The organism is Pseudomonas sp. LB3P58, assembly GCF_054897895.1.
On sequence record NZ_JBUBVE010000001.1, the window covers coordinates 3575752 to 3631832 of the forward strand.

55 protein-coding genes and 1 pseudogene (2 of these 56 only partly in view) are annotated in these 56081 nt (G+C 57.7%); 34 read left to right on the forward strand and 22 right to left on the reverse strand.

Annotation, left to right across the window (positions count from 1 at the left end):
* The 3 genes from ACYZTZ_RS16550 to ACYZTZ_RS16560 all read right to left on the reverse strand — a co-directional run.
* Positions 1–76: the start of a pentapeptide MXKDX repeat protein gene (locus ACYZTZ_RS16550; RefSeq protein WP_056741902.1), read on the reverse strand. Its footprint begins 221 nt before the window's first position; 76 of the gene's 297 nt are visible here — the first part of the coding sequence; its start codon is at positions 74–76; its stop codon lies beyond the left edge, outside the window.
* Positions 77–147: 71 nt separating this feature from the next.
* The gene (locus ACYZTZ_RS16555; RefSeq protein WP_461999012.1) at positions 148–933 is read right to left on the reverse strand and encodes a molybdopterin-dependent oxidoreductase; all 786 of its coding nucleotides are present in this window, start codon (positions 931–933) and stop codon (positions 148–150) included.
* Complete coding sequence (locus ACYZTZ_RS16560; RefSeq protein WP_046046651.1) at positions 930–1550, reverse strand: cytochrome b/b6 domain-containing protein; 621 nt, start codon at positions 1548–1550, stop codon at positions 930–932. The genes ACYZTZ_RS16555 and ACYZTZ_RS16560 overlap by 4 nt, the downstream gene beginning before the upstream one ends.
* Before the next feature lie 168 nt (positions 1551–1718).
* Here ACYZTZ_RS16560 and ACYZTZ_RS16565 point away from each other — a divergent pair, with 168 nt between their 5' ends.
* Positions 1719–2654, forward strand: coding sequence for a class I SAM-dependent methyltransferase (locus tag ACYZTZ_RS16565; protein ID WP_056741905.1), 936 nt, complete (start codon positions 1719–1721; stop codon positions 2652–2654).
* 146 nt (positions 2655–2800) lie between these two features.
* On the opposite strand, the gene ACYZTZ_RS16570 is transcribed toward ACYZTZ_RS16565, so the two are convergent.
* Entirely contained in the window at positions 2801–3574 is a 774-nt protein-coding gene (locus tag ACYZTZ_RS16570) for a helix-turn-helix transcriptional regulator (RefSeq protein ID WP_461999013.1), read from the reverse strand.
* Positions 3575–3685: 111 nt separating this feature from the next.
* On the opposite strand from ACYZTZ_RS16570, the gene ACYZTZ_RS16575 reads away from it, so the two are divergent.
* Positions 3686–4789, forward strand: a complete 1104-nt coding sequence (locus ACYZTZ_RS16575; RefSeq protein ID WP_461999014.1) for an extracellular solute-binding protein — start codon at positions 3686–3688, stop codon at positions 4787–4789.
* 212 nt (positions 4790–5001) lie between these two features.
* Entirely contained in the window at positions 5002–6123 is a 1122-nt protein-coding gene (locus tag ACYZTZ_RS16580; RefSeq protein ID WP_461999015.1) for a DmpA family aminopeptidase, read from the forward strand.
* Here ACYZTZ_RS16580 and ACYZTZ_RS16585 read toward each other — a convergent pair.
* Positions 6080–6730 carry an NAD(P)H-dependent oxidoreductase gene (locus tag ACYZTZ_RS16585; RefSeq protein WP_461999016.1) on the reverse strand — a complete coding sequence of 217 codons (651 nt, stop codon included), beginning with the start codon at positions 6728–6730 and terminating at the stop codon, positions 6080–6082. The genes ACYZTZ_RS16580 and ACYZTZ_RS16585 overlap by 44 nt on opposite strands.
* 86 nt (positions 6731–6816) lie before the next feature.
* Between ACYZTZ_RS16585 and ACYZTZ_RS16590 the strand changes: the two genes are divergently transcribed.
* Positions 6817–7497 (forward strand): TetR/AcrR family transcriptional regulator, encoded by a 681-nt coding sequence (locus tag ACYZTZ_RS16590; protein ID WP_461999017.1) that lies wholly within the window; start codon positions 6817–6819, stop codon positions 7495–7497.
* Between the two features lie 294 nt (positions 7498–7791).
* Here ACYZTZ_RS16590 and ACYZTZ_RS16595 read toward each other — a convergent pair whose 3' ends face one another.
* Positions 7792–8481: a GNAT family N-acetyltransferase gene (locus ACYZTZ_RS16595; protein WP_461999018.1), complete on the reverse strand. Its 690-nt coding sequence runs from the start codon at positions 8479–8481 to the stop codon at positions 7792–7794.
* Between the two features lie 281 nt (positions 8482–8762).
* Between ACYZTZ_RS16595 and ACYZTZ_RS16600 the strand changes: the two are divergent.
* Positions 8763–11567, forward strand: a pseudogene (locus ACYZTZ_RS16600) (multicopper oxidase domain-containing protein); the annotation flags it as partial.
* Positions 11568–11657: 90 nt separating this feature from the next.
* On the opposite strand, the gene ACYZTZ_RS16605 reads toward ACYZTZ_RS16600, so the two are convergent.
* A complete protein-coding gene (locus ACYZTZ_RS16605; protein ID WP_461999019.1) occupies positions 11658–12227 on the reverse strand; it encodes a YceI family protein in 570 nt (189 codons plus the stop codon).
* 206 nt (positions 12228–12433) lie between these two features.
* On the opposite strand from ACYZTZ_RS16605, the gene ACYZTZ_RS16610 reads away from it, so the two are divergent.
* Together ACYZTZ_RS16610 and ACYZTZ_RS16615 are read left to right on the forward strand one after the other, a co-directional pair.
* Positions 12434–13189 carry an SDR family oxidoreductase gene (locus ACYZTZ_RS16610; protein ID WP_461999020.1) on the forward strand — a complete coding sequence of 252 codons (756 nt, stop codon included), beginning with the start codon at positions 12434–12436 and terminating at the stop codon, positions 13187–13189.
* Between the two features lie 181 nt (positions 13190–13370).
* Positions 13371–13910, forward strand: a complete 540-nt coding sequence (locus ACYZTZ_RS16615) for a cupin domain-containing protein (RefSeq protein ID WP_461999021.1) — start codon at positions 13371–13373, stop codon at positions 13908–13910.
* Positions 13911–14038: 128 nt separating this feature from the next.
* Here ACYZTZ_RS16615 and ACYZTZ_RS16620 read toward each other — a convergent pair whose 3' ends face one another.
* The 4 genes from ACYZTZ_RS16620 to ACYZTZ_RS16635 form a co-directional block, all read right to left on the reverse strand.
* Positions 14039–14734: a phosphoribosyltransferase gene (locus tag ACYZTZ_RS16620; protein ID WP_461999022.1), complete on the reverse strand. Its 696-nt coding sequence runs from the start codon at positions 14732–14734 to the stop codon at positions 14039–14041.
* A gap of 209 nt (positions 14735–14943) precedes the next feature.
* Positions 14944–15591, reverse strand: coding sequence for a hypothetical protein (locus tag ACYZTZ_RS16625; protein WP_082555821.1), 648 nt, complete (start codon positions 15589–15591; stop codon positions 14944–14946).
* A gap of 597 nt (positions 15592–16188) precedes the next feature.
* Positions 16189–17532: a sensor histidine kinase gene (locus ACYZTZ_RS16630; protein ID WP_461999023.1), complete on the reverse strand. Its 1344-nt coding sequence runs from the start codon at positions 17530–17532 to the stop codon at positions 16189–16191.
* Positions 17529–18188 (reverse strand): response regulator transcription factor, encoded by a 660-nt coding sequence (locus tag ACYZTZ_RS16635; protein ID WP_461999024.1) that lies wholly within the window; start codon positions 18186–18188, stop codon positions 17529–17531. The genes ACYZTZ_RS16630 and ACYZTZ_RS16635 overlap by 4 nt, the downstream gene beginning before the upstream one ends.
* Positions 18189–18320: 132 nt before the next feature.
* Here ACYZTZ_RS16635 and ACYZTZ_RS16640 point away from each other — a divergent pair, with 132 nt between their 5' ends.
* From ACYZTZ_RS16640 to ACYZTZ_RS16660, 5 genes are all read left to right on the forward strand, one after another.
* Entirely contained in the window at positions 18321–18644 is a 324-nt protein-coding gene (locus ACYZTZ_RS16640; protein ID WP_149631324.1) for a PepSY domain-containing protein, read from the forward strand.
* 91 nt (positions 18645–18735) lie between these two features.
* A complete protein-coding gene (locus ACYZTZ_RS16645) occupies positions 18736–19206 on the forward strand; it encodes a DUF2271 domain-containing protein (RefSeq protein ID WP_461999025.1) in 471 nt (156 codons plus the stop codon).
* 25 nt (positions 19207–19231) lie between these two features.
* The gene (locus ACYZTZ_RS16650; protein ID WP_461999026.1) at positions 19232–21412 is read left to right on the forward strand and encodes a PepSY domain-containing protein; all 2181 of its coding nucleotides are present in this window, start codon (positions 19232–19234) and stop codon (positions 21410–21412) included.
* Positions 21396–22373, forward strand: a complete 978-nt coding sequence (locus ACYZTZ_RS16655; RefSeq protein ID WP_461999027.1) for an FAD:protein FMN transferase — start codon at positions 21396–21398, stop codon at positions 22371–22373. Before ACYZTZ_RS16650 ends, ACYZTZ_RS16655 begins: the two co-directional genes overlap by 17 nt.
* Before the next feature lie 31 nt (positions 22374–22404).
* Positions 22405–23106: a VIT1/CCC1 transporter family protein gene (locus tag ACYZTZ_RS16660; protein WP_461999028.1), complete on the forward strand. Its 702-nt coding sequence runs from the start codon at positions 22405–22407 to the stop codon at positions 23104–23106.
* Between the two features lie 37 nt (positions 23107–23143).
* Here the strand turns inward: ACYZTZ_RS16660 and ACYZTZ_RS16665 are convergent, their stop codons facing one another.
* From ACYZTZ_RS16665 to dgt, 3 genes are all read right to left on the reverse strand, one after another.
* A complete protein-coding gene (locus ACYZTZ_RS16665) occupies positions 23144–24496 on the reverse strand; it encodes an MATE family efflux transporter (RefSeq protein ID WP_461999029.1) in 1353 nt (450 codons plus the stop codon).
* Positions 24497–24633: 137 nt separating this feature from the next.
* Positions 24634–25329, reverse strand: a complete 696-nt coding sequence (locus tag ACYZTZ_RS16670) for a hypothetical protein (protein ID WP_461999030.1) — start codon at positions 25327–25329, stop codon at positions 24634–24636.
* Positions 25322–26773 (reverse strand): dGTP triphosphohydrolase, encoded by a 1452-nt coding sequence (dgt, locus tag ACYZTZ_RS16675; protein ID WP_461999031.1) that lies wholly within the window; start codon positions 26771–26773, stop codon positions 25322–25324. The genes ACYZTZ_RS16670 and dgt overlap by 8 nt, the downstream gene beginning before the upstream one ends.
* A 426-nt stretch (positions 26774–27199) precedes the next feature.
* Here dgt and ACYZTZ_RS16680 point away from each other — a divergent pair, with 426 nt between their 5' ends.
* Positions 27200–27472 (forward strand): hypothetical protein, encoded by a 273-nt coding sequence (locus ACYZTZ_RS16680; RefSeq protein WP_046056783.1) that lies wholly within the window; start codon positions 27200–27202, stop codon positions 27470–27472.
* Between the two features lie 418 nt (positions 27473–27890).
* Here ACYZTZ_RS16680 and ACYZTZ_RS16685 read toward each other — a convergent pair whose 3' ends face one another.
* Entirely contained in the window at positions 27891–28745 is an 855-nt protein-coding gene (locus tag ACYZTZ_RS16685; RefSeq protein WP_461999032.1) for a LysR substrate-binding domain-containing protein, read from the reverse strand.
* A gap of 105 nt (positions 28746–28850) precedes the next feature.
* Here ACYZTZ_RS16685 and ACYZTZ_RS16690 point away from each other — a divergent pair, with 105 nt between their 5' ends.
* The gene (locus tag ACYZTZ_RS16690) at positions 28851–29507 is read left to right on the forward strand and encodes an FMN-dependent NADH-azoreductase (RefSeq protein ID WP_461999033.1); all 657 of its coding nucleotides are present in this window, start codon (positions 28851–28853) and stop codon (positions 29505–29507) included.
* Between the two features lie 114 nt (positions 29508–29621).
* Here the strand turns inward: ACYZTZ_RS16690 and ACYZTZ_RS16695 are convergent, their stop codons facing one another.
* Positions 29622–29963, reverse strand: coding sequence for a cupin domain-containing protein (locus ACYZTZ_RS16695; RefSeq protein WP_461999034.1), 342 nt, complete (start codon positions 29961–29963; stop codon positions 29622–29624).
* Positions 29964–30186: 223 nt separating this feature from the next.
* Between ACYZTZ_RS16695 and ACYZTZ_RS16700 the strand changes: the two genes are divergently transcribed.
* The 3 genes from ACYZTZ_RS16700 to ACYZTZ_RS16710 all read left to right on the forward strand — a co-directional run bounded on the left by ACYZTZ_RS16700 (position 30187) and on the right by ACYZTZ_RS16710 (position 31700).
* Positions 30187–30549: a DUF6463 family protein gene (locus ACYZTZ_RS16700; RefSeq protein ID WP_258612319.1), complete on the forward strand. Its 363-nt coding sequence runs from the start codon at positions 30187–30189 to the stop codon at positions 30547–30549.
* Positions 30550–30753: 204 nt separating this feature from the next.
* Positions 30754–31074 carry an isochorismate lyase gene (locus ACYZTZ_RS16705; protein ID WP_056741929.1) on the forward strand — a complete coding sequence of 107 codons (321 nt, stop codon included), beginning with the start codon at positions 30754–30756 and terminating at the stop codon, positions 31072–31074.
* Positions 31075–31217: 143 nt separating this feature from the next.
* Positions 31218–31700, forward strand: a complete 483-nt coding sequence (locus ACYZTZ_RS16710; protein WP_461999035.1) for a GNAT family N-acetyltransferase — start codon at positions 31218–31220, stop codon at positions 31698–31700.
* 286 nt (positions 31701–31986) lie between these two features.
* Here the strand turns inward: ACYZTZ_RS16710 and ACYZTZ_RS16715 are convergent, their stop codons facing one another.
* The gene (locus ACYZTZ_RS16715; protein WP_461999036.1) at positions 31987–33120 is read right to left on the reverse strand and encodes an aminotransferase class V-fold PLP-dependent enzyme; all 1134 of its coding nucleotides are present in this window, start codon (positions 33118–33120) and stop codon (positions 31987–31989) included.
* A gap of 312 nt (positions 33121–33432) precedes the next feature.
* Here ACYZTZ_RS16715 and ACYZTZ_RS16720 point away from each other — a divergent pair, with 312 nt between their 5' ends.
* Together ACYZTZ_RS16720 and ACYZTZ_RS16725 are read left to right on the forward strand one after the other, a co-directional pair.
* Complete coding sequence (locus tag ACYZTZ_RS16720; RefSeq protein WP_461999037.1) at positions 33433–33708, forward strand: hypothetical protein; 276 nt, start codon at positions 33433–33435, stop codon at positions 33706–33708.
* A gap of 121 nt (positions 33709–33829) precedes the next feature.
* A complete protein-coding gene (locus ACYZTZ_RS16725) occupies positions 33830–34726 on the forward strand; it encodes a LysR substrate-binding domain-containing protein (protein WP_461999038.1) in 897 nt (298 codons plus the stop codon).
* Here ACYZTZ_RS16725 and ACYZTZ_RS16730 read toward each other — a convergent pair.
* A complete protein-coding gene (locus ACYZTZ_RS16730) occupies positions 34720–35628 on the reverse strand; it encodes an MBL fold metallo-hydrolase (protein ID WP_461999039.1) in 909 nt (302 codons plus the stop codon). The genes ACYZTZ_RS16725 and ACYZTZ_RS16730 overlap by 7 nt on opposite strands.
* A gap of 342 nt (positions 35629–35970) precedes the next feature.
* On the opposite strand from ACYZTZ_RS16730, the gene ACYZTZ_RS16735 reads away from it, so the two are divergent.
* The 3 genes from ACYZTZ_RS16735 (at position 35971) to ACYZTZ_RS16745 (ending at position 37784) form a co-directional block, all read left to right on the forward strand.
* Complete coding sequence (locus ACYZTZ_RS16735; protein WP_461999040.1) at positions 35971–36477, forward strand: DMT family transporter; 507 nt, start codon at positions 35971–35973, stop codon at positions 36475–36477.
* Positions 36478–36548: 71 nt separating this feature from the next.
* Positions 36549–37271 (forward strand): hypothetical protein, encoded by a 723-nt coding sequence (locus tag ACYZTZ_RS16740; RefSeq protein ID WP_461999041.1) that lies wholly within the window; start codon positions 36549–36551, stop codon positions 37269–37271.
* 96 nt (positions 37272–37367) lie between these two features.
* Positions 37368–37784, forward strand: a complete 417-nt coding sequence (locus tag ACYZTZ_RS16745; RefSeq protein WP_461999042.1) for a VOC family protein — start codon at positions 37368–37370, stop codon at positions 37782–37784.
* 148 nt (positions 37785–37932) lie between these two features.
* Here the strand turns inward: ACYZTZ_RS16745 and ACYZTZ_RS16750 are convergent, their stop codons facing one another.
* Positions 37933–38838: a LysR family transcriptional regulator gene (locus tag ACYZTZ_RS16750; protein ID WP_461999043.1), complete on the reverse strand. Its 906-nt coding sequence runs from the start codon at positions 38836–38838 to the stop codon at positions 37933–37935.
* A 100-nt stretch (positions 38839–38938) separates the two neighbouring features.
* Here ACYZTZ_RS16750 and ACYZTZ_RS16755 point away from each other — a divergent pair, with 100 nt between their 5' ends.
* Positions 38939–39481 carry a DMT family transporter gene (locus ACYZTZ_RS16755; RefSeq protein WP_461999044.1) on the forward strand — a complete coding sequence of 181 codons (543 nt, stop codon included), beginning with the start codon at positions 38939–38941 and terminating at the stop codon, positions 39479–39481.
* Between the two features lie 368 nt (positions 39482–39849).
* Here the strand turns inward: ACYZTZ_RS16755 and ACYZTZ_RS16760 are convergent, their stop codons facing one another.
* Positions 39850–40761: a YeeE/YedE thiosulfate transporter family protein gene (locus ACYZTZ_RS16760; protein ID WP_461999045.1), complete on the reverse strand. Its 912-nt coding sequence runs from the start codon at positions 40759–40761 to the stop codon at positions 39850–39852.
* A 293-nt stretch (positions 40762–41054) separates the two neighbouring features.
* On the opposite strand from ACYZTZ_RS16760, the gene pdxR reads away from it, so the two are divergent.
* The 10 genes from pdxR to chrA all read left to right on the forward strand — a co-directional run bounded on the left by pdxR (position 41055) and on the right by chrA (position 53807).
* Entirely contained in the window at positions 41055–42560 is a 1506-nt protein-coding gene (gene pdxR, locus ACYZTZ_RS16765) for a MocR-like pyridoxine biosynthesis transcription factor PdxR (RefSeq protein WP_461999046.1), read from the forward strand.
* A gap of 112 nt (positions 42561–42672) precedes the next feature.
* Positions 42673–43743, forward strand: a complete 1071-nt coding sequence (locus ACYZTZ_RS16770) for a sugar phosphate isomerase/epimerase family protein (protein WP_461999047.1) — start codon at positions 42673–42675, stop codon at positions 43741–43743.
* Positions 43744–43776: 33 nt separating this feature from the next.
* Positions 43777–45042 (forward strand): MFS transporter, encoded by a 1266-nt coding sequence (locus tag ACYZTZ_RS16775; RefSeq protein ID WP_461999048.1) that lies wholly within the window; start codon positions 43777–43779, stop codon positions 45040–45042.
* Between the two features lie 437 nt (positions 45043–45479).
* Positions 45480–46493 (forward strand): acyltransferase family protein, encoded by a 1014-nt coding sequence (locus ACYZTZ_RS16780; protein WP_461999049.1) that lies wholly within the window; start codon positions 45480–45482, stop codon positions 46491–46493.
* 359 nt (positions 46494–46852) lie between these two features.
* A complete protein-coding gene (locus tag ACYZTZ_RS16785; protein ID WP_461999050.1) occupies positions 46853–48544 on the forward strand; it encodes an Hsp70 family protein in 1692 nt (563 codons plus the stop codon).
* Positions 48545–48550: 6 nt separating this feature from the next.
* Positions 48551–49930 (forward strand): J domain-containing protein, encoded by a 1380-nt coding sequence (locus ACYZTZ_RS16790; protein ID WP_461999051.1) that lies wholly within the window; start codon positions 48551–48553, stop codon positions 49928–49930.
* A 77-nt stretch (positions 49931–50007) separates the two neighbouring features.
* Positions 50008–50433: a GNAT family N-acetyltransferase gene (locus tag ACYZTZ_RS16795; RefSeq protein WP_095133258.1), complete on the forward strand. Its 426-nt coding sequence runs from the start codon at positions 50008–50010 to the stop codon at positions 50431–50433.
* 166 nt (positions 50434–50599) lie between these two features.
* Positions 50600–51340: a Mut7-C RNAse domain-containing protein gene (locus ACYZTZ_RS16800; protein WP_056743834.1), complete on the forward strand. Its 741-nt coding sequence runs from the start codon at positions 50600–50602 to the stop codon at positions 51338–51340.
* Between the two features lie 171 nt (positions 51341–51511).
* On the forward strand, positions 51512–52456 hold the full coding sequence (locus tag ACYZTZ_RS16805; RefSeq protein WP_461999052.1) for a chromate resistance protein ChrB domain-containing protein: 945 nt from the start codon (positions 51512–51514) through the stop codon (positions 52454–52456).
* Positions 52449–53807, forward strand: coding sequence for a chromate efflux transporter (gene chrA, locus ACYZTZ_RS16810; protein ID WP_461999053.1), 1359 nt, complete (start codon positions 52449–52451; stop codon positions 53805–53807). The genes ACYZTZ_RS16805 and chrA overlap by 8 nt, the downstream gene beginning before the upstream one ends.
* A 417-nt stretch (positions 53808–54224) precedes the next feature.
* On the opposite strand, the gene ACYZTZ_RS16815 is transcribed toward chrA, so the two are convergent.
* Positions 54225–54737 carry a hypothetical protein gene (locus tag ACYZTZ_RS16815; protein ID WP_461999054.1) on the reverse strand — a complete coding sequence of 171 codons (513 nt, stop codon included), beginning with the start codon at positions 54735–54737 and terminating at the stop codon, positions 54225–54227.
* Positions 54738–54830: 93 nt separating this feature from the next.
* On the reverse strand, positions 54831–55514 hold the full coding sequence (locus ACYZTZ_RS16820) for a winged helix-turn-helix transcriptional regulator (protein ID WP_461999055.1): 684 nt from the start codon (positions 55512–55514) through the stop codon (positions 54831–54833).
* 103 nt (positions 55515–55617) lie between these two features.
* On the opposite strand from ACYZTZ_RS16820, the gene ACYZTZ_RS16825 reads away from it, so the two are divergent.
* A protein-coding gene (locus ACYZTZ_RS16825; RefSeq protein WP_461999056.1) for a carbon-nitrogen hydrolase family protein crosses the window boundary here: on the forward strand, positions 55618–56081 show its start. The gene runs 478 nt beyond the window's last position; the window shows 464 of its 942 coding nt (coding positions 1–464); it begins with the start codon at positions 55618–55620; its stop codon lies beyond the right edge, outside the window.

A 56081-nucleotide genomic window follows, 5' to 3' on the forward strand; every position in this document is an offset into this window, starting at 1 on the left:
TTGCATCGGCGGCAAACACGCTCGCGGCGCCAAACGCCAAGCACATGGACAGTACGGTGGTCGCTAACTTTTTCATGATGAAACTCCTTGAAGCACAGGTTGCGAATGAGCGCAGCGGGCGCTGCGCAGTAAAGTGGCCAGGCGCTATCAGCTACCACCGAACCAGTTGTAGCCCTGGTCTTCCCAGTAGCCACCCGGATAGGTGTTGGTGACGAAAATCGCCTGAATATGTTTGGGATTCTTGTAGCCCAGCTTGGTGGGCATGCGCAGCTTCATCGGGAAGCCGTACTGGCGAGGCAGCACCGCGCCGTCATAGGTCAGCGTCAACAAGGTTTGCGAATGCAGTGCGGTGGCCATGTCGATGCTGGTGTAGTAGTCGTCCGCGCATTTGAAGCCGACATATTTGGCATCCGTGTCGGCACCGACCCGCTTCAGGAAGTCGCTGAACCGTACGCCGCCCCAGCGGCCGATCGCGCTCCAGCCTTCGACGCAGATGTGCCGGGTGATCTGATCGGTCTGGGCCATGGCGCGCAGTTCTTCCAGGCGCCAGCTGCGCTTGTCGGCGACCATGCCGGTCACTTCCAGTCGATAACTCTCTTCCTCCACCGTCGGCGCCTCGTCGATGCCGTAAAAGGCATTGAACGGAAACGGCCGAGTGATCATCGACTCGGGATAAGTCGGTGCCAGGGCGTTGGGATTGAACAGCCAGCCCTGCACCCGATCGTTGAACCGGGACATGGAGAACAACGCGGTTTCGACGCTCTCGTTGTCGGTGATGTTGCAGCCGGACAACATGGCCACGCCGCCGAGGGTCAGGCTGCGCATCAGGAACGAGCGCCGTGAGCGATCTTCGATCTGTGGTGCGAGGATCTTTCTGGCGTCTGTCAGGATGGACGACTCGTCCAGCCCTGAGCCTTGAATGCGCTTTTTCATACGACCTCCTTGCGACCGACAATCATGGCCCACAACGTTTTGGGAACCAGCGCGACCATCACCAGATGAACCGCGACAAAGGCCACCAACAGCGACATCGCGATGAAGTGCACATGCCGCGCGCCTTCGTAGCCGCCCAGCAACTCACGCAACAGCGGAAACTGGACGGACTTCCACAACACCAGCCCGGAAATCACCAGCAGCGTGATGTCGACCATCACGAACAGGTACGCCACCCGTTGCACCTGGTTGTAATGACTCAGGTCGGCATGCCCCAGTCGGCCCCGCAATGCCGCCCACAGGTCATGCAGGACACCTTTAGGCGAAACCGGGAAAAAGCGCCGTTTCAGACGACCACTGACGAGGTTGATGATCAGGTAGACAAGACCGTTGACGGCCAGAAACCACATCGCCGCGAAATGCCATTGCAATGCGCCGCCGAGCCAGCCACCCAACGTGATTGCCTTGGGAAAACTGAAGTCATAAAGCGGAGACGCGTTATAGATTCGCCAACCGCTGGTGACCATGACCAGCACCGCCAGGGCGTTCAGCCAATGGGTCAGCCGTAGCCAGCGAGGATGAGTGCTGACTGTGGGTGAAGCAGGTAACTGCGACATGTTCGGCTCCCGGCGGTTGATCGTTGGAGCCGATTATGCGAGCCGACAGATCGCCAAATCCTCACGTAAAGTTAAATTAATCGTGATAACTGCCCCCAGTAACCTGTGGTCCGCCCTTGGCTAAATTGTGGTTAAAATGCCGCCCCAACAAATTGCTGGCCCTGCCCGATGAACGCTGACGCTCTCTCCACCCTCCACGACCATTTACTGACGGCTCTGGCGGCTGCCCCCGCCGAAACCCGCCGGCTGTTCCACGGCCGTGGCCGGTGCTGGCCGGGACTGGAGCAATTGACCGTCGATTGGTTGCAGGGCGTGGTGCTGGTGTCGCTGTTCAAGGAACCCGAAGCGTCGCAGCTGGAAGCGTTGAAACAGAAGCTGATGGACGTCACGCAAACGCCTGCGTGGACGCAATCCGGCGCGCACACGCTCTTGCTGCAACATCGCTACCTGCTGCAAAGCACCACCGAGTGGCTGTTGGGGGACGCGATCGACGAGATGACGATCACCGAGGGCGGCCTGCATTATCGGGTGGACTTGGGCCGCAAACAGAACACGGGCCTGTTCCTCGACATGCGTTACGGCCGCGACTGGGTGCGGGCCAATGCCCAGGGCAAGCGCGTGCTGAACCTGTTCGCCTACACCTGCGGATTCTCGGTAGCGGCCATCGAAGGGGGTGCGACGCACGTGGTCAATCTGGACATGTCCAGCCCGGCCCTGAGCCGTGGGCGCGACAATCACCGGCTCAACGGCCACGACCTGAGCAAGGTGACGTTCCTCGGTCATGACCTGTTCAAATCCTGGGGCAAGGTAATCGGCAAGGGCCCTTACGACCTGGTGATCATCGACCCACCGTCCTTTCAGAAAGGCAGTTTTCTGCTGACCAAGGATTACCAGCGCGTGCTGCGCCGACTGCCGGAATTGCTCAGCCCTCAGGGCACGGTGCTGGCGTGCATGAACGACCCGGCGTTCGGTGCGGACTTCCTCATCGACGGCGTCACCCGCGAAGCACCGAGCCTGCGTTTCGAGCAACGGCTGGACAATCCACCGGAGTTTCCCGATGCCGATGTTGAATGCGGCTTGAAGGCGCTGGTGTTTCGGCAGTAAGTCCGAGTCGCCCCCTTCGCGAGCAAGCCCGCTCCCACATTTGATCTCGGGCGTTCATAGAACCAGTGTGGGAGCGGCGGTGCGGCGATCCGACTTGCTCGCGAAGGGGCCCTGAAAGCCGATCAATCTATCTCAGATGTACCCAGTCAACGCGGCTGCAACACCAACGCAAACAACTCACCATGCCCATTCACATTGAGCTTGTGATAGAGATTTCGCCGGTGCACCTTCACCGTCTCCGGGGAAATGCCCATCTGCTGGGCGATGGCCTTGCTTGAGAAGCCCTGAAGAATCAGGCGCGCCGTTTCGATTTCCCGCACTGACAGACGCGCGTCGAAACGATCCAGCAGGGTCGCCAGATCCCCGGCCACCGCCTCGGCGGCCGGTCCTTCCGGCGGCATCAATTGCAGGTGACGGCGCATCGCCGCCAACACCCAATCGCGCACGCAAAGCAGGCGCCCCTGTTCCTCAAGCGTGAATCGCGTCGAGCGTCCCAACGACAAACCGAGCACGGCGCCATCGACGTTGATCATGAACTGCAACTCGTCGCCGCCCACCACCGTGCGGAAGTAGCTCAGGTAGTACTCGCTCTGCTGGAACTGGTCGGGGGCCACCGATTCGAGGCTGTGCAAACCGTCGGCGATACCGGCACAGGCGGCCTGATAAAACGGATCGAGCAGGTACATGCCGGCGCTGTAATCCGCCAGTTCTTCTTGCTCGGTAGCACCGCCCTTTGAGTCGAAATCGATCAGCAGACGCGGCACCCGCCCGGCCCGCATCACCGCGACCAACGCGTTGTCCATCGGCACCAGCAGCCGCAACGTGTCCACCAGCGCGCGCCAGAACCCGTCCAGCCCCACGGCACCAAATACCCGCGCCAACCCTTGGTGCACCGGTAATTCTTTCAACAACGCGTCCACGCCCTACCCCTTTCGAGTAACCCATGATGGGAATGGGTGAGTCCACTCCCGGCCGATACGCTGCAAGCACCTGATCATCACCGGCCTGCAGCAGGCCAGGAGTGCCGCATCATGAGTCGTCGCCGCTCGTATATCAATCTTGGACTGGGCGCCTGTCTGTCGGTCTCTTTATCGGCGATTGCCGCCGAGGGCCCGACGGTTCACGTCTACAACTGGTATGACTACATTGGTCCCACGACCCTGCAGGATTTCAAGCGTGACACCGGGATTGCACCGGTCTACGACACCTTCGACAGCGCCGAAGTGCTGGAAGGCAAATTGCTCACCAGCCGCAGCGGATACGACGTGGTGGTGGCCAGCAACTTCAGTCTGCCGACCCTGATCAAGGCCGGCGCCCTTGCCCCTCTGCCCCACGCTCAAATGCCCGATTTCAAAAACATGGACGCTGACCTGTTGGCGAAACTGGCCAACAACGACCCGGGCAACCAGTACGCCGTGCCCTATCTGTGGGGCACCAACGGCATCGGCTACAACATCGACAAGGTCCGCGCGGCGCTGGGCGACAAGGCGCCGGTGGACTCCTGGGACCTGGTGTTCAACGAAGAAAACCTGGCCAAACTCGGCCAATGCGGCGTAGCCATGCTCGACTCACCGGCCGAAATGCTGCCGGTCGCCCTGCACTACCTCGGCCTGCCACCCAACAGCACCAACCCCGAGGACTACAAAAAGGCCGAAGCACTGCTGCTCAAGCTGCGTCCGCACATCGCCTACTTCAATTCGTCCAAGTTCATCAGCGACCTGGCCAACGGCAACATTTGCGTGGCGGTGGGTTGGTCTGGCGCGATGCTGGAAGCCAAGACCAATGCCGAGCAGGCGAACAATGGCGTGAAAATCGCCTACAGCTTGCCGAAGGAAGGCGCGCCGGTGTGGTTCGACACCCTGGTGTTGCTCAAGGACGCGCCGCATCCGGAACAGGGTTTGGCCTTCATCGACTACCTGATGCGCCCTGAAGTCATCGCGCCGGTCAGCGATCACCTCTCCTACCCCAACGGCAACCGCAGCGCGACGCCACTGGTGGCCGAAGCGACCCGCAACAATCCTGCCGTGTATCCGTCCGCCGAAGCGATGGCCACGTTATTCACCCTTCAGCCCCTGCCGCCCGCCACCGAACGCGTGCGGACGCGGATCTGGAGCAAAGTCAAAAACGGTCAGTAAGCCCATTGGGATCTGTAGCAGCTGTCGAGCTTGCGAGGCTGCGTTCGGCTGCGAAGCAGTCGTGAATCCGGTTAACGCGATCCCCCTGAAGCACCGCGTACTTAGACTTTGCGACTGCTGCGCAGCCGAACGCAGCCTCGCAAGCTCGACAGCTGCTACAGGGATTGTGTTAGCCAATAACTTTTTTGAATGAATTGAAGATGAGAGAAACGATGAAACCACGTGCCCGCGACCTGAACATCCAGTTCGGCCAACTGCAACCCGGCCCGCTCAACGCCATCACCGATGTGCCCGGCGTCCGGGTCGGCCACAGCAATGTACGAGGACGCACGGCGAACGGCCGCGACATCCTGACCGGCGTCACCGTGATCGAACCGCGTGCCGGTTCCACCAGCCTGCAACCATGCTTTGCCGGCGTCCATGTGCTCAACGGCAATGGCGACGCCACGGGTCTTGAGTGGATTCGCGAGGCCGGCCTGCTGACCAGCCCGATCGCCTTCACCAACACCCACAGCCTGGGCGTGGTGCGCGATGCGCTGGTGACGCTGGATCGTCAGGAGCAACCCGATGACGGGCGACTCTACTGGAACATGCCAGTGGTGCTGGAAACCTTCGATGGTCTGCTCAACGACATCAACGGTTTCCATGTGAAGGTCGAACATGTGGCCGAAGCCCTGCGCACGGCGGTGGGCGGTCCGGTGATCGAAGGCGCCGTCGGCGGTGGCAGCGGCATGATCTGCCACGAATTCAAGGGTGGGATCGGCACCGCTTCGCGACGTCTGAGCAGTGCTCAGGGCGGCTGGACCGTCGGCGCCATCGTCCAGGCCAACCATGGGATCCGCAACGAATTGCGCGTCGATGGCTACCCGGCCGGGCGCTACATGGAACAGGCCGATTCGCCGTTCCTCAAAGCGTCCTTGCCGCATCCGGGCATGGGCTCGATCGTCGTCTGCCTGGCCACCGATGCGCCGTTGCTGCCGCACCAGTGCACGCGCCTCGCGCAACGCGCCAGCCTCGGCCTGGCCCGCACCGGCGGCGGTAATGAAGACCACAGCGGCGACATCTTCATTGCTTTCGCCACTGGCAACCAACACGTGCCGCCAGCCGCTTACGAGAGTAAGCGTGCGCCGACCACCGACAACCTGAGCATGGTCAACAACGACCACATCAGCGAGTTGTTCCTGGCCGCCACCGAAGCGGTGGAGGAAGCGATCATCAATGCCTTGCTGGCCTCCGACACCGCCGAAGGCAATGGCCATGCGGTGCCGGGACTGGACGCCGGGACGCTGCTCAACGCCTTGCGTCGGGCGGGCTGGCCGGGAGAGCAGGTCTAACAGGACTAAGGCGTCTGGAGGCCGCAAAGAGCTCGCGACCGAGGCTTCTCGCGGCGTCCAAATGCACAGCCGGATCCTGAATTTCCGATTCGAGCAGCAACTCGGACGTCACCACCTGAGCACCGCAATAATCAAAAATCCCATGGTCAATCTGCGTCTTCATGGCCTCGGCATAACCGTGCCGGGCGTAGGTGGCAGCGTCGGCACCGCCCACACCGATCAGGTGAACCCGCAGATGACCAAGCTTCTTCTCCAGCTTGGCATCCGCCGTGAAATCGAACGCCCAGCCGTTGGCGAACACCCGATCAATCCAGCCCTTGAGCAGCGCCGGCATCGACCACCAGTAAACGGGATAAACCAGCACCACCGCATCGGCGCGGTCTATCCGCGATTGCTCGGCGACCACATCGGCAGGGGGCAACGCTTCCCGGTGATGCACTGCCAGATCAGAGACGCTGAACCTCGGATCGAACCCTTCGGCCGAGAGGTCGGCGATTTCAAAGGTATGACCGGGATCGTCCAGGGCGATGCCCTGAGCGACTTGCGCCACCAGGCTATGGGTAAGCGAACGAGGGTCGTGATGAGCCACAACAATAAGCGCGTGCATGCTGGAAACTCCTGATTGAGAGCACAGGGCGGACCTTATATACTCTTGGTAAGTTACGATCAGTAAGTTACTTTTGGTACATAGCCATGTCAACTACCGAAACAGACGCGCAAGATTCCACGCCGCAACCGCGACGACGAATGTCCCGGGAGGACCGCCAACGCCAGTTGCTGGACGTCGCCTGGCAACTCGTTCGGGAAGAAGGCACCGACGCGCTGACATTGGGGCGACTCGCCGAGCTAGCCGGGATCACCAAACCGGTGGTGTACGATCACTTCACCACGCGACCCGGGCTGTTGGCGGCGCTCTATCAAGACTTCGATGCCCGGCAGACAGCGCTGATGGATGCGGCGCTTCAGGACAGCGAACCGACTTTGCCCGGCACCGCCAGGGTGATCGCTTCGTCGTACGTCGACTGCGTGCTGCTTCAGGGCAACGAGATCCCCGGCGTCATCGCAGCACTCGCCAGCTCCCCGGAACTGGAGAAGATCAAGCACGAGTACGAAGCTATTTTCCTGAACAAATGCCGAACCGCCCTCGCCCCTTTCGCTGGCGCGGGTGAGATCAAGGCAGCGGGATTACGGGCGATGCTCGGCGCGGCGGAAGCCTTGTCACACGCAGCCGCGAATGGAGAAATCAGCGCCGCGCAGGCACAGGACGAACTGTACGAAACCATCACCGCCATGGTCGAAAGAAGTGCCCGTGGCGACGCTGGAAACATCGCGAAAACTGACGCCGGACAGATGGATTCGACTAGCGGTACTTGAGCGCCAACCCCCAACTTTCTACGATGATTCTACGCAGCCGCTTGTTTGCTCAAGCCGCTGCGTAGGTGGTGAGTGAACTGAACCCCCAACAAGCTCATCACTTGTTTCATGCGCATCTTGAGCCTCGAGGGCTCTACTTCCTCCCCATCAAAGAGCTTTGAGGCTCTTTTTTTATCTGCACGAATTCCAAACAAGAAAAAGCCCGGCATTTGGCCGGGCTTTGCGCGTCTGATCGGATTCGATCCAACAACCAACACAAGTCCAATGTGGGAGCGAGCAAGCTCGCTCCCACAGTTAACCGAGTTCCTCCAGTCGTTCGCGCACAAACTCATTCGCTTTTCGCGTCGTCTGGTCCAGATGTCGGTCACGCTGCTTTTCCGCATCGTGCATTGCGCGCTTGCCGTGTTTTTGCAGCAGGTACGTATGAATCTGCCGCACCTCAAGCGAGCTGTAGATCGACGCCACGTCCAGCAGGGCCATCAAGCCGTCGGTGCCGTGGTCGCGGGTGTTCATCAGCACTTGAGTCGCGCGCACGCCCACTACCTGAAACCCCATTGCCTCAAAATACGGCACCTTGGCCACCGCGCACGTCAACTCGGCATGAGGATAGCGGCCGACCATCTCCCGCAGCATCTTTCGGGCGACACCCTGACGCCGATGGCTGGCACTCACCGCCATATACGCGACACCGCATGCATCGGGATCGTCCTTGACCGGCAGGTACAGCAAAAAGCCGACGACCTTCTCCGGGTCGTCATCGTCGGTCGCGACGAGCAACTCCACCGCAATCCCTTTCGCCCCGTTCAACGCCTCCAGATAGAGGTGAACCTCGTAGCCGATCGCGTACTGGTACACGTTGTACAACAGGTTGCTCGGCGCGATAGCGACCATGCTGATGTCGGTCAGGTAATCGACCACCATCTGCAGGATCTGGCTATTGATGTGCTCGGGGCACGGGGTTTTGAAATGGGTGATCTGGGGCATTCGTGGCTCTGACTCTGGGGCGGACGTGAAGAGTGTTTTCGCGGGCGTGCCTATCATAACGTGCTGTCTCAGCTTTACCCGCAAAACCTGGCCTTGATGATCGTTCCCCAACAGTGAGGAATATCCCCCACTTGCAAACGCTGCCTTTACACGCCGACAACATAAAACTCATACAACTTGCTGATTATTAATGGTTTTAATCTCCTCAACATGCATGGTGCGGCTTTTGCTTCGGCCCTTGCAGCGCAGCTGCCATTTGGGCATGGCGCGAGGGGAACACCATGAAAATCGCACCACCGGAGCACCGCTCGCTTATCTACTTTCGGGGTCCGGGTGCCTTCTCCGTGCTGCTGATCACCTTCAGTCTGACCACGGCCAGTGCTGCACCGCTCGATGACTTCGGTCCTCCGCCACCGACAGACCCCTCGGCCTTCGTCAATCCTCCCGCCGATCCCAAGGCAGCGCTGGAGGCATTGAAAACCTTGCCGCCGGCCAATCAAGGGGCATTGGCCCTGCCCAACGGCGTATTCGGTGACAGAACCACGCCGCGGGCCGACAACGTGCTGCCGCCAAACTTGCAGACGTCGTTCAACTTCCCCACTAATGGGAAACCCAGCCCCTTGTTCGGGGCCGAACCGTTCACCCAGCAACTGCTGCTATTCGAAGAGCTCGGTTCGGAAAAACTCGACCCGACCACCCCGCCACCGCTTCTGACATTCCCGGTGCCCACCACCGGCCCCGCTCCCCAGCAGGACCCGAACAACGTCGCCCGCAGCGGCCCGTCGAGTGCCGCGATTGAAGCGTTCATGCGCCAGCCGGGGCTATTTCCGTTCCCGTCGCAGTTTTCCAATGTGCTGGACCGCAACCCGTGGAAGGCGCAGATCGAAGCCTTCCTCAATCGCCACCCGGTGGGCTCGCCCGCCGAAGGTCGGCCGCCGGGAAAAGGCTGGTCGCATCAACGCTGGAACGAGTTTTTTCCTCAGGTCCAATTCAAGACCGTGCAAATGGGCGCACGGACCAACCAGGGCTTGCGGGACAGAAAGCAACTGCACAACTACGCCAACGGCGAATTCGCCCCCGGCGGGCTCTACTACCAAACCTCGGACATCCCTGAAACCGCAGGCACCACCCGGGGCATCGACGCGCGTTTTCATTCCAGAATGCCGGTGCAGAATCACAACTCGCTGTGGACCTTCGACGGCACTGTGCCGCCCAAATTGCTGATGGTCCGCAACGGCCAACCGTTGCTGATGCGTCACTACAACGCACTGCCGATCGACCCGGCAGCCAACGCCGGTTTCGGTCTGCACACCCTCACCACCCACGAACACAACGGTCACTCCCCCGCCGAAAGCGACGGCTATGCCAACGCGTTTTTCTTTCCGGGGCAGTACTACGATTATCGCTGGCCGCTGCAACTGGCCGGTTACGACACCATCAACACCACCGCGCAGGATCCGCGCGCAGCGTTCCCCTGCTCACCGGGCGAAACGCTCTACGTCAACGACACCAACCCGGGCCTTAAGACGTGTGCAAACGGCAGCATCAAGATCCGTGGCGACTGGCGCGAAACCATGAGCACCCACTGGTTCCACGACCACATGCTCGATTTCACCGCGCAGAACGTCTACAAGGGCAACGCGACAATGATGAACTACTACAGCGCCCTGGACCGCGGTAATGAATCGGTGAGTGACGGCGTCAACCTGCGACTTCCCAGTGGCTCGGCGTTGCCGTGGGGCAACCGCGACTATGACGTCAATCTGGTGGTCGCCGACAAGGCGTGGGATCAGGCCGGTCAGTTGTGGTTCAACCCGTTCAACACCGACGGCTTTCTCGGGGATCAGATGCTGGTCAACTGGCAGTACCAACCGCGACTGAAAGTCCGCGCGCGCAGCTATCGGTTCCGCATCTTGAACGGCTCGGTGTCGCGTTTCTTCAAGTTTGCCGTGGTGCGTGAAATCAGCGGCAATAGTGGCGAATTCCCAGGACCTGCAGGGTCGGGGGTATCCTACAACCGAGTGCCGTTCCACCTGATTGCCAACGACGGTAACCTCATGGAGCACGCCGTGCCCTTCGACGGCAGCATGGACCTGGATGGTGATGGCGACCGGCAAGACCACAATGCAATCCTGCCGACGCTAGGCGTTGCCGAGCGCTTCGACATCATCATCAACTTTGCGAAAAACGGCATCAAAACCGGCGACAAAATCTACTTTGTCAACCTGATGGAACACCGCACGGGCAAGGGTCCGGAGAAGGACGAATTGGCGCTGGCGGACGTGTTGTCTGAAAAATACAAAGCCGTGATCAAGCAAACCAGCAAAGGGCCGCAATGGGACAAGGGCGACCCCGTGGTGGGCAAGTTTCTGCAACTGCTTGTGCAGCCCTACGCCGGCCAGGATCAGAGCTTTGACCCGGTGGCCTATGAGCCAGCCAAACCCGGCAAACCCGCCGGGAAGGTCATGATCCCGCTGCCCATCGACCGCGACAACCCGAGCGACCAGGCCAAACTCAAAGTGGCGCGGCATCGCGAGTTCATTTTCGGCCGCTCCGACGGCACCGATGAAGCACCATGGACGATCAAGACTGACGGCGGTATTGGCTACAACATGGACCCTCGCCGGATCAGTGCCGCGCCGCAATTGGCCACCGGTCCGACCAATGCCGGGTTCTCCGGAGACGGCACACTCGAAGTGTGGAAGATCAAGAATGGCGGCAACGGCTGGAACCACCCGGTGCACGTGCATTTCGAAGAAGGGGTCATCCTCAGCCGCGACGGCAAGGCGCCGCCGGAATGGGAGAAAGGGGCGCGCAAGGACGTCTTTCGCATCGGCGAAGGCATCGACAGTTCGGTGGATGTCGACGTGGCGCTCCACTTCCGCGAGTTCGCCGGTACCTACATGGAGCACTGCCACAACACCCAGCACGAGGACACCTCGATGTTGCTGCGCTGGGATGTCGAACATCCGGGGCAGTTCCAGTTGATGCCAACGCCCTTGCCTGGCTGGGACGGTGTCACCTATGTGAACTCCGTGGCGCTGCCGACCTTCCGCACCGGCAAAGACAACGGCGATCACGGCAACCTTCCCCTACGACGCCAGCGATAAACTGGGCGCGCGGCACTCGGGCAGGCCGTTACGGTGCCGATAGCGGCGCACTAAAGGGGAGATCGGTTACTGCTCCGGCGCAACCATCCGAAACCGGATATTGATCTTGTCCGAGACAACACCGTCGGCCCATTCACCTTCACCGATTTTGAAGTCGCTGCGCTTGAGCGTCAGCTGACCATCGAAAATCCCGATGGTGTTCTCGGCCTTCAGGAGGACCGGTACCTCCACTACGTGCGTGATCCCCCTGAGCGTGAGTTTGCCGGTGATCGAGTAACGGTTGTTGCCCAGTGCCTTCACGCCGGTCGATTCAAACGTCGCCACTGGATACGTTGCCGTGTCGAACCAGGCTGGTTTTTTCAGTTCGCTGTTGGCGTCGCTGCTTCCGGCATCGATGCTGTCGAGCTGGATAGTCAGCGCGGCCCGGCCTGCTGATGGTTTTGCCGTGTCGAAATCAAGCATGGCCTCGAACTTGCCGAACGTGCCGTATACCCGCGAGGAGAACTGTTTATAGGTGAAGGAGATCGTGCTGGCGGTTTCATTGACCTGCGTGTACTCGACCGCCTGGACGCAAGGCAGCGCGCCGAATGCAAGGGCGGCCACCAGCACGGCGCAGGTCGGGAATCGGTGTTTCATGGAATTCTCCGGTCGGGGCTCCCGCCATGAGCTAAGGCGCCGTACAGGTATGCCAGCGATAGGTGGACTAAAGCAAATAAACGCCGCTAATTCCACCTGCCGCTCAGGCTTCCGACCACCTGTCGGCCCACGCCAATGGCCGCCCGATACGGCCGATGTCAGGGTGTTTAATGACTGTCCCAACTCACCGCATCGGGAGACTGGTCATGAAATTCGTCGTCATCGGAGGAAGCGGGCTGATCGGCAGCAAAGTCTGCAAGAACCTCCAGGATCTGGGGCATGAAGTCATATCAGCGTCACCGAGTACCGGCATCAACGTCATCACCGGCGAGGGCCTGGCGGACGCGCTCAAGGGCGCCGACGTGGTGGTCGACGTGGCCAACTCCCCCTCATTCGAGGATCATGCGGCGTTGCATTTCTTTGAAACCGCCGGGCATAACCTGTTTGCTGCCGAGAAGGTAGCCGGCACCAAACACCATGTCGCCCTGTCAGTCGTGGGCACCGAACGGATGCTCGACAGTGGTTATTTCCGGGCCAAAATGGCCCAGGAAAAACTTATCAAGGCCTCCGGCGTTCCCTACACCATCCTGCGCGCCACGCAGTTCTTCGAGTTCATTGGTGCCATTGCTTACTCAAGTCGCGAGGACGGCAACACCATCCATTTATCGTCCGCCGCGTTGCAACCAGTGGCCTCGGTCGATGTCGCGGCCGCACTGACGGCTATCGCTCAAAAAGCGCCGATCAATCAGACCGTGGAAGTGGCCGGGCCGGATCGCCGCCCCATTGTCGAATTCGTGAGTGAATACCTGAAACACACCAAGGACCCGCGCGAGGCTGTTTCGGACGACACGGTTCCTTACTTCGGCGCCCCGATCAATGACAAGTCCCTCACGCCCGGCGATAACCCCATTGTCGGAGCGACCCGGTTTGAAGATTGGCTAGAGATCGCGCATCCGTCTTGAGTCGCTATTTGCGATGATGATCAGCGGGTCCAGCGAAACTGAACCCGCCCTGGTTCACCACCGGACAAGGTCAAGCCATGGCGGTTTCAGCAACTACGTCATCTGTCCTTGACTAAACTCAGCGAGCGGAGCGGTTCAACCGCCCCTCGCTGCCTCTTTGACTGCCCGTTGAGTAATCCCTATGAAAATAAGAAGAATCGTGACCGGCCACGACGAACAGGGTAATTCCGTGTTCGTTTCAGATGACTTTGCCCCAAGAGCCCAGTCCTTTGCCTCAATCCCGGGGCACGCGATGGCACAGTTGTGGACGACTCCCGCCCAGCCGACACTCCTCGAAAACGAGCGCGACCCAACGCTTGACCACGCCTCACTGATTCCTCCTCAGGGCGGCACCAGCATCGCCATATTTGATTTCCCACCCGACACCGTCATGCAGAACCTTGTTGATGGCGTCCAGGCCTTTGGCGAATTGAGCGCTGCACTGCCGGGCTTGATCGAAAGCTTCGAGCCGGACCATCCAGGCATGCACACCACCGCCACCATTGATTACGGAATCATTCTGGAAGGTGAGATGTGGCTGGAGCTGGATAACGGTCAGAGCCGTCTGGTAAAGGCCGGCGATATCGTTATTCAAAATGGCACGCGGCACGCGTGGCGCAACAAAAGTGAGCGCATTGCCCGGGCACTGTTTGTGATGATCGGGGTGGCACCGCGACGCTAGTCGTAGGCCACAGGTGCATGTTCCTTCCTTGATTTCGTGCAGCATCAGTATGGAAGAAAGGAACAGATCACCTATATCGTCGACAAAACAACGATCGAGTTCATGCTTACGGGTGTCGATCATTTGATTCAACGATGACCGGAGCGTTGCTGCGCGGAGCTGGACTCTCGCTGCCACGCCCGCTGCAACAGCTTGATGACCTCGGCATCCGAGGTCTGGGTAAAGTCCATGTACCAACGACTGATCGACATCATCCAGTCGGGAATGATCGGGCATATCAGCTCATCCACTTCGCTGCGCAGCGCCTCCGCCGTCTCAATCGGCGCCACCGGCACAGCGACGACGATGCGTGACGGCGCGTGCACACGCACCGCGTGGATCGCCGCCATCATCGAGGCGCCTGTCGCCAGGCCGTCGTCGATCAGGATCACCACCTGATCCTTGAGTTGCACCGGCGCGCGCGTGCCCCGGTAAACCTGCTCGCGGCGTAGCAGCTCCCGGGTTTCCCGTGCGACGACGTCATCGAACGTGGCCGGGTCAATCGGGTGAACCCGCAGCGCGTGTTCATTGAGGATTTGAATGCCGCCGCTGGCGATGGCGCCCATGGCGAACTCTTGATGAGATGGGACGCCCAGCTTGCGGACCAGCATCAGGTCCAGACGAACGTCCAGTGCAGCGGCCACTTCATAGGCCACCGGCACACCGCCACGGGGCAAGGCGAGGACGATGACATCGGGTCGATGCGCGTATTGGAGTAACGGCTCCACCAGACGTCGACCGGCCGCGGCTCGGTCCTGCAGGAGGGTGGGCGATGAGGGACTCATTTGAAAACCTCCTCAGGCGATCACGCCTGTCGGTTCGCATCACACGGTCACTCAGGATTGTCGGTCTGACGGTGGCTGACATCAAGCTCAGCCATGACGCACGCGCCTGTCCTTAAAATACAAAACGCCCGATGCGGTGCATCGGGCGTTAGGGTGAAACAGCTGTAAACCTATTTCAGGGCTAAGCAAGGCTTACACGCGGAATCGGCCTAGCATGCGCTCGCGACTGTCCGTGGAGAAATAACGACGGAGTCCTGTCGTTTCAAACGCTGAGTCAACACCAGCATCGTCAGGAAACCCAGTGCAATCAGTACCGGATACGCCATCAACAGTTCGGAAAGGGAGTATTTCCAGGCCAACGGGCGTCCGACCCCCAGCATGGCCGCATACATCCAGGACACGGCCGACAGCGAACCGCAGAACAGCGCCAGCATCCGTGCGCTGAAGCCAAGATTGAGCAACGATCCGGCCTTTTGCAACGCGGGCAATACCAGGCGATGCAACAAGAGGCCGTTGTAACTCAGCAACACGACAATAATCACTTTGGCGTGAAGCTTTGGATTCATAAAGTAATTCATACCTTTTTCCAGGTAATCAATACCGATGATAGCGGCACCCGTCACCCACAACGCTATCAATGCAGCGACGACAGACTTTTGAAGACTTTCCATGTGAGCATTATCATGCTCAGTGAATGTTTTTCGTTTAAACAAGTCTCTAACCATCGCAATATCACTGGTCAATACCAAACCAATGGCCACACAACACGACACTAAATGAACGTAAATAACGCCCAATCGCAAAAATTCCATACATTCTTTATTTTCGAGCAGGCTCATAATTGTATTTATCGCCACGGTACTTTCTCCACCTTATTCGATAGTACAGATCGATATTTAACAGGGCATTCAACTCTTCGACACCCTGCACGATCTTACTTTTATAAGATATGCCAATTCATAGACCTGGCACTGCTTAGCCCATTGATTCGCCTGGCAAATCAATGACCGGCTTATTTATTGCCTCCTGAATTTCAGGTAAAAAAATCCCCATTAGCATTCAATGCACATGAGGTTAATTTTCCACTTCTTTTCTGCGGCTGCAGGAGCAGGTCTTGGGTGACGTGCTGCAGGATCAGAGGCCCGAGATTCTGGAATGTTCATTTTTTGAGCAGCCCACCGACAAACGGCGGCTATTGTGAAAGACATTCGCGCCGCAGTAACTCGTGCACTTCCCCGAAACCCCCATGGTAACTGGCCTGTTGAATTACATACGCTTAAAACAGTGCTTATTGGATCCATTAGTTGTGACCACGCTCACAACAAATTCAATAGCGACCGCCCTCATTCAGGACTGACACACCCACTAGAATAGTCATACTTTTCGCTTTGAAAAACACACTAACTTCATCAAGAGTCCGGACAGCAAGTTAACGTTGATATCTGGCATCGCCCTCAGCCTTCGACAGTCAACGCGAGCGCAAACCAGACGCAGACTTCGAATCCTTCCGTTCGACCTGTTGCCGGCGATACCAGCCGTATTCTCGCGTTGACTCCCTGCACAATTGTTTTGGCAATCGCCAACCCCAACCCTGAACCACTGGTTTCACTGTTACCCCGCACAAAGCGCTCGGTAAGGCGCTGCAACACCGGCTCGGGCACCGTCGGGCCACCATTGACCACCCGTAGGAGCGCTTGGTCGGTGAGGCTGACTTCGACCGGTTGATCCGTGGCGCCATACTTGAGCGCATTCTCGATCAGGTTGCGCAACAGGATTGCGAAGGCGTCCGGATCAATCGTCGAGTACACACTCGTCTGGGTTGGCAGGTGCAACTCGATCCGGTGCCCACTGCTGTGATTCCATTCATCGACCACATGGGCCAGCAACGGAATGAGGTCCTGGGGCGTTTCGGACAACAGCCCACCCCCCTCGGCCTTGGCCAGCTGCATGAGTTTTTCCGAGAGCCGCGTCAGCTCGCGCAATGAATTTTCGATTTTAGCCGCCCGTAACCGCAACGGGCCTTCAGGCGCTTCGTGACGCAAACGCTGGATCTGCGCCAGCGTCGCGGCCAGTGGCGTGCGCAATTCATGGGCGCTGTTGGCAGTAAAGCTGCGTTCGGTCTCCAAGGCCTTGCGCAAGCGCTCCAGCAGATGATTGACCGCCTCGGCCAGCGGGGCGATTTCCGCCGGCAATCGCGCCACGTTGATCGGCGACAGATCACCCACGCCGCGAGCCTCCACGGCACGACGATAGGCCAATACACTGCGCAGGCTGATGCGCACAAACATCCAGGTGCCAAACAGGCTGACGGGAATCAGCGCCAATAACGGCAACAACAAGGCAAGCAAAGCTTCCCGCGCGGCTTCACGGCGATGCTCAAGAGGTTCGGCGATTTCGATGAACACCGTCTCACGCAGCGCACTGGCGCCGTACAGACGGTATTTTTTAGTGGTTGAAAAGCCTTCGGCCGGTTGTTGATTGAAGATCTTCGGATTGGCGTCGTGGGACTGCATCAGGATCTCGCCCTTGGCATCGCGCACCAGATAGGTCAGGTATTCCTTGTGCATTTTGAGGGTGGCGACATGTTGTGCCTCACGAGGTTTTTCCCGGTTGCTGATTTCCAGCACGGCCAGGGGCAGGATGCGCTGCGCGGTCTCTTCCAGCGCACTGTCGAACGCCTCGTTCAATTCATGTTGCACCACCAGCCAGGCGCCGACGGTCGCCGCCAGCCAAAGTAAGGTCGTGCCTAACGTTAATCCCAGGCCGAGACGTTTTTGCAGGCTTGATGACGGCTTCATGCGGACATCAACCGGTAGCCCATGCCGCGCACGGTTTCAATCAGGTCGCGCCCGAGTTTTTTACGCAGCCGGCTGATATAGACCTCGATGGTATTGCTCTCGATTTCGGCGCCAAAGGCATACAGCCGTTCTTCAAGCTGCGACTTGGACAGCAGCGCGCTGGGGCGCTGCACAAACGCCTCGAGCAGCGCCCACTCCCGCGCCGTGAGGTCCACCGTCGCACCGGCCCGCTGCACCGTACGGGCACTCATGTCGACCTGCAAATCACCGAGCTTGATCTGCGGATTGGGGTTGCCGCTATAGCGCCGAGCCACCGCCGCCACACGGGCCGATAGCTCAAACAGGTCGAACGGTTTGACCAGGTAGTCGTCGGCGCCCGCGTTGAGGCCAGCGATGCGTTCGGAAATCTGATCCTGGGCAGTCAGGATAATCACCGGGGTCACGTCCCCTGCCGAGCGTTGCTGACGCAAAAAATCCAGCCCGCGACCGTCCGGGAGCATCAGGTCCAGCAGGATCAGGTCGTAAGGCGTGGTGCGCACGCTGTTGCGCGCATGGTCCAGGCGCTGCACCCAATCGACTGCGTGACCGTCATCGGCGATCTGTTCGCGCACCGCCTCCCCCAAGCCTGGTGCGTCCTCGACCAATAAAACCCGCATCTGGCACCTCCTGTGATGGTTGTCGTGCAGCACCTTAATCGCCTTACCTGACGTGAATCTGAAGATTCAGCTGATTGTCAGGAATGCACTTTAGGGTATGCCACAGACGCCGACCTCGGCAGGAGACAGATCATGAAATCAGGCTTTATTGCCAATGCCGCGCTGTTGAGCCTGCTGCTCAGCGGTTACGCCCTGGCCGATGACGACTGCCGCGACCCGGTGAGCGACTGGCAACCGCGCGAAACCTTGCGTCAGCAGGTAGAGCGGCAATACGGCTGGAGCGTACAGCGCATCAAGGTCGACGACGGTTGTTACGAGCTCAAGGGGTTGGACCGCAAAGGCAATGCCATCGAAGCCAGCTATTCGCCGGCATCGCTGCGCCTGCACACACTCGAGATCCATTTCCGGGACGACGGCGATGCCAGGGATTACCTCGGCAGCCCGCTCACCGAATGACGCCCCAACTGTCGACGCGTTTTTCCTGCCTTCAGGTTGCTGTCAGCAAGCAGGTCCAGGCTCTCGACCTAACGATCAAAAGGACACTTCCATGAAAAAGATCATCGCAGCAACCTGCCTCGCCGGCGCCATTGCCCTGCCGGGGTTGGCCCAGGCCCGTGAAGTGACCTTGACCACACAGCTCAAGGACTACAGCGGCAATGATGCCTACCTGGCGATCTACGTCACCGACGCCAATGGCCAATACCAGAAAACCCTCTGGGTGGCCGGCAAGAAGGCCAAGTACTACAAGCACCTGGGCGATTGGGCCCGTGGCAGCGGGATGAACCCGAGCGAGTTTGACGGGGTCAGCGGCGCCAGTGTCGGCAGTGGGCGCACGCTCAAAGTCAGCGTCGAACTGGCGGACACCCTGATCGATGCCGGGTATCAGATCCGCATTGACAGCGCCGTCGAGGACAAACGTGACGCCCGCGCCGATGTCAGCGTGCCCCTGACGTCCAAGGGCGCAGGCAAGCCGGCGACCGGCAGTGCCTACGTCGAGTCCTTTACTTACGATCTGTAGCACCTGCCATTTCTGGAGGCTGAACATGCTTCGCCAGTTCCATTCCCTACCTGGCCTGATCGCCGCCCTGTTGGTCATGCTGTTGGCCATCAGCGGCGCGCTCCTGTCTGTCGACCCGGCCCTGGAACGCCTGCACAGCACGTCCACCCCAGCAGGACAACTCAACGTCGGCCAACTGGCCGGGCGCGTTGCCAGCCACTTCCCGGGCGTGGAGCAGATCCAGCGCACAGCGTCCGGCACGGTGATCGTCTACTACAACCAGAACGGTCAGGCCGGCGCCGAAAAGGTCGACCCACTGACCGGCCAAGGCCTCGCACCTTACGAACCCTCCGCGTTCTCGCGTTGGGTCAAAGACCTGCACCGCTCGCTGTTCCTTGGCACGCCGGGCCATGGGGTGTCGGGTGTCGGCGCGCTGTTCATGCTGATGCTGTCGGTGTCCGGCGCGCTATTGCTGGCCCGGCGCCTGGGTGGCTGGCGCAACCTGCTGCGGCCACTGCGGGGCACCTTCAGTCAGCGCTGGCATGCTGAAGTCGGGCGACTGGCATTGCTCGGGCTGCTGCTGTCGGCATTGAGCGGGCTCTATATGTCCGCCACCACCTTTGGTTTTATCGCCGACGGCAGTCAACGTGAACCCGCCTTCCCCGCCCACGTCAGCGCCGGCCCGGCCTTGCCGGTGGCGAACCTGCAAGCCTTGCAGGCCACCGACTTGAATGACCTGCGCGAGCTGGTCTTCCCGAGCCCCGGCAACCCGCACGATGTGTTTTCCCTGCGCACGGCCCAGGGCGACGGCTACGTGGATCAGGCCAGCGGCACCTTGTTGTCCTATCAAGCCCATGACTCGATGCACAACCTCTACGAATGGATCTATCAGCTGCACACCGGCGAAGGCCTCTGGTGGCTGGGCCTGCCGCTGGGGCTCTGCGCCCTCTGCGTGCCGTTGATGAGCGTGACCGGCATCCTGTTGTGGTGGCGCCGCCGCAAGGCTGGCCCGAACATCCGCCACAACAGCCCTGCCCACTGCGCCGATAGCGTGATTCTGGTGGGCAGTGAAAACAACAGCACCTGGGGCTTTGCCAAAACCTTGCACGACGCCTTGCACCAGAGTGGCCATCAGGTGCATAGCGCGGCGATGAATGAATGGGTGGGCGATTACCGCAATGCCCAACGGGTGTTCATCCTCACCGCGACCCACGGTGACGGCGATGCACCGGCCTCGGCTTCGCAGTTCCTGGCGCGGCTGGCCAAAACCGGCCTCAAACCCGGCCTGCCCTTTGCTGTGCTGGGCTTGGGCGACCGCCAGTTTGCGCAGTTCTGTCAGTACGCCCATCAGGTGCAGGATGCGATGTTGCAGGCTGGTGGCTCGCCGTTACTGGGGCTGGAAACCGTCAACCGCCAGTCCTCTCAGGAATTTGCGCGCTGGGGCCTCGCGTTGGGCGAAGTACTGGGGCAGGACCTGACGTTGGTTCATACCCCGCAGCAGCCGCGTACGCATCAATTGGAGCTGACAGAGCGCATTGCCTATGGCGAACAGGTGAATGCGCCGACCCACGTACTGCGCTTCAAAGCACCCGGCGAACTGCCAGGCTTTCTGGCCGGTGACCTGGTCGGGATTCTGCCACCGGGCAGCCCGATTCCACGTTTCTACTCGCTGGCCAGCGGTTCGCAGGACGGCGTGCTGGAGATCTGTGTGCGTAAACACAACGGTGGCATGTGCTCGCAATTCCTTCATGGCCTGAACATCGGCGCGCAGATCGAAGCTTTTATCCAGCCCAACCCGCAATTTCGTCCGGCATCGGGCACGCACCCGGTGATCCTGATCGGCGCCGGTACCGGCATCGGTCCTCTGGCCGGTTTTATTCGCAACAACAAGGCCCGACACCCGATGCACTTGTATTGGGGCGGGCGCAACCCGGCCTCGGACTTTCTCTATGAACCGGAGCTCAACCAATACTTGTCGGACCGACGCCTCACGGCATTGCGCGCCGCCTTCTCTCAGGTTCAGGACCGCAGCTACGTGCAAGACCGGCTGATCGGCGATGCCCTGGCCTTGCGCCGACTGATTGAAAAAGGTGCCCAGGTGCTGGTGTGTGGCAGCCGCGAAATGGCCAAAGGCGTGATGCAGGCCCTCGATGAAGTGTTGGCGCCTCTCAACCTGAGTGTGCTGACCCTCAAAGCACAAGGACGCTACCGTGAAGACGTCTACTGAGTTGCAGCGCTATAGCCTGAACGGCGAAACCATGGGCACCCGCTACACCGCCCTGTTTTATGCCGGGGCCGGGATCGATACCGACGAAGTTGGCCATCGCCTGGCGCGCGCCATGGCCCGGGTGGACCAGCAAATGTCCACCTGGAAACCCGACTCAGACCTCAACCGCCTCAACGCCGCCCCCGAGCAGGAATGGGTGTCCGTGCCCAAGGAACTGGCCACGGTGCTGTCTGCGGCACTGCGCGTCAGTCAGCAATCCGACGGCGCCTTCGACATCGCTGTCGGTGATCTGGTTAACGCCTGGGGGTTCGGACCTGGGGAGCAAGCAGTCACAGAGCAGGCGATCGGCACGATTGCGCCCCGCGCCCGGCTGTTAGCCAGCGCCGCGTTGGTGGTTGACCCGCAACGCAATCAGGTGCGCAAGCGCGTACCGCTGAACCTTGATTTGAGTGGCATCGCCAAAGGTTTTGGCGTTGATGAACTGGCTCGTTGCCTCGAGGGTTTGGGCATTACTTGCTACCTGGTCGGCATCGATGGCGAGATGCGCGCCCGGGGCGTCAAACCTGACGGCCAGTGCTGGGCCGTGGCCCTGGAAAAGCCCAACCGGGGCGTGCGTGAAGTCATGGGCGTGATGGAACTTAGCGATGCCGCAATCGCGACCTCCGGGGACTATCGACACTGGGTCGATGTGGCCGGTCAGTCCTATGCTCATACCATGAACCCGGCCACCGGCGCGCCGCTGTGCAACCCGCTCGCCGCCGTCACCGTGGTGGCGGCCTCGTGCATGCTCGCCGATGCCTGGGCCACGGCGCTGATGGTCTTGGGCGAAACCGAGGGCCCACGTCTGGCTCAGGAGCGCGGGATGGACGCGTTGTTCGTGCTGCGCGAGGGTGAACAGTTCAAAGAAATATCCATTGTCGGCGGCCAGTTGCAGGCGCAGATTGAAACCCGTCCGATGTGAACCGGCTAATGACAGTGAGTCCCGTTAAACAATGAAGTTCATGCACAGGCACACCGAGGCACACCGAAGCGATCGTATCGGCTGGCTGCGCGCCGCCGTCCTGGGCGCCAACGACGGGATTGTCTCTACCGCCAGTCTGCTGATCGGTGTCGCGGCAGCCAACGCCAGCCACGCCACGTTGCTGGTCACCGGTATGGCGGGGCTGATGGCCGGCGCCATGTCCATGGCCGCAGGCGAGTACATTTCCGTACACTCCCAGGCCGATACCGAGCGGGCCGATCTGTCCCGCGAACGGGCAGAACTGGCGAGCGACCCGAAAGCCGAACACATCGAACTCGCCAACATCTACATGCATCGCGGCGTATCACCCGAACTGGCGCATCAAGTGGCCGATCAATTGATGGCCCATGACGCATTGGGCTCTCACGCCCGGGACGAGCTGGGCATCAGCGCCACCCTCACCGCCAAACCCTTGCAGGCCGCCCTGGCCTCCGCCGCCAGTTTCGTGGTGGGTGCCGCGTTGCCTCTGGCCGTGACTTTTTTCGCGCCGCAGCACAGCGTCGGGCCCTGGATATCGGCCATGTCGCTGGTGTTTTTAGGATCATTGGGCGCCATTGCCGCCAAGGCAGGCGGGGCCAAGGTCCTGACCGGCGCCTGGCGCGTGACATTCTGGGGGGCTCTGGCCATGGGGATTACGGCACTGGTGGGGCACGTGTTTGGCGCAGTGGTCTAGCGGGTGCGTCCTCCAAAAACAAAGGACGCCCGAGCCCCTACACCAACCGCTCGATCTTCTGATGCTGCCAGACCATTTTGTAATACGCCGTCTGCAACACCAGCATCCCCAGATACGCCACCGGAAACGCCATCCACACACCCTGCAACCCAAAGTGCCCGTCCAGCACATACGCCACCGGCAACTGCACCCCGACCACGCAAACAATCGAAATCGCCATGGGCACCAGCACCGAGCCGCTGGCGCGCATGATGCCGCCGACAATCGCCTGGAAGCCGAACACCAACAGACTCCACAGCATGATGTGCAACAGATGCTCCGCCTTCGCCCGGGTGGAATCATCCGTGAGGAACAACCCCAGCAACCAGTGCGACAACAGATAACCCAACACCACCAACCCACCGGTCAGGCACACATTGATCAACAGCCCCGTGCGCAGAATCGGCCCCATGCGCTCAAGCCGCCCTGCCCCAATCGCCTGAGCGCCAAGGATCGACGCCGTGATCGCAATCGACAGCGCCGGGAACTGCACGTAATTGACGATCTGCGTCACCGCGCCATACGCCGCCGTCGCCTGCGAACCGTGCTGATTCACCAGCGCCAGAATCACCAGCTCCGACACCGACAACACCACCATCTGCAACCCGGTCGGCAACCCGATGCGCAAGACCTTGCCGAGAATCACCAGATCCAGGCGCATCGCCGCAAACATCTCCCGATCCGGCGCCAACGGATGCCCCTTGCGAATCAACCGCCACGCCAGCCACCCCATCGCCGACAAATTCCCCGCCAACCCCGCATACGCCGCACTCTGAATCCCCATCATCGGCAACCCGAACCAACCCCGAATCAACGCTGGCGTCAGCGCCAACCCGATACACGTCGACACCACCAACGCAATCAGCGGCGACACCGTATCGCTCACCCCGCGCAGCAGTTGGGTGAAGAGCACGTAGACCAGCAGCGACGGCATGATCCACATCATCACGTGGGCGTAGGACACAGCGTCGTCGATAACGTCGGCCGGTGTGCCCAAGCCTTCCAGGGCTGGTCTTGCGAACACGCTGCCGAGTACTGCTGCTGTCAGGCCGATCATTGCGCCTAACAGCAAGGTTGTGCCGGCGATGGTTTTCACCAGATGCGGTTCACGCGCGCCCCAGGCTTGGCCGATGAGCACACCCGCACCCGCGCCGAGGCCGATGACCAGGGCGATGAAGAAGAAGACGATGGGGAACATGCCGGACACGGCAGCCAGGGCTTGGGTGCCGAGCATTTGGCCGATGTAGATGCTGTTGATGGTGCCCGACATGGATTGGAGGAAATTGGAGAGGACCATGGGGGCTAGGAAAAGGAGGTAGGTTTTCCAGAGGGGATTGGGTTGGGATTTCATAAGTTGGCGCCGAATTATGTAGGCATGGATCGGTTTACTGGGTGAACAGAAGCAGGCGCATATTATCGAAACTGCCAGCCCTTTTAGCTAAGGGCCAGTGAAAGTTAGACCAACAATATCATGTATGTTAAACACCCCTACCAAATAGATAATTGCGGCTCATACTTAAAACAATCTTCTGACCTTTTTAAAGAATGAACATGAAGATCTTTAACGTAGGAATCTAGGGCAGGACTAATGCCATGACCAAAAAGTTGGGACAATACGAATTCAGCTAAATCCGGAGCAACAAATAGATCTTTCATAATCGCCATACGCACTGCGCGTATTGCCATCTGCCTTGGACTGGGATTCTTCTTAAGATTAATATCAAGCAACCGTTTTGACAGGTTCAACTCATAACTATCCGAAGCGCATATTCGATAGTCACTTATCTTAAAAAAGGCTGCATCCAAATTGAAAAATGTCGTTTTTAGCAAGCTTTCAATAGAGCAACCTTCAACATGCCCCTCGCGTATGGCCCAAGTGTCCTGAAGAGACCAAATATCAAAAAGTCGATTGGAAACAGAAAAACGAAAACCTCCAAACTTGTTTTGGACTGGCTGGCAACCTTTTATTAACGAATAGATATCACAGGCTGGAGCAGTCGTTACCAGATCTATGTCAGATGAAAAATGTCGTGCAGCACTCAAACCAAAATCCCGTATCATTCCTCCAAAAATAACAGTCTCTGGCAACTCACGCTGAATATCACGGAGTATTACTTCCAGCGGCGAACGATGTTCGCCGCCGCGAGTTATATATCGCTTTAATTTTTTTTGAGTACTATCCATTTTTCACTTTCATCTTGAACGACGTTAACTCTTCTAATAAGTCCATCGCATAGGAATCAGTCATTCCGGAAATCATATCAGTAAGCAGCAAAAACTGACGATACTTCACCGGAAGCTGCTTTACCTCATCAGCAGGATCGTTATAAACCCTGCGATAACTTTCAGAAATTCTCGTAAAAACATAACGGTCATACGGATTCTTTGGAACATCTTTCTTTTTATTGGGATCAGTCTCTTTAATCGCATCCCAAAAAATATCCATCAAGCCCCTTATTGTGTTGTACCCCCGCAACTCTACCTCTAATACTGTCCTATGAACAAAAGCATAGCTTTTAGAGAAATCACAAAGCGAATCTCTCAACCGGCTTGCTTTTGAAAGTTCAAGCAGAGATGATTTCTCTGTACCCTCAACTAAGCTTTTTTCATTAATTAAGAACGCCTCAGTCGCAGCGTTTATCATTTCGCCTATAGCAAACACGCGAAATCTCTGCATCGATACATCATTAAGTTCAGCAGGAGACAAGCCCGCGCCACGATATTCGTTGTGCTTCTCGACTCCCAACGTCACAACACTATTAACTAGAGGGTCTGAATTTTCATGTTTTAAATGAGCCATCAAGTCTGAAAAGGAGGCCAACCCTTTCTTGATAGCATCTTCTGCATCTAATACCGCATAAGCAATATCATCACAGGCCTCCATCAGATAAGCCATCGGATGGCGCAGTCCCATCTCCAGACCTACTTCACTCAATACTTCTTTAGCGATTGATTCCTCGGAGTAAAAAAATCCGTGCTTCTTCCTAGCAACACCCTCATTCTCATCAACCCCCATCGAAGAAGACGGATACTTCATCATGGCTGCTAAAGTTGCATACGTCAGATCAAGACCAAAGTTATCATTGAGCAACTGCAATCGCGTGACAAGTCTAAATGTTTGTGCATTACCTTCAAACTTCAAAAAATCCTGATATAGATCTTCAGAGATATCACCACAGCACAAATCTTCTTTATTATCTTTAAACCAACTTTGAATTGCCGCTTCCCCTTGATGCCCAAATGGTGGGTTACCAAGATCATGTACCAATCCTACTGCTGCTAACAGAGCTGGAACAGTACGTTTAGCATCGTTAACGTGAAGAAGTGATTTCAAATTATAAGCAAGGGTTACGCCAAGACTACGCGCAAGGTTTGAAACCTCGTGAGAGTGAGTCAACCTGTTTCTAACGCTATCGTTTTTGTCAAGAGGAAAAACTTGAGTCTTGTCCGCCATTCGTCGGACTGGAGTGCAGAACAGAATTCTGTCGTGATCGCGCTCTATTTGTGTTCGGTATTCGATGTCTTTCTGAGGCTCATTGGTAGTAATGGAGCCCGCTGCCCGGGCAGCTTTCTTGCGACGGTTCTCATTGAGAAGTGAGGTCCATTTCGAATCCTGTTGCTCAAGCATGGGTGCGTTCCGTGTCTATTTTATGGTTTAGAAAGAGAGCGGGTAGTAACCGTGATGAAAAAGCGCAGAAATCATATCTTAGCTGAGAGTCGCGTTACAGTACTCGAGAAGCCTGAAATCGATCGTTCGGGTAAAAATGATCGCAGCGCACGCCAATTCCTCCGCCTAAGCAGGACGTCTCATCAGATTATTTGATAACAGAAAATAAACCATGATGAATTTTGAGGCATGTCAAAATTGCGACAAAAAAACTGGTGCGTTTTCGCTGGCATCAATCTCTCACATCTCCCACATCTTTGTCCGACACCTTCCCCCTTCCATTCTTCCGACCATCTCCCTATATTCACTGTGCCGCCGTCACGGCGACCAGGTTTGGCGACCTGCTGATCGAGTCAGTCCCCATAAATCTGATTCGGAGTTTCACCCATGGAAAGATACATGCCCCTCACCGGAATCGACCTGATCCCGGCCTCCCTGCTCATCGACACCCAAGCCCCACTCGACGTCCTGCAAGCCATGGCCGATTACCGCATTCGCACGGTCACGCAGGTGCTGGAAAACATCGCCTACCGTGCCGAGCTCGGTTGCGACACGGTGGTGTTGAAAGACTTTTCTCAGCTGTTAGTCATTCCGTTACGCGACGGCTGTGACTTGATGGACGTGATCGGTCGACGCTTACGAGCTCAGGTGAAGGAGTAAGTAAAAACGGGCGCCTCAATGGGCGCCCGTTTTTCTGCAATTGCGATCTGTGCGTAAACGCGGCTGACGGAGCCTTTCGTGAGCCCATTGACCGAATGTCATTTCACAAAAAATATGTGAAATAAAATGTGAAGATGATTTTGTTTTAAGAGCCTACAAAACCTCTGGAGGCCAGTAAATTAGCGCTTCTTCATCGAGTCAGTATGTGAAATAAAATGTGAAGACTTTCATACGGTAGAAACCGCTATGTGCGGTCGGCCAGGGCGTTGGATTAAATGAAAACGGACGCCATCAAAGCGCCCGTTTTTTTGTGCCCATGATCAAAGTGGTTCACCAGCGTCCAACAGACGGCGGCCCCTCCCTCAGGAAGTCAAAGACCGCGTACCCGCGACGCTCAAGCAAGCCCTTGAAATGACAATCAAGCCCTCCGCGTAGAGCAATACTCCACAATCAGCTGAGTGACCGCCGCCACAATAGCCTGATCCGCGTCAGGCGAGGTGAACAGTCGACATTGCGCATCCGGCAAATCCGGCAACCTTTGTTCTACCCCAACAACCGCCAATCCTTGCCCCAACTGACTGAGTGGCATGGGCGCTACCGCGAAGCCTGCCAGGGCCGCCGCCCGCAACCCGGCGGTGCTGCTGCACAACATCGCCGTGCGGTGGGCGATTCCCGCCTGCGCCAGCCTCGTCAGCGCGGCCTCGCGATAAGGGCACGGCTCGGGGAACAGGGCCAGCGGCAACGGCGTGGGTAACCCGGTGACGGGTTGCGCCGACCAGGCCCACACCAGCGGTTCTTGCCATAGCAACAGCCCCGTTTCGCTGGTTTCGCACAGCGAACCGATGACCACCTCCAGATGCCCTTGCTTCATCAGCGCCAGTAACGTACCCGGAATGTTCACCTGCACCTCGATCTTCATCCCGGGGTACTGCGCCGCGAAATCCTGAACAGTGCGCAGTAATCGAGACTCGACAAAATCTTCGGACACCCCGATCCGCAACCGCCCGTGAAATGGCGTGCGTGTCAGGTCTGTCCATGCGTCACGGTTCAGCGCGAGGATCGTGCGCGCATAAGAGACCAGGCGCTCGCCATCGGCCGTCAGTTGCTGGGAGCGGGTGGTGCGCGTCAACAGGGGTTTACCGATCTGTTCTTCCAATCGCCGCACGTGGCCACTGACCGCCGACTGAGTCAGGTGCAGCTTCTGGGCGGCACGGCTGAAGCCGTCTTCATCGACGACGGTGACAAATGTCTTGAGCAGCAGAGCATCGAACATAGTTTTATACGTGATCAATTGAGTATGAATTTACGATTTATATTTCAAATATAACTATGTTGCAATGCTCTCACCTGCCCTCCTCCCCATCATTCAAGGTGTGCCATGACGACTCTTCTCCATATTCAATGTTCTCCACGCAAGCAGCGTTCGGCTTCCCTTGAAGTCGCCCGCAGCTTCATTGCGCGTTATCAAGCAAACACCCCGGACACCGAAATCATCACCCTCGAACTCTGGAACATGGTGCTGCCGGAATTCGATGATCTGGCCATGGAGGCCAAATACGCCGGGCTCAATGGCACGCCGTTGACCGCCGCACAACAAGACGCCTGGAACACGTTAAAAGAGTTGGCCAGTCACCTGCACCGCGCGGATGTGCTCGTGATGTCCGTACCGCTGTGGAATTTCAGCATCCCGTACAAACTCAAGCACTTCATCGACCTGGTATCGCAGAAAGACATTCTGTTCAGCGTTGACCCGGAACGCGGTCTGGAAGGCATGCTGCACAACAAACTCGCCGTGGTGATGTACGCCCGCGGCCTGGATTTTTCAGCGCAGTCGAGCACACCGGCGGAGCGCTTCGACTTCCAGAAACCCTACGTGGAAGCCTGGCTGAAATTTATCGGCGTCACGGATGTGCATTCGGTGATTGTGGAGAAAACCATCCTGGGGGAAGACGTTGATCGGCGCGCGCGTGAGGACGCGACTCAGCTGGCCAGGAACCTGGCAGACAGTTTGTTGCTGACGGCCCCCTGCTGTTGAGGCCGTCCCGGCTGTATATCGATTCATTACAAACACGGCTGGCAGCACACTCGCCGGTACGTAAAGCAAGGCCCGACTGTCTAGTCCTGAAACAGGTGTAAACCTATTTCAGGACTAAACACGGACGATATCGACCGAGATCTCCACCGCCGCAATCGTGCCTCTGTTCTCAAGCCAGTGAGTGGTGTTCCTGTCCTCGGGCCAGCCCACTCCCGGCCCATAATCCGTGGCGACTCCATTTCGATGGTCAGTGATCGTTCCTTGCAGAATGTAGACGGTGCCGGGTCTGTCTACATGGTTGTGAATCGGCCCGAAGACGCCTCCAGGCTCGATGGTCACCCTGCGCATCCTGAGTTGGCGCCCTGCCATCCCCTCGATCTCAGGCCCCAGGTCAATCGTTGCAAGTAACGTCACCGTAACGCCTTTCGTCTCGGGTGCAGCCTGTTCGTTGCTCATCGCGCGCTCCCAACTGTAAATACAGGGCCTAACTAGAAGTAGAGACCCTAAAAGGTGTGATCAGTCGGCAGGCGACAAAGGGTCGATTGCCGCCCTTCGCGACAGGCTGTTATCGACCAAAAGTGGACGGTGGACACGGTGATGGCAAATGGGTAGCTTCGTTAGAGGGCAGCAGTCCTTGCGGTCACCCATGTTGCGCTTACCGTTACGGAGCCTATAAGACATGTCAAACATCGTCGCATGGACCCTGTTCGCCTTGGGCGTTCTCCATATTCCATTCGGTATCATCAAGTTCAAAACAGCATTCGCCGCCGCCGTAGACTCTGGCTTCGTTGACCAATTCAAAGCGCACGAAGATCGGCGTACTGCCCTCTGGTTTACCATGCTGGGGCCGCTTTTTATGCTCGCAGGGCAGACAGCGATTCACGCCGTAGCCGTTGGCGATCTCGCGCTACTTAAAATGGTTGGCATCTATGTGCTTATGATCTCGATCATTTGCGTCATTGCTGTTCCAAAATCGGGATTCTGGGCAACGTTGCTGGTTTCTCCGCTGATCATCGCGGCAGGGTATGGCTTGTACGCCTGACAAACGGTTCAAGGCATTCGCGAGGGCTTCAACGTCCGATCGGGGTTGTGGATTCAACCGGTCGATGCAACAGATTGGGTAAATCGTTCAGCGGGCGTTGGACAACAGAATTTATGGTGTTCAGGCTATATCGCTTACGGAAGATAGCGCGCCGATGCTACTTCCGAAGGCTCAAGATCTTTTTCAGCAAACGGAGTCACCTACATGGAAGTTATCAATCAATTACAGCCCGCAGAGTGTGCAGGCATGGAGGATATCCGACGCGAAATCGATGCCCTTGATCAGGTCGTCATCAAGCTGTTGGGCAAGCGTTTTCACTACGTGCTGGCTGCCTCGAAGTTCAAGAGTTCAGTGACTTCGGTGCGTGCTCCGGAGCGCTTCAAGGCCATGCTGGCGACACGACGTGAATGGGCCGAGGCCGAGGGCTTGAACCCGGATGTCATCGAGAAGATGTACAGCGACTTGGTGAACCACTTCATTGTCGAAGAGATGAAACACTGGGCAGCACATCAATCCGAAGCCTGACTCTAGTATCGGACTGTCCGCCATGGGTTGTGGATTTTCGGTCAGTCATGACACACCGGAATCGGCCATGGAATATCCTCCCCGCTATGAGACAAAGGCCGGGAGTCTGCGGAGCACCAATACATCAAGGAGAATAGCGCATCATGGATGAAGCCATTACATACCGAACGGCAACCGTAGAGGATGCACTGACCATTTGTGAACTGGGCCAATTGCTTAACGAGGTACATCACGCTGCCCGTCCCGATATTTATACGGCTGCCACTCAGGATTTTTCGCGCGATCTTCCTCACTGGATGAGTTTTTTCGAGAAACCGGGTCAGGTTGTATTCATTGCGAATGTCGCTCACCAAGCCGCAGCCTTCATTTCTGCCAGCCTGTCGACAAGCTCCGGACCGCTGATGCAACCGCTGGCTATTGTTCGAATCGGATCGGTTTGCGTAGCCGAGCAATTTTGGGGAAAAGGCATTGGTCGAACCTTGGTACAACTCGTTCAAAACTGGGCAATCGAGCACAACGCCCAAGACATAAGACTGTCTGTATGGGCGTTCAATGCGCGTGCTACGCGTATGTACACAGAGCTGGGGTTCGAAACCCGTGCATTCGAAATGGGAATGCGCGTGTAAGGGTGATTCCCTTCAACGTGAAAAAGAACTTTGAGCGACCGCTTCACGCCCTGAGGAAGTCATACAGCCGCCAATCATCCGCCCCGTGAAAGGCTTCGTTGGAAACCTTTTCTGATAGTGCTGAAGGGTGCACGTGTCAGTAAGACGCGTGCACGGGCTTTCCCTTATGGTTCGGACGACCAGCGTCATATTCGTCGAAGATCAGCGCCCTGGGCGGGCAGTGCCCAGGGCAGGATGCCTTTCTGGAACTCACAAGTTCGGTATGTGCTGCGGGCAAGATGAGGGCTTAGTTAACCATCACCTCGTCCAGTGCCTGCTCGAGGGTGCTGACCGTGCGCTCGATATTGTGCAGTTTTTCGAGTCCGAACAGACCGATGCGGAAGGTCTGGAAGTCGGCCGGCTCGTCGCATTGCAACGGCACTCCGGCGGCGATCTGTAGGCCGTGGTTGGCAAATTTCTTGCCGCTCTTGATGTCGGCATCATCGGTGTAGCTCACCACTACGCCAGGGGCCTGAAAGCCGGCTGCGGCCACGCTTTTGATGCCTTTGCCGGTCAACATTGCGCGCACCCGATCACCCAGAGCCTGTTGTTCGCCGCGGACCTTGTCGAAACCGTAGGCTTGCGTCTCTTTCATCACTTCGTTAAACCGCGCGAGGGAATCGCTGGGCATGGTCGCATGGTAGGCATGTCCGCCCTGTTCGTAGGCCTGCATGATCTGAAGCCACTTTTTCAGGTCGCAGGCGAAGCTGCTGCTATGCGTCTGCTCGATGCGCTCGAGGGCCAAAGAACTGAGCATCACCAGGGCGCAGCAAGGGGAGGCGCTCCAGCCTTTCTGCGGTGCGCTGATCAGCAGGTCGACTGCGCATTTCTGCATATCAACCCAAAGCGTGCCTGAGGCGATGCAGTCCAGCACGAACAGGCCACCCACCGCGTGCACGGCGTCGCCGACGGCCCGCAGGTACTCGTCGGGCAGGATAATCCCTGATGAGGTTTCAACGTGGGGGGCGAAGACAATCTGCGGCTTCTGCGCCGCAATGGCTGCCAGCACTTCGTCCAGTGGGGGTGGGGCGTAGGCAGCCTGGCGACCCGTGTCGACCGGTCGGGCTTTCAGCACCGTAGTGGCCGCCGGGATATTGCCCATCTCAAGGATCTGGCTCCAGCGATAACTGAACCAGCCGTTGCGTATCACCAGACATTGCTGGTCGGTGGCAAACTGTCGCGCCACCGCTTCCATGCCGAATGTGCCGCTACCCGGGACCACCGCAACCGCCTGGGCGTTGTAGACCTGTTTCAGGGTCCTGGAAATGTTCTTCATCACGCCTTGAAATGACTGCGACATGTGGTTGAGCGAGCGGTCGGTGTAGACCACTGAGTACTCGACCAGCCCCTCAGGATCGATACTGGGATATAGCGTTGACATGGGGTGACTCCTTTGGCAGAGATGTCAGTGGTATCGACCCTGCCCTAAGCCTTGGCAAATGACAAGATTGCTCGGGATCGAATTGCGACTTCTGTCGAGCGGCTGGCATCATCAGGTCGATTACCCTTAAAGGTTCCTACCTCCTTACGTTCGGTCGATAACGACCCGTTACGAAGCGCAGCAACCGATCAAAAGCAGCCAATGGATGGAGCGATGGAAAATGAGAGCTAAGCTTCCTTCTAATGTCGGGCTTATCACCCCACTGCGGCCTATTTAAAGTTAGCCCTTCACAACAGCCTCGGAGGGGAGCCAATGAAACGCTTCGTAATGCTCATCGCGATCTCTTTGCTTACCACTGCTTGTCAAAGCACAAATGATAACGGCATCACCCGACTTGACAATTGTGTCTGCTATAAATCGCCCGAGGGACAACAATCGCAACCATCGGAAATGGCATGGAAAGACCCCGAAACATTAAAGAAACAATTCTCACATTGCATTTGCCGAGCCCTGATTGACCTGAAGAAGGTCAATGATCCCAGTAAATATTTCGTGCCCGGAACCGAAATAAGAACGGAGCTGAAATAAAATAAGTGTTGTGGTCTAACAGACTCAGCTTTCGACGTATTCATTGCGTTTTCACACGGCCTCGGTCGATTGAATCCACAGACCCCTGCCCTGATCGCAGTGCTGTTGTTACGGAGATGAGATGACGTTCCCCCCCCTGCACAATTTTAAAGTGTTTGAGAGCGTGGCCCGCTTGGGTAGTTTGGCGGCAGCCGCGGTTGAGTTGCACGTCACCATCGGCGCTGTGAGCCTGCAAGTCAAAGCGTTGCAGGCCAACCTTGGTATAGAGCTGTTCGAGAAGCGCGGTCGGCAACTTGTGCTGACCGCCAACGGTCGACTGCTACAAAAGCATGTAGCGAACGCAATGAGCGAAATCAGCGACGCGGTGGCAGCACTGCAGATCGGCTCCGCAGCAGAGCAGGAGGTCGTCGGGATCACCTTGTCCATTCCCCCTGCGGAGGGAGTGGAGTGGCTGACCACGCCGCTGCTGCGCTTCATGGAGGCGTCGCGCTCGGTGCGGGTGAACGTGATCACCGCGCCGGCCATGCCGCAAGTAGACTGGCGCCGCGCCGATGTCGCGGTGGTCTACGGCACGCCGCCATGGCCAGGCTTATGGTGGCGGCTGCTGCACGGCATTCGCATGACTCCAGTATGCAGCCCGCAATACTTGCGAGGACCGAAGGCCATTCGCGAAGTGTCGGACCTGGCACGGCATCGCCTGCTACACGAAGATAATGGCAGCCAGTGGCAGCAATGGCTTGTCGATGTCGGCTTCAGCCGTGGCGGCGACGAGGATATCTACTTCGAAGATTTCGGCATGGTCTTGCAGGCAGCGCGGGACGGCTTCGGCGTGGCGCTGAGCGATGAAATCGTCTCCGCCCGCGATCTCGATGAAGGACGATTAGTGTGTCCGCTGCCGATCTCGGTGCCTGCGGTGCACAATTACTATGTTACCTGTTCCGAAGGGACGCGCGAACGCCCGGAAATCCGGGCGTTCATCGACTGGTTACTCTCTACGGCCGGGCAGCCCGATCAATAACCGTAGCCACGACCATCAGTGAACTGGATGTTGGTGAGAATGCTGATGTCCTTCTCCACCTTGTAAAGCTCGGAACTCTTGATCAGTTCCGGATCGCTGAAGGCTTCTCCCTTTGCGCGCCCGGATTGAATCAGAACCATCTTGTCGCGTATCGCCCGCACGTCAGCGTATGTCATGGCTGGCACCTTGGTTGGGTCCTCGTCAGCGTGAGCGCCATAGATGGCGGTCTGCTCATTGATCACCTTCAGCGTGGCATCGAGCGAAGCGACGTAGTCCTTCAGGTTCCCCGCCAGCAGCCAGGACGGATAGACGTGGTCCCCGGCCAGCAGGATGTTGTGCGTCTCATCGTAGAGCGCCACTTCATCCTGCGTGTGACCGGGTACGCTGATCAGGCGCACCTTGAGCCCGCCAAGGTCGATCGTCTCGTCGGGCTTTATCAGCCGCGCCACCTTGAAGGGCGGCACCACCATATGATCGAAGTTGCCTAGATAAACCGGTTCCGGAACACGGTAGAAGCCATCTTTACCCTTGAACTGACGAGTGAAGGGCATATCCACCAAGTAGATGCTCTGAAAATTGTGCAAGCCGCCAAGGTGATCGAAGTGCAGGTGTGAAGGCAGCATCGAGAGCGGCTTGTCCGTGATCTTGTGCGCCACCGAAGTGATGTCTTCTTTCTGGTTTGCGCCCGAATCAAACATCAGCGCCTGATCCGTCCCCACCAACAAGTACGAATAGTTCTTCTGGTAGTAGTTGGGTTCGCCGATGGCGTAGAGGAAATCCGTTAACTTATGCACCACAAAGGCCGGGCTTTGCCCCGTGGAGGCTTCCTGTGCCTGAATCGCGAATGGAGCGGAAAGGATGGAGAAGGAAAACAGGGTCAGGGCTTTTACGAACTTGCGCATGGAGTGCGAACCTTTTCTCTTATAGTCATCGGATGGCAGAGTATTTTCTGCAGTGCCTATCTCACTGGCTGTCGGTTCGCACATCAATGGATGATTTTTAAAGCAGGACACTTCAGTTCAACTAAAGCGTGCGGCGAATAGTCAGCAACCTTTTCGCTCCCTGAAAGTAAAAGTCGAAGATCGCCCCTGTTCAGTCGACTGAGCGCAGCTGAGCTACAGAGCCTCGCCCCTCCAAACTATCCATAAAATGAATAATGCATGTGCAAACATGTGATTTCCATAATCTCTGTGGATTGGAGAATATTTGCCCATCGAAACCAGCCATCTCCAAAGGGGAATGCCATGTTCAGTAAGGCAGTAGCTCTCGCACTTATCCCGGTGGGTACCGCATTGCTGGCAGGCGCAGTCCTGCCCTTCCAGGCCGCCAGTAACGCAGCCGTGGGCCGAGCGTTAGGGCACCCGCTTTGGGGGGCGTTAACGTCGCTGTTCGTCAGCGCCGTTGTGGTGGTGATTGCGCTGTTAGTTCTGCGTGTATCTGCGCCTGATGTCGGCAAGGCTTTGCAGGGATCCTGGTGGTTATGGATCGGCGGCATTTTGGGCGCCGTGTACGTAGGCAGCGCAACGGCCATCACTCCCCAGTTAGGGGCTAGCGGTTTTCTATTGCTCGTCGTAGCGGGACAAATTTTGGCTTCCGTCTTGGTTGACCATTACGGACTCATGGGACTCCCCAACAAACCGATCACTTTCACTCGATTGGCAGGCGTCGTGCTCATCTTTGGTGGTGTGTTGCTAGTCCAAGGCATCGGCACGCCAACGGTTGAGAACAGCGCTACCCAAATCAGCAAGTAACCCGCCTTACCCGTTATATGAAAAGCCGCAACGCAACCGCAACTTTCTGACTCACGATAGGAGAAACAAAGATGAACTTCGTAAAACTTCAGTTCAGCGACGGCCGTTCCGATGTTGAAGGTATCGATAGCGTCAACGCTGTCTTGCGCAGCGTAGGTGTGCGCGCCAGCACTGTCTCCATTCCCGAAGAAGCCAAGCCGATTCTCAAAGCCTCGCTGATTAACGCCATCAGCGAAGAAGATCAAAACAAGCTGCTTTCGATATTCAGCCTTAACCGTACTGAACTGCTGGAGCAAATCCACCTCGCAGGCCGTACTCCTGAGGTACACCGTGGTGGCTACCTGGGTACTCGCGAGGGAGATACAGCGCCCTATCCAAAGGTCTACGACATGAAAGCCATGACCCCAGAGATGCGGACATGGGCTCTGAATCGTTATGGTCGTCTTCATGTAAACACTTCGGACAACGGAGCGGGCATTGATGAAGTGATGACGGTGGTCTCCGGCGGTGCTTTCACCTGGATGTTTGTATTGCCCGATGGTGTCCTTGCGCGTTTGACCGTGCATGAGATCAATCCCGAAGGGCCTGCCGTGCGCCTCAGCTATCCTGGCTTTGGCATGCACGCCGGCTACATGGATCCGCACCAGGGCGTAATTGTTGCTTATGCCCATGGGCCGGAAAGCTTCACCATTCGCTTCGATGAACCCAGCGTGCCGCATGCCGAGTTGCTCGATACCAATCCTTGGGTCGACTTCTCGGGTGAGGTGCCTCAACTGTTTTCCAAGATCAGCTAAGTCGTCGAGCTTGGCGCACGCATCGTGGAGAGTACCCAGCTAAAGATTTGAAACGGGTGGGCACTCAAAATCAGTGATCCGATAGGAGTGATCGTTATGCGCAGTTTTTCAATTCAACATATAGACCATGTCGTTTTACGAGCGCAGGACATCGAGCGCAGCCTGGCCTTTTACACCTCGGCACTGGGATGTGATGTAAAAAAGCGCCGTGACGACCTTGGCATGATTCATCTGAGCGCAGGGACATCAATGATTGACCTGGTTGATGTGAACGGGCCGATCGGTCGTCAGGGTGGGCAGCCGGCGGGTAAGCAAAGACACAACGTCGATCACTTCTGCCTTCGGGTTGAGCCGTTTGATGAACAGGCCATTCTCCGCCACTTGGCTGATGCCGGTGTATCCGCTGAGAAGGCAGTGATGCGCTATGGAGCAGAGGGAACAGGTTTGTCGATTTATCTCAATGACCCTGATGACAATCAAATCGAGTTGAAAGGCCCTGCTCTGCAATCCTGATGAAATCCGTCAGGTCGAGGCGCATTTAACTAGCAGGAGCAAAAAGGATGACAATCGAGCCGTTCAACACTGAACGTTCTGAGTTGACTGAACAGAAGGATATCGAGTTAGTCGCGATGGAGCGCAACCCGGCTGCTTTAGCTTGATGTCAGCTTGGCTGAGAGCAGTTGAAAACTGCTTCCCGCAGCCAGCGATGTGCGGCATCACCCTCTTTCCTGGAGTGCCAAGCCTGCTGATAGGCGAATCGGGGGATCTCAAAGGGCGGGTCGAATTGCCGTAGAGATTTGTGGTTTCGCATCGGGCCGACCGCGCGACTGGCAACCGTAAGAATCAAATCAGTACCCGCCAGTACTTCAACCGCAGCGCTCCAGTGGGGCAAAGCCAAGGCAATGTGACGCTTTAAGCCTCGGGCGGCCAACGCCTGCTCGATCTCGTCATTCGCATCAGGGCGAAGCGCGAGCATTACATGCGGGCGAGAGAGCCAATCGTTCAGTGAAAGACCGCCCTGCGCGGGTAATACTTTTTTATCGGCGAGACTGATGAATCCTTCGGAAAAGAGATCTTGAAGCGCAATGGCATCCGGAACCTCGGGAAAGATGCCCAGTGCAAGGTCGAGCTCGCCATCCAAAAGCTGAGAAATCATCATTTCTCGACTTGCCTGGCTGATAGCCAAATCAATACCAGGAGCTTCTTGACGAACCTTCTGGGTAAGCCGAGGCAGAAGGATCCGCGCTGCATAGTCCGAAAGTGACAATCTGAAACGGCCCTTTGCCGTTGATGGCTCAAATGACGGAGCGCCCAACAGCGAGTTCAAGTTGCCCAAAGCATCCTGAAGCGGCTGAGCCAGCGCTTGTGCCCTCGCCGTTAAAACCATGGACCCGTTTCGCCGTATGAGCAAAGGGTCATCGAAATGGGCTCTGAGCAACGCGAGAGCGTGGCTGACTGCGGGCTGACTTTTATGCAGCCGGACAGACGCTCGCGTGACGTGTTTCTCGGCCAATAACGCATGAAGCGTTACCAACATGTTGAGGTCAATTCTGCGCAGCTCATCCATTGAATGAATACTCGAGTCGAAAAGCAGTGGCTTTCATCAACTTACCACATGAACAGTCGCACCCGCCGAGCGCTGATCGGCATGTTTAACGGAGAACTTTATGCCAGACAAAACAGCCCTTTATCTTTTTCTACCCATGCTGACAGCGTTCATGGCGGGCACGCTGATTCCGGTACAGGCCGCTAGCGGTGCAACGCTGGGACGCATGCTCGGCCATCCTTTGTGGGGAGCCGCCGTCGCGCTCAGCACTGGCGTCGTTGCGATATTGGTAGTGGCCACCCTTATGCGCTTACCCGTGCCTAAGTTCCAAAGTGCAGTAAGCGGCCCGTGGTGGATGTGGATCGGTGGTTTGACAGGGGCCGTTTACGTGGCTACTTCCTTAGCGCTACTTCCAAAAGTCGGAGCAAGCGGTTTCCTTCTGTGTGTAATAGCCGGTCAGATGATTGCTGCAATGCTACTCGACCACTTTGGCCTGCTTGGATTGACGGCAAAGCCAGTCAGTTTTGGGCGCCTTTTGGGTGTGGGAATCTTGCTGTTTGGCCTCGTCGTAGCACAGTTCAGCAATTCTGGTGTTTCACAGGCTGTGTCGAACGACAAAGAAGTGCTGACAGAGCAAGCGTCGAATAGAAATACGTTGAATTAACAAGGATACAAGGGACATCGCTTGAGTCGGCTGGCGGCTGTACATCCAGCTAATCGAAGCGGCCTGCTCCTAGCGTCCGCTTTGGCCGCTTTCTGCCGGTGCTGACCGGCAGCTTCACGCCTGTTTTTGCCTAGTTATGCCTTCGCTCGCTACGCTTTCACACAGCCCGGATCGAACCAGTCCAACAAATCCAGGCAATTGCCAGCCAACGACGCTGGCAGGCGTTGGCCGTCAGTCGAGCATGTGCTGTTGGTATGAAGTTGAGTGATCTACGCGGCGCCTTACAGTAAGTTAAATTACTGCGGCTTGTAGATTAATGAAGTGCCAAAATACCAGAAGGCAGCTTCAAGTGGCTGGTGTTGACGAGTTCAACTCGTACCGCGTTTTTTGCACCACAATGACACCAGAATGCCTGTGGCAATCGACACCAGTGGAATGCTTGAAGCAACGCCCAGTGTTGGAAACACCAACAGTATTTGCGAGTCGTTACCGCCGAGCATCATCGAAGCCCCAATCCCCATCAAAATACCCGCCAACAAATGAACGCCAGCTTTTGATGGGGTAAAGGCCTCGAAACAGAACGTTTTCCTGTACAGGGTAAAACTCAACATGCCTGCCAGCAACATAACAAACACCGCAATACGCCGGGCGCTGATTGCCATATCGGCTTGCCAGAACATCTGCGAAACATTGTAAAAGAACACACTCGGTGTCCATAACGGCTCGAACGTATAGAGCGCACTCGTCAACGCACCCAGCAGCATACTGGAGAGAACCAGGTGTTTATTACCATGTATGCCGACCAAAAATATCAGCACCAGCGCCACTACACCGATCAACAGCCAGTAATGGCGGCTGGAAATTTCCGGCATCAGAATGGTCTTCTGTTCGGGCATCATGCGCATGTAATACCAGAGCACGATCCCCAGGACCCAGCCGATCATTGTGAACAGTTTATTGAAATTGCCACAGGCAAACTTGGTCAGCGTGCCTACGCTGCAACCGTTGTTCAGCACCGATGCCACCCCGAACAACAAGCCTCCCGAAACCAGTAAAGGATAGGAAATACCAGGCGAGTACAGCGGCAGGCTGACCTCGGAGAAACGATAGAGCGGGGCCAGCATCAACCCGAACAATCCACACGATGTCAGTGCGACAAACAACGTCGGGCGCCCCGCCAGCAATTGTTCGCTCGCTTTGACAAGACACATACCCATGCGCTGCGAAACCCAGCCAATCAGGAACGCTAATACCAACGCCATCAGTAGAGAGAAAACCATGTTCGTGCGCCACTGCTGATTTGGATGGACCGGGCCTCACTAGGCATTAGCGTAGCTCTCGATCAGGCTACCTGTGTATCTGACACAGCCGTCAGCTTTGCGTCGTTAGAGGCCCTTCATGACAGGCAACTATCGGTATGAAGGCAAAAGTAGCTGGTAGCGCTGTAGCGAATCGGTATTGCGCCGGACATCAACGCCAGACGGATGACTTATCGGGTATCGCTCGATACCCTTACCTCCCCGTCGCCTGACGGTTTCCCGGTCAAATCCCATTTCGCCCAGACGAGCATGTCATGAAATCCCCCGCAGGTTTGCTGCTGTCGGCTATCGAGTTGGACCGTACCAGTGCCATTCCCCTGTACCGCCAACTGTATCTGCAGATTCGCAAACAGATACTCAACGGCAGAATCCAGGGGGGCGTGCGCCTGCCGTCGACCCGGACCTTGAGCAACGAGTTGGGGTTGTCGCGGATCACCATTCTCAATGCTTTCGATCAACTGATTGCCGAAGGTTTCCTGGCCTCGCGCACTGGCGCCGGTACGTATGTCGGCACTGAGTGGGAAAGCCGGGGTATCGAGGATCAGCAACCGCGCCAGCCACCGCGCCTGTCCGACCTGAGCCAGTCGATGCTGTCGCTGCGCAGCGATCATTTTCGCGGGGTGTCCTATGCCGACTGGGACCCCGCGACCCCGACCTCCTTCCTGCCCAGCCACAGCAGCTATGACGCATTCCCGCAGGCGATCTGGCGGCGCCTGATGAACCGTCATCTGCTCAAGCCAACCAAGGCCATTCTGGGTTATGGCGAGTTGCAAGGCTTGCAGGCGTTTCGCACAGCGATTGCCGAATACGTCTTCGATGCGCGTGGCATCGACTGCAATGCCGGGCAAGTGGTGATCGTTTCCGGCGCGCAGCAAGCGTTCAACCTGCTGGGCATGCTACTGCTCAATCCGCAGGACAGCGTCTGGATGGAGGACCCGGGGCACATCGCCGCGCGCATTGCGTTGCAGGCCCAGGGGGCTCAGGTGATTCCGTTGCGTATCGATGAACAGGGGATCGATGTCCAGCAAGGCCTGACCGAGTGCCCTGATGCCCGCCTGGTGTTTTGTACGCCTTCGCGCCAGCATCCTTTGGGTGTCACCCTGAGTTATGCGCGGCGCCAGGCACTCATCGACTGGGCTGCGCAGCATCAGAGCTGGATCATCGAGGACGATTGCGACAGTGAGTTTCGCTACAGTGGCCGCCTCCTCCCGGCGCTGTATGCCATGGACCAGATGGCCCGGGTGATCTACGTCGGAACGTTCAGCAAAGTGCTCTTTCCGTCACTGAGACTGGGTTACGTGATTTTGCCGCAGGCCCTGGTCGAACCCTTTTGCACCCTGCGCGCGGTCATGGATCGCAGTCCGCCTACCCTGCTTCAGGCGACAACGGCAGACTTCATGATCGAAGGCCACTTTCTGGGGCACATCCGCCGCATGCGTGCGCTGTACAAGGCGCGCCAAGAGGCCTTGATCGAACAGATTGAAAAGCAGATTGGCAGCTTTTTCAGGATCACTCCGACGGATGCCGGCATGCACCTGATCGCCTGGCTGCCCCCTGAACTCAGCGACACTGACATCGCCCGGCAACTGGCCCAGCACAACATCCACACCTACGCCTTGAGCGACTACCGCATCAAGCATGCCCTGCCGCCGGCCCTGTTGATCGGCTTTGCCGGCACGCCTGAAAACCAGGCCCGGGAACGTGTAGAAGCGCTGGCCCAGGCCTTGCGCACATTGGGTTATCTGCCGCCGACCACTTGATGCGAGGCAAGTGGTCTTATCAATTAACTGATAATGGATCTATCGAGAGTTCCTGACTGGCGCGATAAAGGCTGCGCCGGTAGACCCGGTGTCTGAACCAGGAACGACTCTAATGAACAATAAGATCCAGGAACGATTCAACGCCTTGCTGAGCCATAAGGTGGTCGAACACGGGGCTGTTCCCGTGCTGACGGACGCACTGGCCCGGCGGTTACTTGAACGTCTCGGGCAATTGCGCCTGTTTGCCCACGCCTACCCGCTACTGACCAACCTCACCCACGGTCGTGTCACCCCTGCCGACCTGCTGGACTTCGCCTATCGCCACGAGCTGCAAGGCCTGAGCCTGCACTTGCTCGACGGCGAGGAATACAGCCTGAGCCAAATGTCACCCGCGCAGCTCCAGGCGTTTGCCGCCAAGGCCAAAGCGCTGGGGCTGGATGTGCACCTGGAAATCAGCAGCACGCTGAAAAAGGATGTCGACCAGGTGATCGCCATCGCCAGGGCCCTGGGGGTGCGCAACATCCGTGTTTACTCACGTTATGAGGGCACGCTGTCGCGGGTCATGGACGTGATCGAGACCGACCTGCACTACCTCGCACAACAGGCCGACGCACACGATCTGTACTTTGACTTCGAGCAGCATGAAGAACTCAAAAGCGGCGAAATCGCGCAACTGCTCAACCGCCTCAACCACCCTCGCCTGCATGCCCTGTTCGACTTTGGCAACATGATCAATGCCTGCGAACAGCCCCTGCAGGCCCTGCGCAATCTGGCGCCGCACATCCGCCAGACTCACCTCAAGGGTGTGCGCATCGTCCCCGAACAAAACGGCTTCGGCCATTACGGCGTTTTGCAGGGCAGCGACGAGGACGATCTGCCCAGCGCCCGCATGCTGTTCGAGCTGTTGATGCTGGGCGAAGCAACCCCGCAGGTGATCGCGTTCATCCTCGAGCAGGAAAACCACTACGTGGCCCCGGCCTTCCGCCAGAGCACTGAGGCGGCCGATCCCTTCATTGCCTACCGGGAGATGAGCGAAACGCCGCTGCCGAACGGCTACTCCCTTGAGCGAATGCTGGCCGACGAACACCGCTGGGCGAACAACCAGGTTGCCTATGTCCGTAGCCTGCTGGCCGAATTACGCACCCTGTCCGAACTGACCCTGGCCACCTCTTCCAACGCCTGAACCTGACGACCCGACTACGCCCGGAGAACAATAATGACAACTCAAAACAAGGCCAAATGGCTCAGATTCCTGATCCTCATCCTCGGTGGCGGCACCATCTACAAGCTGGCGAACCTCAAGGACGCCTTCTATGTACCCATGCAGGAATTCATGGGCTTGAGCCACACTGAAATCGGCATGCTGCTCAGTGCCAACGCGATCATCGCCACCGCGCTGTTTGTGGTGGGCGGCCTGCTCGCCGATCGCTACGACACGCGCAAACTGATTCCTCTCGGCCTGATCGGCACCGGTGGCCTGGGGTTGTACCTGGCGACCTTTCCGCCCTTCAGCAATTTGCTGATCGTGTTCAGTCTGTTGGCGATTTGTGCCGACTGCCTGTTCTGGCCATCGCTGCTCAAAGCCATCCGCAACCTGGGTGACGATCAGGAGCAAGGCCGGTTGTTCGGCCTGCTCGAAGGCGGGCGTGGCGTGGTGGATACACTGGTGGCCTTTTCCGCCCTGGGCGTGTTCGTCGCCATGGGTTCGGGCGAAACCGGCCTGAAGTCGGCAATCCTGTTTTATTCGGTCATCGATATTCTGGCCGGCACCCTGACCTGGTTCCTGCTCAAGAGCGGCAGCGCGCAGTCGGTGGCCAAGCCGAAGAACGGTCTGGCGAACCTGATGGAGGCGATCAAGGTTCCGGGAATCTGGCTGGTCAGCCTCAACGTGTTCATGGTCTACATCGTCTACTGCGGCCTGACCTACTTCATTCCCTACCTCAAGGAAATGTACGGGTTGCCCGTGGCCTTGGTGGGCGCCTACGGCATCATCAACCAGTACTTCCTGAAGATCCTCGGCGGGCCTGCCGGCGGTTTCATTGCCGACAAGCAGTTCAAGAGCACCAGCCGCTACCTGAAGTGGGCATTCCTGGCGCTGTTGCCACTGATGGGCGTGATCATGCTGATTCCGAAAAGCCCGGGCTTCATCTATGCGGGCATGGCCGCCACCCTGTCCTTCGCCCTGATTGTGTTCTCCATGCGCGGCGTGTTCTGGGCGCCCATGGGTGAAGTCGGCATTCCCCAGCACATCACCGGCTCGGCCTTCGGCATCGGTTGCCTGATCGGCTACGCGCCCGGCATGTTTGCCTACGTGATCTATGGCGCGATCCTCGACCACTTCCCCGGTCAACAGGGTTACAACTATGTCTTCACCTTGATGAGCATACTGGCCATTGTGGGCTTCATGGTGTCCAGCCTGCTCTATCAAGCGGTGCGCAAAAAATCCATGGCCACTGGCGGGATGAGCGCGGCGCAAGCCTGATCATCGCCATGGACTCAGGGAGGAGGAATCGTCTAACACGCCGATCCCTCCTCCTGGCCACAACGCCGGAATGAACCGGCGCTGACTTACGCGCAATCTGGATAACGCGTTACCGCAACGGAACGCTTTTTCATCTTATGGCGACGCACCGGCTTATGGAGCGACCGTGGGCGATTCACTTAGCGCCATGCTATCAAGCAACGTCAAACAAACAACGCCAAAAACCCAGTCATTTAGCGAACTCCTCGCGCCTGGAATTTTTTCATGGCGTGAAGTGTAAAGTGCAAAAGGTGTCCTAGACTACAGGCTTAAATGCTTTGATTTCTTGAATTCTTCACCGCTGCAACTACTGGATTTTTATATGAATTCAGACAGTCTTCAGACGCAGCACTGCCTTTATAGAATGCCCTCTATCGACCCAAGAGCGGGATGCAAATATGAATAGTGATTCCGTAGCGGGCTCTCGATTCAGCGTACTTGATGGATGGCGCGGCATAAGCATCTTGCTTGTCTTGGCGTGCCACCTGCTACCACTTGGCCCAAAGCCTTGGCAATTTAATGCCGCCGCAGGCGTTATGGGAATGGCTATATTTTTTACGCTATCGGGTTTCCTGATAACAAACTTTCTACTCAACAACAGCAGCGTCGTTGATTTTTTAATCCGCAGAATCTTTCGGGTTGTGCCGCTCGCCTGGTTGTACATGCTCATTGCTTTACCTGTCATGAACAGCACTCCGGATTTCTACATCGCAAACTTTCTGTTCGTTGCCAACTGGCCGCCCATGTGGCTTGGCAGTGTAAACGGCCACCTATGGAGTTTGTGCATGGAGGTCCAATTTTATTTCGCCATCGCTTTGCTGGTAGTTTTGATGAGAAACAAGTGGATACTGCTAATTCCTTGTCTCTGCATCGCCGTCACGATGTACCGGGTCATGAACGACGTCCAGGTCGCAATCAATACTTATTACCGCATTGATGAAATACTTTCCGGATGCATACTTGCACTGATATACAACAATAGACTGGGCAACATCCTTGCGAAACTTCCGACACAAACAGGGATCGCACAAATATTTTTATGCCTCCTGTTTATCGTGTCCTGTCATCCCGATGCGGGCTTCATGAACTACTTCCGCCCCTATCTTGCCGCAGCAATGGTGGGGAGCACGTTACTCAATAGCCAGACACCCGTTGCCCAGCTTCTGAATAATCGCGTTCTATTTTATATCGCCACCATCTCGTACGCTCTCTACGTTGTTCATCCGCTGCTAATACATACTTGGCTGGGCAGCGGAGATACCGTCATAAAATACTTGAAGCGCCCTTTGTTGTTCGCCGCCATTTTTCTCACCGCGCATATCTCGACCTTCTATTATGAAAAATGGTGGATTGCTTTTGGTAAGAGATTTTCCAAGAAAGTAACTAGCCAATCTGTTACATCGGCCGGTTGAATCCACAGCCGATTGCGGTCCTTCACGATAGGAAGCAATTCGGCCAAATGCGGACGGTCGTCCCCGCTAAAAAGCCTGTACTTCGGAAGATGTTTTTTTGATAGATGTCAGGCTTTTTCACCAACTCACATACAGACCTCCTCAAAGTGCTGAATGAGATTTCGGCATTGATGTCCTTCGCCCGGCTGATCATCGGCAGCTACCGCCACACGCAAACGCATGCAGCCGTGGTTAAAGCTACCGCCTGCCCTGCCGATAACTTCGGCCATGGACTTGTGTACCTCCGGTACAACGGTCATGACTGACCTTGCGACCCATGCACTCTACCGCTTGGCCGCGTCATTTAAGGAGAAGTGACTGTGATCATTGGTATTGACCTGGGCACCACCAACAGCCTCGTGGCTGCATGGGATGGTGAACAGGCCCGGATACTCCCCAATGCCTTGGGCAACCTCTTCACGCCGAGCGTCGTGGGTCTCGATGATCATGGCCAATTGGTTGTCGGGGATATCGCTCGCGAGCGGTTGCACACCCATCCGCAACTCACCGCGTCGCTGTTCAAGCGCTACATGGGCAGCGCCCGTGAGACGCGGCTCGGTGGGCGCGCCTACCGCGCGGAAGAACTGTCGGCGATGTTGCTGCGCAGCCTCAAGGCCGACGCCGAGCGTGCCTTGGGCGAGCCTATTCACGAAGCGGTGATCAGCGTACCTGCGTACTTCAGCGATGCTCAGCGCAAGGCGACACGGGTCGCTGGTGAGCTGGCCGGGCTGAAAATTGAAAAACTGGTCAACGAACCGACCGCCGCCGCATTGGCCTACGGCCTTCAACAGCGAAACGAAACGACCTTTCTGGTGTTCGACCTCGGTGGGGGCACCTTTGACGTATCCATCATGGAGCTGTTTGAAGGCGTCATGGAAGTTCGCGCCAGCGCCGGCGACAATTTCCTCGGCGGTGAAGACTTCGATGAGCTGCTCGTGGAGCATTTCATCGCAAAAATCGGCGCCGCCGACTTGCCGGACACGGCCCTCCCTGCCATTGCACAACGGTTGCGGCGTGAAGCGCAACGGGTTCGCCATGTGCTGGGACAGGCACAGACCGCACGCTTTACCCTGCGCGAGCAACCGCGCGAGTGGAGCATCGAACTGACCCAGGGCGACCTTGCGGACATCTTCCGTCCCTTGCTGGATCGCTTGCGTGCGCCGATCGAACGCGCACTGCGCGATGCGCGGATCAAAGTCGCGGACCTCGACGAGATATTGCTGGTGGGCGGCACGACGCGTATGCCGCTGGTGCGCAAGCTGGTGGCGGCCCTCTTCGGGCGAATCCCGTCGATGCAGCTCAACCCGGACGAAGTGGTCGCGCAGGGCGCGGCGGTCCAGGCGGCACTAATGGCGCGTCATGCTTCCCTTGAAGAAGTGGTGCTGACCGATGTATGCCCCTATACCTTGGGCATCGAAACGTCGGTTCAGGTGGGGGCGGGTTTTCAAAGCGGCCACTACCTGCCGATCATCGAGCGCAACACGGTGGTGCCGGTGAGCCGTTCCCGCGTTGTGTCCACTCTTACTGACAATCAGAAAGTGGTCAGTCTGGGTATCTATCAGGGCGAAAACCGGCTGGTGAGTCACAATATTTTCCTGGGGCAGTTGGAAATCGCCGTGCCGCCGCGCAAGGCCGGTGAAGTGACCCTGGAGGTGCGCTTCACCTATGACAACAACGGTTTGCTCGAGGCGCAGGTGCACCTGCCCATCAACGGCGAAACCCGCAGACTGGTCATCGAGAACAACCCCGGCGTACTGGCCCCAGAAGAAATTGCCCAGCGGCTCGCCGCCCTCGAAACGCTCAAAGTGCACCCCCGCGATCAGCAGATCAATACGCTGCTGCTGGCCCGACTGGACCGCTTGTATCAGGAAAGCCTGGGCGATGGCCGGCAGCATATTGCCGGGCTGGCGTCCCATTTTCAGCAAATGCTCGACACTCAGGACGAACGTCAGATACGCGAAGCCCGTAGCGACATTACTCAGCGCCTGGGTCATTTCGAGCGAGAGGTTTAAGCCCCCATGAACCATTGGCAAGTACTCAGCCTGACGCCGAACGCGGACGAACGCAGCATCAAGCGAGCCTATGCGCGCTTGCTCAAAACCCATCGTCCAGACGAAAACCCTGATGCGTTCCAGCGCCTGCGTGAAGCCTATGAAGCTTCGCTGGCCGAGGCTCGCTGGCGCGCGAAGGCGGATGAGGAAATCGTTGATGCCCCGTTAGCTGTAAGCGCACTCGACCCGCAATGCCCCCAGGCGGACGAAGTTCCTTCGCTGGCCATCCCGGTGGACAGCGTCGATAGCTCAACCCGTCCTCCAGAACCGTCTCTTGAGCAGATGCAGCAGTGGCTGGCCGACGGTAAAGACCGGCAGGTAGTGGACGCGCTGCGCGCCTGGCTGGCCAGCGACTGGCTTGTATCCTTCGAACACCGCCAGCGGTTCGAGCAAGATGTATTGGCTTGGCTCGAGTCCGCCCCGCATTGGTCGCCAGCGTTCTTCGATGGCGTGTGCCAGATCATGGGATGGGACGAAAAACAGGGCACGTTACCGTGCGAATACTGGCGTTGGGACAGGCTGATCCGGCGGTGCGAGGTGCAGGCCATGGAGGCAACCGTGCGCGGCGAGCTGGCCAGATTCGATGCCGAGAAAATCCACGGGCAGGCCGCCGCCTTGCTGCTCAAACCCATGAGTGACCGCCACCGTCGTGCAATGGCCGATTACTTTACCAGCCTCGACTGGCAACGCTTTTCACAGCTCGCCCAGGACATTGAATACCAATACCCCGAGGTGCCCCAACGTCTCGGGTTGCAGCCACTGGACAACTGGCGGGACTGGTTGCCGGCCACCCACTATGCAGGGGTCCACCTGTTCTTGTGGCTGGCGCTCTCTGCTTTACTGGTGGTTTCGCTGCTGGCCGGCTCGTCGAAAAGTATCGGGTTGGTCACCTTGGTCCTGATGCCGATCTTCATGATGGCGGTGATGTGGGTCGGCCTGAAGGCTTACCAGGTGTGGGCCATGGTGGCCGTGAGGCTGGGGCAGCTGGATGTGCTGCTCAGTGGATGGTTACTCCCGCGGGGTTGGTATCGGCAAGGCGCCGGGCTCTTGGTGCTGCGCCACATCCTTCCCAGTGCAATACCGGCAGTCGTGGCGTACGCCTGGTCCGATCATGTGCTGTGGCTGCAGTGGATGAGCCCCGTGGTGGTGTTCCTGGGCACGATTTATTTCACCAATGCTGCGCTGAGCGGCGGACTGCTCTCGTTGCCCGCTCGGGCATTACGAGCCATCAAGCTGAAAGTCGATCGGTTGCCCTGGCACGTGCTCAAGCGCGAAGGTGTTCTCGTTTTGGTGGCCGTGGCGGCGATGGCAGGTTGGATCTATTGGCATATGAAACCAGTGGTTTAGGGTCACGCAGGGCGCAGACAGATGACGCGAATGGGATACCCTTTTGACCCGGTTGCAAAACGCTCAGGGAGAGCACCATGCCTGCACAAATCCAACTATCAGAAAATGTAACTGAAGCAGAGCGCCTAGCCATTCTGACCCCGCTGCTGGCTCATAACCTGACTAACGGCGGAGACGACGCGCATGAAACATTTGCTCTGCTGCTACGAGCCCCTGACAGGGACGAAGTCATTGGCGGGCTGTACGGGAAGATCTCCTATCGATGGCTACTCATCGATCTTGTCAGTGTTCCTGAACAGATGCGGGGCCAGGGTATCGGGGAGCGGTTAATGCGCATGGCCGAAGATATCGCGCAAAAGAAGAACTGCATTGGCATTTGGCTAGAGACCTTCAGCTTTCAAGCGCCAGGTTTTTATCGAAAACTTGGGTACTCCGAGTTCGGACGCTTGGCAGATTACCCACCAGGACATACTCGACTCTATTACCAAAAGACGCTGTGCTAGCAGCGCTTTGAGTTGATTTTGCTCTCGTAGATCCCAACGCCCGATGATGTGTATCTCATGCAGCTTCGGCTAAATCGTTCAGCGGGCGTTTCGTAGTTTGGGGGCTGCCGGAGAAGATGTCCGGCCTAGACTCGCTCATCCTTGCAGCCCTGCCATACTGTTCAACATGACCAGAGCAACCTTCCGCTTCTACGAGGAGCTCAACGATTTCCTGCCGGCCGAACGGCGGCGGCAGTCCTTCACTTGCGAGTGCGCGCGAGCGGCGACGGTCAAGCACATGATCGAGGCGCTCGGGATACCGCACACGGAGGTCGAGTTGGTGCTGCTCAACGGCGAGTCGGTGGGCTTCGAGCGGGTGATTTTCGACGGTGACCGGCTGGCGGTGTATCCCAAGTTCGAAGCGCTGGACATCAGCCCACTGCTCAAGGTTCGTGCGCAACCTTTACGGGTGCTGCGCTTCGTCGCGGATGCGCACCTTGGCGGGCTGGCCAACCTGCTGCGCATGAGCGGCTTCGACACCCTCTACGACAATGGCTTCGAGGATGCCGAGATCGCCGAGATCGCTGCGCAGCAAGGACGCATCGTGCTAACCCGCGACCGCGAACTGCTCAAGCGACGGATCATCAGCCACGGCTGTTACGTGCATGCCCTGAAACCGTCGCTGCAGCTGCGCGAGTTGTACGAGCGCCTCGACCTGGCGCGTAGCGCGCGGCCATTCAGCCTGTGCCTTCATTGCAACCTGCCGCTGCACGAGATCAGCCCGGAACTGGCCCGGGCGCAGGTGCCGCCACGCGTTGGCATCCTCTATTCGCACTTCCTGCGCTGCGACGCCTGCCAACGGGTTTACTGGGAGGGTTCGCACTGGCGCGGCATGTGTGCACTGCTGGCACCTCTGCTGTACCGATAGCCGAGCGCATCGGCCCGCCTCTACGACTTGAAGCGCCCCACCAACCCGCTCAGTTCATTCGAGAGGTGTGAAAGCCGGCCTGAGTCTTTTTGCGCAGCGCTGGCCGGGCTTTCCAAACGCCAAAAACACCGATAATGTAACAAGAACTACAAAATAAATAGCGCTCTCTACATGAACAACTGGCTGACACTGATTCTCGCTTTACCCACGGCGAATGCCACCGAGCGCATGCGAGCCTGGCGCGCTCTGAAAGCCTCAGGTGCGGCAGTTTTGCGCGATGGTGCCTATCTGTTGCCTGATACCAGTGTCTGTCGCGATGCTCTGGCGTCTGTCGAGCGCGACATCCTTTCTATCAATGGCACTGTTTACATCCTGCCCGTGGTCGATCCGGAGGGTGAGCGCTTTGTCGAGTTGTTCGACCGTAGCGATGACTACAGCAAGCTACGCGCAGAGATTGAAGAGTGCCGTGGGCAGCTCAATCCTGAAAACGCATTGGCTACCACCAAGCAAATTCGCAAGCTGCGCAAAAACTACGATCAGCTCACCCACATCGATTATTTTCCAGGTAAGCCCAAGGAGCAGACTGATTCAGCCTTGCAGGCGCTTGAGACGGCTGCCAGCAGGGCGTTGTCTGCGGATGAACCCCATAGCCGCGACGAGCCCATAACGGCACTCAAACGTGGCGACTATCAAAGTCGTATCTGGGCAACACGTAAGCGTCCGTGGGTTGACCGTCTGGCTTGCGCCTGGTTGATTCGGCGCTTCATTGATCCTCAAGCTCGGATCCTCTGGCTGAATACTCCACATGACTGTCCGGCAGACGCGCTGGGTTTCGACTTCGATGATGCGACCTTCAGTCATGTCGGCAATCGCGTGACCTTCGAAACCCTGCAAGCCAGTTTTGAGCTTCAAGAGCCCGGCCTGAACCGCATCGCGGCCTTGGTGCACTACCTCGATATCGGCGGCATTCAGCCTTTGGAGGCGGCCGGCATCGAGCGCGTGCTGGCGGGATTGCGCGAAACCATTACCCACGACGACCACTTGCTGGCTGCTGCCAGCGCCATCTTCGACGGCCTGCTCGCCGAGTTTGTGAAAGAGGAACAACCCAATGCGTAAGGTGTTGGCATCAACGGCTGAAGAGGATCTATCGAGGCCGGAGGCGATCAGCTTGCGTGAGGCATTCTGGTTCTGGTTGAAGCTCGGCTTCATCAGTTTCGGCGGGCCAGCAGGACAGATTTCGATCATGCACCAGGAACTGGTGGAACGTCGGCGCTGGATCTCCGAACGACGCTTTCTCCATGCGCTCAACTATTGCATGTTGCTGCCTGGGCCAGAGGCTCAGCAATTGGCGACCTACATCGGCTGGCTGATGCATCGAACCTGGGGCGGAGTGATCGCCGGAGTGTTGTTTGTGCTGCCCTCACTGTTCATCCTCATCGCTTTGTCGTGGATGTACATCGCGTTCGGCGAAGTGCCTGTGGTGGCCGGCCTCTTCTATGGGATCAAGCCTGCCGTGACGGCCATCGTGGTGCAGGCGGCACACAGGATCGGCACTCGGGCGCTGAAGAACAATTGGCTGTGGGCGATAGCAGCAGCTTCATTTACCGCGATCTTCGCGTTCAATGTTCCTTTCCCGCTGATCGTATTGGGGGCAGCGTTAATCGGCTATGTCGGAGGGCGTCTGGCGCCTGAAAAGTTCAGAACCGGGGGCCATAGCGCTGCCAAAAAGTCCTTCGGCCCAGCCTTGATCGATGACGACACCCCGTCCCCGGAACATGCCCGGTTCAGCTGGATGAAACTGGCGCTGCTGGCCCTTATCGGCGCAGCGCTGTGGGCGTTGCCGATGGGCGTCCTGACCGCGCTTTTTGGCTGGGAAGGTACCTTGACCCAGATGGGCTGGTTCTTTACCAAGGCAGCGTTGCTGACTTTTGGCGGAGCCTATGCAGTCCTCCCGTATGTCTATCAAGGTGCGGTCGGTCATTATGGCTGGCTTACCCCGACCCAGATGATCGACGGTTTGGCACTGGGGGAAACCACACCAGGGCCGCTGATCATGGTGGTGGCCTTCGTCGGCTTTGTGGGAGCGTACGTCTCACAAGTGTTCGGCGCCGATCATGTATTTCTGGCCGGGGCTGTCGCGGCCACCCTGGTGACATGGTTCACTTTCTTGCCCTCGTTCCTGTTCATCCTCGCCGGTGGCCCGCTGGTGGAATCGACCCACAACGAACTCAAGTTCACTGCACCGCTTACTGCAATCACAGCGGCGGTGGTTGGAGTGATCCTCAATCTGGCCTGTTTCTTCGGCTATCACGTGCTGTGGCCGAAGGGCTTCAGCGGCAACCTCGACTGGCCCTCTGCACTGATCGCCATTTTGGCGGCAATTGCCTTGTTCCGCTTCAAACGGGGCGTCATTCAGGTGCTGATGGCTTGCGCGCTCGTCGGCTTGGCGGTGCATCTGCTGCGCTAGAGAGGATGTATCGGTCGACGTTTACGGACTCAAGCAACGGAACAAACGAAAACGGGCGCCTTGTCGGGCGCCCGTTTTGTTCAGGATTGCGTGCTGCGGGTTTTGGTCGCTTGCAGCCTTTTCACCCACTGCTGAACGATGCAGACCATCGCAGCCAGCAGCTAAGCTTTATCAGGAGGCCTTCGCGAAACCCTGAAAAGTCAGGAGGCAAACAATGAGCAAACAACCTCAACCCCGGAGCCGCTCCAACCCCCAACCCAGATCTCGCCCGGTAGTGCCTGCCCTGACCAGTAAGACAGGCACCCAGTCCGGGGGCTTGCGCGGTAACTACCCACCGAAGAAGTCCAATTGAGCTCAAGCGTGTGGCAGACTTTGCAGTTGAGTCTGTTGGACTTCCCCATCAACCCTTATGGCTGATCAGTGCGAGATTTTCGATACCGATGTCCCGGCTTTGCTCAACCCTTTCGTGTTGTGATCGCCTGGTGTCGTGGTCGAGACTGCTCTGGCTTTGGCCACGCCGCGAGTGTCTTTGGAATGGGCGATGCCTGAAGTCGCTTGGCCATGACCGCGATCACTATTGCTATCTCTGCCGTAGTGGTTTCCGCTTTCGCCATGGTCGCGAACAGCTTTGCCGGCGTGATCGCTGGCCAGTCCATTGCCGCGGCCGTTGCTGTTAGTACCGCCGGAGTGATCTGAACCGCTGTGGCCGCCGCCTATACCGCCGCCGTGGCCACCGCCATTACCCCCTCCGTTTCCGCCCCCATTACCACCACCGTTACCACCACCACCACCACCACCACCACCACCACCACCACCGTCTTTCGCATAGGCGGAGTTCATGATGGACAGGTCAGCAGGGAGTAATGGGGCGGCCGCAAGCATCAGGGCGCAGGACATTACAGCAATGAGACTCTTATTCTTTAAAAGCATGATTGCTTCCGTAGGGTTGGTTGATATCGCGAGTCTTATGACGCATTAAGCCCCAGACAGTTCAAGTCCTGCGACCGACGGATGCTGCCAGCGCTAGCGTGCCGCGCTCCGGGTACCCGCGAACGCACTCGTGCCAAGCCAGCGCCACAAACTTTCCGCATCCTTCACCGCGCCATCTACACGCAGCTCTCGCGACTGAAGAACCTCCCGCGGTGTGCGGTCGCCCGCCCACACCTCGGTCAACGCGCGCACGCTGGAGTCCACGACGAGCGTCAGTTCGCGTCCGGGGTCGTCGCGGCACAGGTCTGCCACACCCTGTTCAACCACGAGCCACCACGCTTGCTCGCCGGGTCGCGCGTCGTGGAACTTGAAGTGGATGACCACCGGTCGGGACGGGAACGTTTCGATGCGCACGAACCGGCGTACGTCCCACATCAGCAGGCCCGCGTCGAGTTCGTCATCGCGAAGGCGACTGCCGATCCAGCGCGCGCCCCAATGCCCTAGCGCCATGATGATGGGGCGCAATTCCTCGCCCGCCTCGGTCAGGCTGTACTCCCAGACTTTGCCGGTGGCCGTGCGGTGCACGACGCCGATTTCTTCCAAATGGCGCAGACGTTGTGCCAGCAGGTTGGTGGACATCCGGGGCACGCCGCGGTGCAGTTCATTGAAGCGCTTGCTGCCGCACAGCAACTCCCGCACGACCAAAGGTGTCCAGCGCTCGCACAGGGCTTCAGCACCGCGCGCGACCGTGCAGAACTGACCGTAGCTTTCGTCCATTGCCTTGGCTCCGCAATTACAACGCTTCAGATTCTGAACTAGCCCCGCCACTTCGCCACGCGCACGCTGAAACCTCGAAAGCCAAATACCAAAGGAGCACGCCATGACCAAGGTAGCCATCATTCAGCGCGCGCCCGTGCTGCTCGATCGCAGCGCGACAATCGCCCGGGCCGTGCAATCGGTTGCTGAGGCTGCGGCAGCGGGAGCCTCGCTGATCGTTTTGCCCGAATCGTACATTCCCGGTTACCCCTCCTGGATCTGGCGGCTGGCGGCGGGAAAGGACGGGGCTGTCATGGGCCAGTTGCACACGCGGCTGCTGGCCAACGCCGTCGATATCGCGAACGGTGACCTGAGCCAATTGTGTGAGGCCGCCAGGGCTCACGCCGTGACGATCGTGTGCGGCATCAATGAATGCGACCGGCAAAAGGGTGGCGGCACGCTCTACAACAGCGTAGTCGTTATCGGCTCGAACGGCGCCGTGCTCAACCGACATCGCAAGCTGATGCCAACCAATCCCGAGCGCATGGTGCATGGCTTCGGTGATGCCTGCGGGTTGCGCACGGTCGA

Coding starts and splice junctions, on each gene's coding strand:
- ACYZTZ_RS16560 (WP_046046651.1), bottom strand. CDS start 1,550: ATGTCGCAGTTACCTGCTTCACCCACAGTCAGCACTCATCCTCGCTGG.
- ACYZTZ_RS16700 (WP_258612319.1), top strand. CDS start 30,187: ATGTCAAACATCGTCGCATGGACCCTGTTCGCCTTGGGCGTTCTCCAT.
- ACYZTZ_RS16610 (WP_461999020.1), top strand. CDS start 12,434: ATGAAATTCGTCGTCATCGGAGGAAGCGGGCTGATCGGCAGCAAAGTC.
- ACYZTZ_RS16665 (WP_461999029.1), bottom strand. CDS start 24,496: ATGAAATCCCAACCCAATCCCCTCTGGAAAACCTACCTCCTTTTCCTA.
- ACYZTZ_RS16615 (WP_461999021.1), top strand. CDS start 13,371: ATGAAAATAAGAAGAATCGTGACCGGCCACGACGAACAGGGTAATTCC.
- ACYZTZ_RS16735 (WP_461999040.1), top strand. CDS start 35,971: ATGTTCAGTAAGGCAGTAGCTCTCGCACTTATCCCGGTGGGTACCGCA.
- ACYZTZ_RS16660 (WP_461999028.1), top strand. CDS start 22,405: ATGAAGTTCATGCACAGGCACACCGAGGCACACCGAAGCGATCGTATC.
- ACYZTZ_RS16745 (WP_461999042.1), top strand. CDS start 37,368: ATGCGCAGTTTTTCAATTCAACATATAGACCATGTCGTTTTACGAGCG.
- dgt (WP_461999031.1), bottom strand. CDS start 26,773: ATGCTTGAGCAACAGGATTCGAAATGGACCTCACTTCTCAATGAGAAC.
- ACYZTZ_RS16605 (WP_461999019.1), bottom strand. CDS start 12,227: ATGAAACACCGATTCCCGACCTGCGCCGTGCTGGTGGCCGCCCTTGCA.
- ACYZTZ_RS16780 (WP_461999049.1), top strand. CDS start 45,480: ATGAATAGTGATTCCGTAGCGGGCTCTCGATTCAGCGTACTTGATGGA.
- ACYZTZ_RS16815 (WP_461999054.1), bottom strand. CDS start 54,737: ATGCTTTTAAAGAATAAGAGTCTCATTGCTGTAATGTCCTGCGCCCTG.
- ACYZTZ_RS16630 (WP_461999023.1), bottom strand. CDS start 17,532: ATGAAGCCGTCATCAAGCCTGCAAAAACGTCTCGGCCTGGGATTAACG.
- pdxR (WP_461999046.1), top strand. CDS start 41,055: ATGAAATCCCCCGCAGGTTTGCTGCTGTCGGCTATCGAGTTGGACCGT.
- ACYZTZ_RS16750 (WP_461999043.1), bottom strand. CDS start 38,838: ATGGATGAGCTGCGCAGAATTGACCTCAACATGTTGGTAACGCTTCAT.
- ACYZTZ_RS16690 (WP_461999033.1), top strand. CDS start 28,851: ATGACGACTCTTCTCCATATTCAATGTTCTCCACGCAAGCAGCGTTCG.
- ACYZTZ_RS16575 (WP_461999014.1), top strand. CDS start 3,686: ATGAGTCGTCGCCGCTCGTATATCAATCTTGGACTGGGCGCCTGTCTG.
- ACYZTZ_RS16680 (WP_046056783.1), top strand. CDS start 27,200: ATGGAAAGATACATGCCCCTCACCGGAATCGACCTGATCCCGGCCTCC.
- ACYZTZ_RS16650 (WP_461999026.1), top strand. CDS start 19,232: ATGCTTCGCCAGTTCCATTCCCTACCTGGCCTGATCGCCGCCCTGTTG.
- ACYZTZ_RS16755 (WP_461999044.1), top strand. CDS start 38,939: ATGCCAGACAAAACAGCCCTTTATCTTTTTCTACCCATGCTGACAGCG.
- ACYZTZ_RS16805 (WP_461999052.1), top strand. CDS start 51,512: ATGAACAACTGGCTGACACTGATTCTCGCTTTACCCACGGCGAATGCC.
- ACYZTZ_RS16620 (WP_461999022.1), bottom strand. CDS start 14,734: ATGAGTCCCTCATCGCCCACCCTCCTGCAGGACCGAGCCGCGGCCGGT.
- ACYZTZ_RS16685 (WP_461999032.1), bottom strand. CDS start 28,745: ATGTTCGATGCTCTGCTGCTCAAGACATTTGTCACCGTCGTCGATGAA.
- ACYZTZ_RS16580 (WP_461999015.1), top strand. CDS start 5,002: ATGAAACCACGTGCCCGCGACCTGAACATCCAGTTCGGCCAACTGCAA.
- ACYZTZ_RS16670 (WP_461999030.1), bottom strand. CDS start 25,329: ATGGATAGTACTCAAAAAAAATTAAAGCGATATATAACTCGCGGCGGC.
- ACYZTZ_RS16715 (WP_461999036.1), bottom strand. CDS start 33,120: ATGTCAACGCTATATCCCAGTATCGATCCTGAGGGGCTGGTCGAGTAC.
- ACYZTZ_RS16800 (WP_056743834.1), top strand. CDS start 50,600: ATGACCAGAGCAACCTTCCGCTTCTACGAGGAGCTCAACGATTTCCTG.
- ACYZTZ_RS16590 (WP_461999017.1), top strand. CDS start 6,817: ATGTCAACTACCGAAACAGACGCGCAAGATTCCACGCCGCAACCGCGA.
- ACYZTZ_RS16555 (WP_461999012.1), bottom strand. CDS start 933: ATGAAAAAGCGCATTCAAGGCTCAGGGCTGGACGAGTCGTCCATCCTG.
- ACYZTZ_RS16635 (WP_461999024.1), bottom strand. CDS start 18,188: ATGCGGGTTTTATTGGTCGAGGACGCACCAGGCTTGGGGGAGGCGGTG.
- ACYZTZ_RS16710 (WP_461999035.1), top strand. CDS start 31,218: ATGGATGAAGCCATTACATACCGAACGGCAACCGTAGAGGATGCACTG.
- ACYZTZ_RS16640 (WP_149631324.1), top strand. CDS start 18,321: ATGAAATCAGGCTTTATTGCCAATGCCGCGCTGTTGAGCCTGCTGCTC.
- ACYZTZ_RS16740 (WP_461999041.1), top strand. CDS start 36,549: ATGAACTTCGTAAAACTTCAGTTCAGCGACGGCCGTTCCGATGTTGAA.
- ACYZTZ_RS16790 (WP_461999051.1), top strand. CDS start 48,551: ATGAACCATTGGCAAGTACTCAGCCTGACGCCGAACGCGGACGAACGC.
- ACYZTZ_RS16645 (WP_461999025.1), top strand. CDS start 18,736: ATGAAAAAGATCATCGCAGCAACCTGCCTCGCCGGCGCCATTGCCCTG.
- ACYZTZ_RS16730 (WP_461999039.1), bottom strand. CDS start 35,628: ATGCGCAAGTTCGTAAAAGCCCTGACCCTGTTTTCCTTCTCCATCCTT.
- ACYZTZ_RS16705 (WP_056741929.1), top strand. CDS start 30,754: ATGGAAGTTATCAATCAATTACAGCCCGCAGAGTGTGCAGGCATGGAG.
- ACYZTZ_RS16760 (WP_461999045.1), bottom strand. CDS start 40,761: ATGGTTTTCTCTCTACTGATGGCGTTGGTATTAGCGTTCCTGATTGGC.
- ACYZTZ_RS16820 (WP_461999055.1), bottom strand. CDS start 55,514: ATGGACGAAAGCTACGGTCAGTTCTGCACGGTCGCGCGCGGTGCTGAA.
- ACYZTZ_RS16595 (WP_461999018.1), bottom strand. CDS start 8,481: ATGCCCCAGATCACCCATTTCAAAACCCCGTGCCCCGAGCACATCAAT.
- chrA (WP_461999053.1), top strand. CDS start 52,449: ATGCGTAAGGTGTTGGCATCAACGGCTGAAGAGGATCTATCGAGGCCG.
- ACYZTZ_RS16565 (WP_056741905.1), top strand. CDS start 1,719: ATGAACGCTGACGCTCTCTCCACCCTCCACGACCATTTACTGACGGCT.
- ACYZTZ_RS16795 (WP_095133258.1), top strand. CDS start 50,008: ATGCCTGCACAAATCCAACTATCAGAAAATGTAACTGAAGCAGAGCGC.
- ACYZTZ_RS16695 (WP_461999034.1), bottom strand. CDS start 29,963: ATGAGCAACGAACAGGCTGCACCCGAGACGAAAGGCGTTACGGTGACG.
- ACYZTZ_RS16775 (WP_461999048.1), top strand. CDS start 43,777: ATGACAACTCAAAACAAGGCCAAATGGCTCAGATTCCTGATCCTCATC.
- ACYZTZ_RS16770 (WP_461999047.1), top strand. CDS start 42,673: ATGAACAATAAGATCCAGGAACGATTCAACGCCTTGCTGAGCCATAAG.
- ACYZTZ_RS16725 (WP_461999038.1), top strand. CDS start 33,830: ATGACGTTCCCCCCCCTGCACAATTTTAAAGTGTTTGAGAGCGTGGCC.
- ACYZTZ_RS16585 (WP_461999016.1), bottom strand. CDS start 6,730: ATGCACGCGCTTATTGTTGTGGCTCATCACGACCCTCGTTCGCTTACC.
- ACYZTZ_RS16720 (WP_461999037.1), top strand. CDS start 33,433: ATGAAACGCTTCGTAATGCTCATCGCGATCTCTTTGCTTACCACTGCT.